The following is a 57,497-nucleotide window of genomic DNA, read 5'->3' on the forward strand; positions in this document are numbered from 1 at the left end:
CCACCTGTATGCTGCTGTGCGGTTCTTCCTGCGCTACATCTTCGCGCAGCGGACCGCGGGTGCGAGGTCGGCACCCGGTCTTCCCTGCGCCCTCTTGGACAAGAGGGTAGCGAGTTCAAGCAAAGCTCGGGCGAATTGCGCCGCGAGGACGAGAAGATGTGTCTGCGATTCAAAATGCGATCCGAAAGAGCGATGCCGGCGCGGAAGCAGCGGGCGCGAGCCTCTCATCGCATCGGCTCGCACAGACTGAATTCGGCGGCAAAAAAAGGGCCGTCCTGCGGGGGGTACAGGGCGGCCCTAGAGGCTCGGTGGCCCGGGAGGAGGGGCGCGAGCCGGCGCAAGCGGCGTGCGCTTACGCCAAAACCAACGTCAAGACCGTTGTCATGCGGCCTTGTCCGCAAAGTGGTCGCCATCCCAGGAGGGGCGGCGGCGCGGCAGCGCTTCAACATCGGACCGCTCGTTCCTGGCTCCGGCGCGCCATCGCGCCGGCGTCTGGCCGCTGATGCGCTTGAACACGGTCGAGAAATGCGCCTGGGTGCTGAACCCGACGGCAAGCGCGATCTCGGCCAGAGGCCGCGGGGTCGTCGTCAGCAGCGACTTGGCGTGCGCGATACGATGATTGAGCAGGTATTCGCGAGGTCGATATCCGGTCGCGGCACGAAACTGCGCGGCGAAATGCATTCTCGAAAGGCCGGCGACGCCGGCGAGCTCGGACAGGCTGATGCCGCGTTCGAAATGAGTGGCGATATGTTGTTCGACGCGCCGCAGGCGCCATTTTGGCAAGGCATTGACCTTGGGGCGCGGCGCTTCGGGGCGGGCGAGATGCATCGCGAGGATCTGGCCGATGCAATGTGCAAATTGGTGACCCGCAGCGTCGCCCTGCTCGGCGAGCGCCTTGGCCAGTCCCGCGGTGAGTGGATCGCGCAGCAGCACGAGGTCGTCGAGGCCTTCGGCCGCGTCGTGCGACCATCCGGTCGGGAATTGGTCCGACGATATAAGGAGGTGCAGGAAGGCGCAGGGCGCCTGGAACCGGGCGCTCATCTGCTTCGACGGTGCGCTGACATACAGCGTACCCGACGGCATGGTGCCGTCAAAGATGATCCGACTTTCCCGCGCCAAGGTGACGCGCGTCGTCTTCAATGCGATGCCGACGAAATATCGATCGGGCGGCGTCGTCGCCTGATGCCGCGACGTTTCCCGCAAATCGTCCCACCGCGAGATCGAGATGTGATCCAGCGCGGCCAGCGGACTGCAGGCAGTCTCGCGCCAGTGGCTTTCTCGCGCGATTGCTCTTGCAGCGTGAGGTGTTTCGCGATCCCCCGGAGCGGCGTGAAGATTGATCCGGGTGTCGTCCCTCTGCAATTCGATCAGCATCGCTTATTCCCTCTGAGCTTCACGATCGTTCGTCGTGACCGGCGGACTCGCATCCTCGGTATGCTGGCAGGATAGTCGTGAGCAGGCCTGGAAGCCCGTTAGGGGTAATGAGGATCTGTTAGATTATGTGGGCTCGGGTGCGGCGCGCTGTCGCGGGAATTCAGCCAAGTTTCAGCAATTTGGCATCACTCGAAGACGGCGTCGAAGATCTCGACGTCGATCAGCACGGGCCTCGCAATGGCAATCCCGTCGGGCTGCAACGTCAGCGTACGCCGCAGAGTTGGAACGACGATGCCGCTGAACTTCTCGTGGGCCCATGAATAGTGCGCGACGCGCGCGCCCAGGAGATCATGATCGGTCCGCCGCTGCAGGGCGCTGTCGTCGAAGTAAAAGACCTGCTCGGACGCGAGGCTGATCAGGCCAGGCGGGAACTGCGCGCGAAGGCGCCGCCAGGTTTCTTTGTTCTCCTGCCACGGTGGCAACTCCTCGACCACGACATCAGGACGGGCAAGGAGAAACGGGGTCGTGAGATAGTTCCAGATCTGGACGCCGCAGAAGCAGACCAGGTGCAGTTCGTCCGCCAGCGCATGCGCGCCGTTGCTGGGAAAGGCCAGGCTCGGGTTGCGCCAGGTCCGCAGCACCTGTCCGTCAAGGCTTTCGATCGTGATCGCGTCCGGGGCAAACGCGCCGGACTGCTCGCCGCCGGTGATTCCGGTGAAGCGGACCGATTGTGTGCGTGTCGATCCCTCCGCGGTGACGTCCTTGAATTCGCGGGCATGTCCGGCATCGGAAAACAGGCTACCGCCGACGGACAGATGCAGAGTGAACCGGCTCAAGCTGTTCCAGCGGGCCAGGCCCCCGCAGGCGTCGATCGCATCGTCAAGAAGTGCCATGTCTCACTGAATCCACCACGAATTGGGATCACCATGGCGGGGCGCGGGCGGCTTGGCGTGTTAGAAGTTGTTAGGAGTTGCAAGAGCCTGATCTGGCGGTATCCCGTTGAAGATACTTCTAATTCAAGGCGCCCAGGAATTCCCTGGCGGTGACCATGTCGCGGCTCGACAGGCCTTCCTGATATTGCGCGACGATCGGTGTCAGCAGGGCCTGCGCGTCGCCTCGTCGCCCCGAGCGTTGCCAGAGGCGGGCGAGGCTCGTCGCTCCCCGCAGCTCCCAGCCGCGCGCGCATTGCCGGCGCGACTGGGCAAGCGATTGCAGGAGAAGCGCCTCGGCCTCGGTTGCCCTGGCGGATTGCGCCAGGATGTCCGCCTTGACCCGGAGCATTTCCGGCATATCGAACGATTCGCCGTGATCGCCGATCTGACCGATGGCCTCGTCGATCGTGCGCAACGCCTCATCAGCCTCGTTCCGGGCTGCCAGCCCCTCCGCGAGCGCCGTTGCAAACACCGTCGTCATGATCCGGTGCCGCGTGGCGTACAAGGTCGCCTGGCTGCGGCGAAGATGCTCGATGCCGCCGGTGATATCGCCGCGGCGGAGCATCAGCTCGCCCTTCTGACCGATGCCGACGGCGTGATAGGGGCCAAGGAAGTGTCGCGCGGAGTGGTCGATCAGTCGCTCGATCAGGCTCTCGGCGCTGGCCCAGTCGCCGACCCACAGAAACACATAGATGGTCCAGATCAGCGATATGCCAAGCGTCAGCGGTTGCTCGAGCTGTTCGGCCTGACGCACCGTGTACCTGGCCGCCTCGATGGCACGATCAGGCCGGCCGCTGAGCCAGAGCCCGCGCGCCAAGGCGACCAGCGCGACAATGCGGTCGTCATAGCCGAGATGGCCGATATTCAACCGCTGCGAACCCGGATTGTCCACCATCGCGCTCTCGCAGAGCTGGACGGCCTTGTCCTGGTTGCCGATCAGATGATGGGCCACACCCAGCATCCACTCGACGTTCAGCGTGCTGGTCGGGTCGTTCAGTTTCCTGGCGACGGCCTGGCCTCGTTCGCCGGTGCCGAGCGCGCCGTGAAAATCTCCGACCCGGGTGAGGAAGATGTGGAGCCCGCGGAGCAGCCAGAGCTGCCAGTGCAGGTCGTCGAGCGCCTCGGCCAGCTGCAGGCTGCGCGTGAATGCCGCGCGGACGCCATCGGTATTGCCTTGCGTGAACATCACGGAGACGCCAAGGGCTGCCTGCAGCGTCATTTCCTTGTGGCCGTCGATGCTGTCCGCAGCGGCGAGCGCCTGCCGGGTCCAGCTATGGCACTCCGTCAGCAAAGTCAGCTCGAGGAAGAACTGCGCGGCCGACGCCGCGAGGTCGACGGCGACCGTGCGGTCGCCGTTCTCCGAGAAGCTCCACGTCAGCGCGGCCCGCACATTGGGCAGATGATCGGCATAGGGCAGGAAGCCGCCGGCACTCTGCAGGCCCGTCGATTTCACGGAGATTTCGTGCAGGAAATCACGGAAATATTCGGCATGGGCGCGCGCGACACGAGCCGCCTCGCCGCTCTCGACGAGCTTGTCTGCGATGAACGCGCGGGTCGTGTCGAGCAGGCGGTATCGCAGCCGACGTTCCGCGGGCGACGTCGCAATCAGGGATTTCGACAGCAGATTCGAGATGGCTTCGACCGCCTCGGCCTCGTCGATGCCCTGACTTGCAGCGACTGCGAGCGCAGCTTCCAGCGTGAATGGCCCGACGAAGATCGACAGAGCGCGCAATGTCGCGCTCTCGGCCTCGGGCAGCAGGTCGTAGCTCCAGCTCAGCGCCGCACTCAGCGTCTGGTGCCGGGGAATAGCGGTCCGACGTCCCCGCCACTGCAGCGAGAAACGGCTGTCGAGCAGCGAGGCGGTGCCGGCGATCCCGTAGGCATTCACCCGTCCGGCGGCCAGCTCGATCGCAAGTGCTATGCCATCCAGGCGCCGGCAGATATCCGCGACGAGCGGCGCGTCCTCTTCGCTGAGTTCGAATTCGCTCAGGCTTTCGGCAATCCGCTCGACGAAAAGCTGGCTTGCCGGATAGGCGAGGATTTCGGCCATGCTGAGCCCGTCGCGTTGCGGCGGACAATCCAGCGGAAACAGCCGGTGCACCCGCTCGCCTTCGGCGCGAAAGGATTCGCGGCTGGTGGCAAGAACATACAGCTCGGGGGCTTCCCGCACGATGCGCTCTGCGAGCGGAGCGAGCGCATCGATGATGTGTTCGCAACTGTCGAGGACGAGCAGCGTCCGGCGGCCGCGCAGCGACTGCAGCAGCCCCGGGATCGGGTCTCCGGAATTGACCGTCAGGCCAAGGGCCGCGGCAATCGTGCCGGGAATGAGCTGCGCGTCCGTCAACGCGCCAAAATCGACGAAGTAGGTCTGGCCCTCGAAGCCCGCACGCTGGCCGTGCGCCACGGCGAGCGCGACCGAGGTTTTGCCGATGCCGCCGGGGCCGACGATGGTGACGAACCGGTGCTCGGACAGTTCGGCCACGATCTTGTCCACGGCATCGTCCCTGCCAATCATCTTCGCGAGCGGAGCGGGCAAGATGCGCGGCGAAACAGTCTCCCCCGGCCGGCTCTCCGCAGGCGCGGTGCGCAGCAGTGGCGCCGTGAAGCAATAGCCGCGACCAGGCACGTTGACGATGTAGCGCGAGCCTTCGCCAGCCTCGCCCAGCGCCTTGCGCAAGCTCGTGATGTGGAACCGGAGGCTGCCTTCATCGACATTCACGTCGGCCCAGATCCGCTTGAGCAATTCCCGCTTGTCAACGACTTCGCCGGCACGCTCGGCGAGAAAGATCAGAATGTCGAGCGCGCGCCCGCCGAGATGAAGCGGGGCACCATCTTTCTCAAGAAGTCGTGATCGGGGGAACAGCCGGAAAGCCCCGAAGGAAATGGCCGAGTCCTGGTCGTGTGGGTCGGGCACGCGCCGTGGTTCCAGCGAAAGGAAGTGTGGTGTTGTGTATATTTGGTCTAGCAGAAAGAGACGTTGAGTAAATCGGCCGAAAGCGGCGAAATCGAGCAACAGGCATGCGATCGGGCCGATCCAGTAGGGCCGAAACGCCGCGAATTTTGTTTAAACGCGAACAGCTTAAGTGGAGAGCGTGAGTGTCCGGCAGCACGGTTCAATGCGGACGCGGCGGATCACGTCATAGGGATCACCTGCCATCCAATCATAACAGAATCTTGCAACGTCTAACGAGCGCGAGCCGCGGGTCTGCATCACTATGGCGTTCGAGCTAGGCCCATTCCAACGGGGGAGGCTATGATGCCCGATATCAGCTCTCGGCCGACCGACAGCGACGCTCGATCGCATTTCGTCGCCAGTCTTGACGATCTCTCGCGTGACTGGGAGCTCGTGCTGCGTGAGTCTCACCACCGCATGAAGAACACGCTGACGCTGCTGGGTGCGTCAGTCCGCCGTGACTTCACGCGCGCCGGAGGCAGGAACATGTCGGGTGCGGTGGAGCGGCTGGAGCGGCGCATCGTCGCCTTCGGCAGGCTGTATCAGCTCTTGTCCGACAATGACGATTTGGCGACGATCTCCGTCGAAGCGTTCTTCGAAGGCCTTTGCGGCGCGCTCTCTGAAGCGGTGTTAGAGCCCGCCGGTGTTCGCTGCGAAGCTTCTATCGAAAGCGGCGAGCTACCGGCATGGCAGTGTCACCGGCTTGCTTTGATGCTGACGGAGCTGGTCACGAATGCAGCCAAACACGCCTTTCCAGACAAGAACGGCGCGTTGATCCGCATCGAGGTCGCCAACCGTGAGGGCGGCTGGTTCTGCGCCGTCGCCGACAATGGCATCGGTGCAACCGGACCCCTTCAGGGCGCCGGCAGCCGCATCCTGGAAGGCTTGGCGCGCAGCATCGGTGCCCGGATGCACGGCGAAGCCGGGCATGGCGGCACATGCGTGACCATCGCGATGCCGCTTGGGTCGGCTTAAACAGCGGCTTCACTCTCGAACCTGCAGCTCAACTCGGGGAGTTCGACATGACCATCATCGAGACGAAGCACGATGTCGGAACAACAGCGCCGAGATCGCATCGAGCCGATCTCAAGCTCGAAGTCATAGTCATTCCAGTATCGGATGTGGACCGCGCCAAAGTGTTCTATGCGAGCCTCGGCTGGAGACTGGACGCCGATTTCGCCTCTGCCGATGGCTGGCGCGTCATCCAGTTCACGCCGCCGGGCTCGGCCTGTTCGGTGATTTTCGGCAAGAACGTGACGTCAGCTGCGCCTGGTTCAGCCCAAGGCCTCTATCTTGTCGTATCCGACCTCGATGCTGCACGGCAGGATCTGCTCGCGCGCGGCGTCACGGTCAGCGAACCCTTCCATGGCGGCGGCGACGTTCACGCCGGCACGGACGAAACTTATCTGTTTGGCCGTATCAGGCTCAGCGGCGCTGATCCCAAACGCGGCAGCTACAGCTCGTTTGCGTCCTTCAGCGATCCCGACGGCAATGGCTGGCTGCTTCAGGAAATCACCACGCGGCTGCCGGGTCGTATCGAGGCGACCGACACCATGTTCACCTCGTCGAGCGAACTTGCAGGCGCATTGCGACGCGCGGCAGCGGCGCACGGCGAGCACGAGAAGCGGGCCGGCGGACACGACGAGAATTGGCCGGACTGGTACGCCGACTACATCATCCGCGAGCAGGCCGGTCAGCATCGCAACGGCTAACGCGCCCTAACAATCCATAACGAGCCAATGGCCGGTGACTGAGGCAATCTACATTCAGGACGAGCCGATCTGTCGGTTTCGAATTTCGGTCAACGTCACAGAGCTAGGGAGATGCGAAATGACAACGCAGATGCGAGCCGACATCATCAACCCGGATCGCCGCCAACTGTTGGGCCAAGCCGCAATGGTGGCTGTTGCCGCAGGCACGGCGAGCCTGTTTCCGGCAAGTCCGGTCAAGGCCGCCGCGAGCGGCGAAGTCCGCCCATTTCACGTCAGCGTCCCCGAGGAGGATCTGCTCGACCTGCGCCGACGCCTTGCGGCGACACGGTGGCCGGATCGCGAGATCGTCGCCGATCAGTCGCAGGGCGTGCAGCTCACGACGCTTCAACAGCTCGTGCGCTATTGGCAGGCTGATTACGACTGGCGCAAGTTGGAGGCGCGGTTGAATGCGCTGCCGCAATTCGTTACCGAGATCGACGGTGTCGACATTCACTTCATCCACGTGCGGTCCAGGCATGACAACGCGCTGCCGATGATTGTCACGCATGGCTGGCCCGGCTCGATCATCGAGCAAATGAAGATCGTTGGTCCGCTGGCAGATCCGACTGCGCACGGCGCAACAGCGGCAGATGCATTCGACCTCGTGATCCCCTCGCTTCCTGGCTACGGCTTCTCCGGCAAGCCGACGGCTCTTGGCTGGGATCCGCAGCGTGTTGCACGGGCCTGGATCGTGCTCATGAATCGGCTCGGCTACAAACGTTACGTCGCGCAGGGCGGCGATTGGGGCAACGCGATTACGGAACAAATGGCGCTGCTGGCGCCGCCCGGATTGCTCGGTATTCACACCAACATGCCCGCAACGGTCCCCGATGACATCGCCAAGGCGCTTCAGCCTGGCGGGTCGAAGCCGTCCGGCCTCTCTGCAGACGAGAGCCATGCCTACGATCAACTCGACGATTTCTACGAGCATGGCCTCGGCTACGCGATCGAGATGGCGAACCGGCCGCAGACCCTCTATGGCCTCGTGGATTCGCCGGCGGGCCTTGCCTCCTGGATGCTGGATCACGACGCGCGCAGCGCTGCGATGATTGCACGGGCCTTCGACGGCAAGACCGAAGGACTGTCGCGCGATGATGTCGTCGACAACATCACGCTCTATTGGCTCACCAATACGGCGGTGTCTTCGGCGCGCCTGTACTGGGAGAACAAGCTCGTATTCTTCGAACCCAAGCACGTGCAGATCCCGGTCGCCGTCAGCGTCTTCCCGGACGAGATCTATGCGGCCCCGCGCAGCTGGACCGAGAAGGCCTATCCGAAGCTGATCCACTACAATCGCCTCGACAAGGGCGGCCACTTCGCGGCCTGGGAGCAGCCGGCGCTGTTCTGCATGGAAATGCGCACCGCGTTCCGCTCGCTGCGTCAATCGATCTGAGGCAAGTGCTCATTTGGTAGGGAGAAACGAGATGATCCGCAAGGCAACAGCAGTATGGCAGGGCACTGGCCGCGACGGCACCGGTCATCTGTCGAGCGAATCCGGCGTGCTCGCGGCGACGCCCTATTCGTTCAAGACCCGCTTCGAGAACGAGAAGGGCACCAATCCCGAGGAATTGATCGCGGCGGCTCATGCCGGCTGCTTCACCATGGCGCTGGCATTCGGCCTCCAGCTTGCCGGGTTCACGCCGACCGAATTGTCGACCGAGGCCGCGGTCTCGCTCGAACCGGAAGGCAAGGGTTTCAAGATCAGCAAGTCCGCGCTCACCCTGCGCGCCAAGGTGCCCAATCTGGACGATGCCGGCTTCGCTCGCATCGCCGGCGAGGCCGAGAAGAACTGCCCGGTGTCCAAGGTCCTCAACGCCGAAATCAGCCTCGACGCCAAGCTGGTCTAGTCGCAGGCCTTCGAATAGATTGGCCATCCGGGTCTCTCGCAAAAGATTGGGAACCGGATGGACATCCCTGGCATATTGGGAGCTGACAGATGACGACAGAGCGCGCGGTTTTGGCTGGAGGCTGCTTCTGGGGCATGCAGGATCTCATCCGCAAGCAGCCAGGTGTGATCTCGACGCGTGTCGGCTACACCGGCGGTCGAGTGAAGAACGCCACCTATCGCAATCACGACGGTCATGCTGAAGCGATCGAGATCATCTTTGACCCGGCGAAGACCAGCTTCCGCACCATGCTGGAGTTCTTCTTCCAGATTCACGATCCGACGACGCTCAATCGCCAGGGCAATGATCTGGGCACGAGCTACCGCTCGGCTATCTTCTACACGTCGGACGAGCAGAAGCGCATTGCCGAAGATACTATTGCCGATGTCGAAGCCTCAGGTCTGTGGCCCGGCAGAGTGGTGACGGAAGTTGCCCCCGTCGGCGAATTCTGGGAAGCGGAGCCGGAGCATCAGGACTATCTCGAACGATACCCTGACGGCTACACCTGTCATTTCATTCGGCCGGACTGGAAGCTGCCGCGACGCGCGACAGCTGTGGGAGGCTAGATCTGGCCGAGGGCCCTCGAGTTAAGCCCGCAGTTGCGTGATCAGATCGCGCGCGATCCGCATATCGGCGATACCAGATCCTTCGGTCATCGCGCTGCATGCCTTCTCAAGGATAGCGAGCGCCTCGGCACCCTGATCTTGCCTGACCCTGAGCCGAGCGATGCTGATCGCGCAGCGCAGCTGCCAGAAGTCCGCGCCTTGTTGCGTTGCCAGCTCCATCGCTTCGCGAAAGCAGGTGTCGGCGGCTTCCGACTGCGGCGATTCCCTGAGCATCAGCTCGCCCTTGATGCGGAGCAGCTCCGGCAGATACCAGCGTTCCTGCCTGTCGTTACAACGTGCCAACGCGCTCTCGATCGTGTCGAAGCCGTGATGGACCTGGTTGGCCTGTCCAAAACAGGCCGCGAGCTCGCCAAGAAGGGGAAGAAAACGCGGCAGGAAGCGTGCATCGCCGGCGCGATTGATCTCGTCGCGCAGCAGCGGCAGACCTGTCTCGATGTTCGCACGTCTGGTGATGACAAGCGCGTTGAAAGCGCGCGCCCACAGGCCCCAGAGCCTGATAGCGTGGCGATCGGTGTGCTCGAGCAACTCGGTCCCGTGGCGCTCGGCGGCCTCGTAGTCGCCGGCCAGGAAGGTAATCGGACAGGCGGCTTGCCCCAGAACGCTGCAGAAGGTCAGCGCATGGCCGTTGGCTCGGCCCTCATGAATGTTCTGTTCGGCAAGCGCCAGGGCCTGATCGGCATGACCCTGCAGCCACAGGATGCGAGCGCGGAAGTACTGCGTCGATATCCGCAGATCGAGCGGGAAGATCTTGGGCTTCTCGGCCAGCACATGCAGCGAGGCGTTGACCCGATCGATCCGGACGCGCGCTTCGCGTTGGTCCCCGAGATAATGCAGCACGACGGCCGTGAGCCGGTCCGCCAGCATGAGGTCGGTCTTGTCAGGTGAATTGGCCGCGGCTTCGGCGAAACGGTCGGCAAGCGTGCGCGCCTTGCCAAACGCCCCGTTGTTGAACTGATCGATGGACAAGCCCCAGAGAGCCCGCAGGCGGAAATCCTTGTCGTCCAGCTTCTCGGCCAGTTCAAGCGTCGCCTCGAGGATCGGGCGGGCCTCGCGAGCTCGTCCTTCGCCATACATCAGCGACCAGCCGAGTGCTGCCAGGAGCTGCATGCGCACGCGCTCGTTGCCATCGTCTCCCAGTGCGGCAAGCGCTGCCCTGGCGCGTTCGCGGCATTCGGCGAACAACGATAGCCGGATCCAGAGCGTGACCGCCACCGCCGTCAGCGTGATGCCGAGCTGCGCGTCGCCATCCTGAGAGAACGCCCAGTCTAGCGCGGCGCGCAGATTGTCCAGCTCCGCGCCGTAGGTGCCAAGCCAGTCCGCCAATGGAGCGGAGGTCTCGGCCTCGGCGCGCTCAAACAAGTCGCGAAAATATTCTGCGTGGCGTTGCGCGATTCGCGTCGTTTCGCCGGCCTCGGTCAGTTTGCCGAGCGCGTAGGTTCGGGTGGTGTCCAGCAGGCGATAACGCAGCGATCGTGCGCCTGACGGTGCGATCAGCGACTTCGTGACGAGATTGTCGATCGCTTCCATGGTTGTGGCGGCACTGAGGCCGTCGCCCGAGGCGACGGCGGCAGCAGCCTCCGGCGTGAACGGGCCGACGAACACCGACAATCTCCGCAAGATGGCGCTCTCGGAGGCGGGAAGAAGGTCGTAGCTCCAGTCGAGGGCGGCGCTGAGCGTCTGGTGTCGCGGAATGGCCGTGCGTCGTCCGCGCCATTGCAGTGAGAAGCGGCTGTCGAGAAGGGACGCCGTGCCGGCGATGCCGTAGGCATTGACGCGTCCTGCCGCGAGCTCGATCGCAAGTGCGATGCCGTCGAGGCGGCGACATATGTCCGCTACCAGCGGTGCTTCCTCTGCGCTGAGCTGAAACGATCCCGAGCTCTGCGCGATACGCTCGATGAAGAGCTGGGCCGCGGGGTAGGTGAGAACATCGGCCACGGCGAGGTCATCGCGACGGGGCGGACAATCCAGCGGAAACAGTCGAAAGATCCGCTCGCCCTCGCTTCGAAAGGATTCGCGGCTGGTTGCCAGCACATGTAGTCGCGGTACCTCCCGGACCAGGTGTTCGACCAGCGGTGCAAGGGTCTCGAGCACGTGCTCGCAGCTGTCGAAGATCAGCAGCGTCGGTTTCGCTTGAAGATGGGTCAGCAGGGCCGGGACGGGATCTTCCGCATTGATAGACAGCCCGAGCGTCGAGGCGATGGTGATTGCGGCGAGCTCAGGCTTTCTCACCGGTCCGAAGTCGACAAAGAACACATGTCCGTCGAAATGGGCGAGCCGGCGATGGCCCACGGTTACGGCCACTGCCGTCTTGCCGATTCCGCCGGGGCCGACCACTGTGACGAAACGATGCAACGCGAGCCCGGTCGAAATCTTGTCGATGACCTCGTCTCGCCCGATCACCCGCGCCAGCGGAGAGGGAAGGGAGTGGGGCACAGGGATGTCAGTCGGAGGAGTGGGAAGCGCGGGAGCAACCTGGGCGAGAGATGCGACGAAGCAATAGCCGCGCCCGGGAACGTTGACGACATAGCGCGCTGACTTGCCGGTGTCGCCGAGTGCCTTGCGCAGTGCTGCGATGTGGAAGCGGAGGCTGCCATCATCCACATTCACGTCGGCCCAGACGCGTTTGACCAACTCGCGCTTGTCGACGACTTCGCCGGGCCGCTCAGCCAGGAAGATCAGGATATCGAGAGCGCGGCCTCCGACGTGAAGATGCGCGCCGTCCTTCTCCAGGAGGCGAGACTTCGGAAACAGTCGGAATGGCCCAAAAGAAATGGCCGAGTCTTGGTTGATGCTGTCTGGCACGCGCCATTGCCCCCTCGGGGGGAGTCAAAATTGTTTGACTTTGTCTATCAGAACGAAGCGTACAGTAAACTGGACGAAAGGATCAACGGTGGCTGCGGGCGCCCACTCGCGGCCACTCGGCCGACTGTGTGCGGTCGAAAATATCTATTTCCAATGAACAGGTTACGGTGATGCCGATCGGACGTGTCAGGGCCGCTTCCAGTCCCGCGCAGCAGGCATGCCACGCATCGGCGGCCCCGCCATTGACGATCGCCTCATACTGTTGCGTATGGAGATTGGGGAGCCGGTCCCGCCACTGATCAAGAGCTTACGACGTTCGGAACAGGACATGCCTTCCCTCTCGCGGCGAGAATTCGTCAATGTGGCTACGTTTGCTGCTGCGCTTGCCGGAATCCCACGCAGTGGAAGCGCTGCCGACTATCCATCGCGCCCGATCCGACTGGTGATCCCGTACGCGGCCGGCGGCCCAGGCGATCAGATCGGACGTCCATGGGTCGAGCGAATGTCATCGCAGCTCGGTCCGAGCTTTGTCGAGAATATCAGCGGTGCAGGCGGCGCGATCGGAACGGCGGTGGTCGCACGCGAGAAGCCCGACGGCTATTCGCTGCTGCTGGGAAATGGCAGCACGCAGGTCATCGTCCCGCTGACGACGCCAAATCCGGCCTATGCCGTCGGTGATTTCCGGGCGATCTATCGCCTGATCAACAGTGCGCTCGTCTTCGCTGTCAGTCCCTCGCTGCCAGTGACCAATCTGCAAGACTTGATTGCGTACGCGAGGGCCAACCCCGGCAAGCTGTCCTATGGGACGCCAGGTATCGGCACGGGCAATCATCTTGTCGGCGAATTGTTCAAGCAGCAGGCGGGCGGACTCGACATGGTCCACGTCCCCTATCGAGGGAGCTCGCAGGCAGTCAATGACGTCGTCGGCGGCCAGATATCTCTCGTCGTTGCTGTCATGTCGGTTCAATTGCAGCAACTGAGCCACGCCGGCAAGATCAGGTTGCTTGCGGTCACGACCGAGCGTCGCTTGAGCGGTGCGCCGGAGATCCCGACCGCCATCGAATCGGGCATGCCGGATCTTCGGTATGAGGGATGGTTCGGCCTGTTCGCGCATAGGATGACCGACGATGCGATCATCGACCGGATTGCGCAGGCGACACGGATGGCGATGGCCGATCCTGCACTCCAGGCGGCCTATCGCTCTCAGGGCATGGAGCCGGACGGCGATTCCAGCCCGGACAAGTTTCAGCGGATCGTCGATGCTACGACGGCGAGCCTTGCTCCCGTGATCAGGTCGATCGGGCTCAACTCGCTGTGAGTGCCGGAGCAGATCAGAACCGCGCAGCCATCTGCTGGAGTCGTCGATATGCGCTCTCGCGCGCGGCGCGGATCGGTTCGGCCGGGCCTGCCGTTGGGCCGATCGGCACGAAGCTGATGTCGCTGACGCCGATGAAGCGGAGCGCCTCCCGCAAGTAAGGCGTTGCCATGTCGATGCGGCCGCGGTTCATGCCGGTGGCAAAGTCGCTGCCTGAAGCGAGGATGACGAGGGTCGGCCGGTCCTTCAGCAAAGGCAGGTAGCCCTGCGCGGGATCGAATCGGAACGTCAGGCCGGGCTGGATGATGATGTCGAACCACTGCTTCAGCTTGTAGGGGATGCCGAAATTCCACATCGGTGTCGAGATCAGGACGCGATCGGCCAGTGAAAATCGCAACGCCATTCGCTCGGCCTCGGCAAAGCTGTTGCGTTGCGCATCGTCGAAGGCCTGCGCCTTCATCCGCGCGTATTTGGCCTCGACGATGGGACCTGAAAATTCCGGCATGCGCTCGCGCCAGAGATCAACGACATCGATGTCCCAATCGGGGCGGGCCTGGCGAAAGCCGTCAAGGAAGATGCGCGCGCCGGCGCTCGACTCGGAGTCGGCTCGCGGCGAGCAGGAGAGGTGCAAAAGCTTTGCCACCGTTCATCCCACCGCTCTGATGACGGCATCGGCCCGGGTCACGACGGCGACGTTCTGCATGGCAAAATTGATCGAAGCCGAGTGCCAGTCGGCATTCATGGTCGAGCAGCAGTCCTCCGGCACGATCATGTAATAGCCCTTGTCGGCGCCGGTGCGCGCGGTGTGCTCGACCGACATGTTGGTCCACGCGCCGGTGTTGATGATCATGTCGCGGCCGGTCGCCTTGAGAATGGTCTCCAGCCGCGTGCCTTCCCATGCACTCATCCGCATCTTCTCGACGATGAAATCGCCGGGGCGTGGTTCGAGGCCGGGCACCGGCGCTGCGCCCCAGCTGCCGCGCACCATCGCCTTACTGTCGACAAGACCTTCGAACAGCGGCGCGTTCAGCGTCACGCCGGGTGCGCCCGGCTCGACGACGAACCAGACATGGATGATGACCACACCTCGGGCACGCGCAGTCTCGGCGAGCCGCCGAACGTTCTCGATCACGTGTTGCTGCTTCGCGTGCCCAGGCGCGCCAGACTCCGCAAAAGCGCCACCGTCCATGATCACGTCATTCTGCAGATCCTGGATGATCATGGCGCAGCGGTTGGGATCAAGGCGCATTTCGCCATCAGCGAGAATCGGTGCCGCAGCCGCAGGGCTGGGACCTGTGCTCGTGGCGCCGCCGCTGCTGCGCCCGCCGCTCATATAAGGCTCGTGGCGTGGTCCGGTCCTGGTCGGGATGGCATAGACCGAATGCGTGGAGGTCAGATAGAGCGTGCGGAAATCCGGTCCGCCCCAGGCGAGGTTGGCAACGAGCTCGGGCACGCGAACCTTTCCGAGCAGCTCGCCGCGAGGGGAATACACCCAGACGCCGCCGGGCGCGGTGACCCAGACATTGCCATGCTGATCGCACTTCATGCCGTCGGGTACACCCGCCTCGAGTTCGGAGCGGATGCCGCTCGCGAACGTACGCGCGTTCGATAGCGTGCCGTCTGCGCTGACGTCGAACACGCGGATCAGCGCCTGCACGGTGTCGTTGACATAGAGCAGCTTTTCGTCGGGCGAGAAGCAAAGTCCGTTCGGCTGGTCGAACAGGTTGCGATCGACCACGAGCTTCGGCTCGCCGCCGGGCACCACGCGGTAGACCCCCTGGAAACCGAGCTGGCGCGGCCGCTCCACGCCGTAGACCGGCATGCGCCCATACCAGGGATCGGAGAAATAGATCGCACCCGACGAGTGCACGCAGACATCGTTGGGGCTGTTGAGCTCCTGTCCCGCGAAATGCGAGGCCAGCACCTCGCGACGGCCGTCCGGTCGCTCGCGGATCAGCGACGAGGTGGCGTGTTCGCAGACGATCAGATTGAGCTCGGCATCATAGGTCATGCCGTTGCATTTGTTCGACGGGCGCTTGACCTCGGCGACGCCGCGCCGCGCATCCCAGCGCCGCCGCACGTCGCCCGGCATGTCCGAGAACAGCAGGTAATGATCGACCGGATGCCAGATCGGGCCTTCCGTGAACTCAAAGCCCGTGCCGACCTGCGCGACCGGCGCGTAAGGGTCGATCAAGGTCTCGAATTCGGAGCGCAAGGTGACATGGGTCATCGGTCGGTCCTCACTCATTCTCAGGCTGGGAACCAGTTGCGCGCGGGCAGCGACTGTACGATGGGACCAGGGACTTGATCGTGCAGTCGGCCGACCACATTGCCGCCTTCGATCTTGGCGGGGCGATCGTGCACCGGCAGCAGATAGCGCGAATTGCTGAGCAGCTTCTTGATCGCGGCCTTCTCCGCGCGCTTGCTGGTGCCGTGGTTACCGGTGGTGCGCGGTTCCCAATCGTGGATCTCGTTGAAGGGGGTCACGATCTGGTCGTTGAAATCGTAGATCACATCGCCGCAGATGGTGGCGATGCCGTCAGCGGTCTCGACGATGATGTTCATCGAGCCCTCGGTGTGGGCATTGGCGGCATCGCAATAGACGCCGGGCATCAGTTCGATCGGGCCGGTGATCTCGAGGTCAAGGAAGCGCAGCGCGCTCTTGGTGTGGAGGCGGTCGATCAGGTGCTTGATGTCAGGCGCCGGATATTGTGGATGCATCAGGCCGGAGACGGAGTATTCCAGCTCCTTGCGGTTCAGGACGACGGTCGTGTTCATGGGAAACAGATCGTCCTTGCCGGCGTGGTCGATGTGCAGATGGGTGTGGCAGACGAAGCGGACGTCGCCCATGCGCACGCCGTGGCGAGCAAGCTGGTTCTCGATCATGTTCTCATGATACTGCAGGCCGCGCATGCCCAGCGTTTCCATGATCTGGTTGGATCGATAGCCGGTGTCGACCACAACAGGATATTTGCCGCCGAGGATCAGAAAGCCGAGGGTGAGGACACGGCGGGTACGGCCGCAATCGCGGCCGAGCACCAGAAAGCTCGATTCCAGCTCGATATCGCCATAGTCCAGGATCTTGATCTCCAGCGCCATTCGTTTCCCTCCCGTTGTTCTTTCTTGCCTATCAAAGCCGATAGACGCGCGTTGCGGTGTCTTTGAAGATCGCGTCACGTTGTGCAGCGCTCAGCGGCGCCGTGGCCGCGCGAAACGCGTCGACGAGCTCTCGGTAGCTGGTCCACAATTTCTCGATCGGGAAATTGGAGCCGAACAGACAGCGTTCGGCGCCGAAAATCGCGACGGTGTCGGTAACGACGGAGGCGATATGCGCCGGATCATTTCGGTGAATGAAGGTGCCGAGCCCGGATAGCTTTGAGACCACGTTCGGGCATGACGCGAGCCGGGCCATCCCGGCGCGCCAGGCCGCGCGGCCTGCCGGCGAAAGGTCTTCGAGCATGCCCGCGTGCTGCAGGATGAAGGTTACCTTCGGGCACGATTCCACAAGCTGCGCCGCATCCGGCATCTGCGGTGTGAAGACCTGTAAATCGAACGTCCAGCCGTAGTCGGCGAGACGCGCGACGTTGCGTCGGACCAGGGGATCGATGCAGAGATCCGGCTTGGACGCGAAGCGATAAAGCGGGTTTTTGTGCCAGTGCAGCTGCATGCGCACGCCGCGCACAAGCGGATAGCGCTTCAGGCGGTCGAGCTGGGGGCGCACATCGTCTACGGCGAAATTGGCGTAGGCGACGATCGCGTGCGGCCAGCCGTGTTCGTCGGCGGTCTGCTGCACCCAGGCGGCTTCATCCTCGAAGCGGTCGTTGGCCCAGTTGGTTTGAACATAAACCGAGCGGGTAACGCCCGCGCCCTTGAGGTCGTCGAGATATTCCTGGATTGGATAGTCGCGGCGGATGGCCTCGTAGGGTCCGAAGATGCGCGGCTGCATCGGGCCGACCAGCCAGGGCAGGTCGGCCTGCCGCCAGATGTGGTGATGCCCGTCGACAATGTCGGTCACGCAAATCTCCTTCGTCCCAACGCCAGTACATGCGCGACGATGGATCCGGTGGATCCGCCGTCGACGAGATCGTCGACGAAGCGTTCGATGGCGACGAGCGCCTCGGTCTGCGGGCGGAAGCCTGGGCTGGTTGCAAGCGGCGTCAGCCAGCTCACGCGCCAGGCCCGCCGCGATAGTTTCGCGACGGCATCGCGAAGTGCATCGGGCGCGCCGCGCTCCAGCCCGTCCGAGACCACGACCACGGCCGCACCCCGTGCGTAGCCGCCGAAGCGCGGCACCGCGAGAAAGGCCTGCAGCGCTTCTCCGATGCGGGTGCCGCCGTCCCAGTCGCTGACGAGATGGGCGGCCGCGCTCAACGCCTGTTCGCGGCGTTTCAGTCGCAGCGCGCGGGTGACGCGGGTCAGCCGCGTGCCGAAGGTGAAGACTTCGACATTGGGTGCGGCCTGCACCAGCGCATGCGCCAGCTTCATGTTCTCTTCGGTGCGGGTCTTCATCGAGCCGGAGACGTCGATCAACAGCAGGAATTTTCGCGGACGCTGGCGGCGCTTCATGTGCCCGAGCCGCAGAATTTCGCCGTCGCTGCGGACGGAGTCGCGCAAGGTGCGGCGGAGGTCGGCGAAAGGACCGCGGCGGACGCGAATACGGCGGTGGCCACGCCGTCGCGGCAGGCGCCGTGGTGCTTCGCGTGCCAGGCGCCGCAACGCCTCGGTCGTTGAGAGTTGAGCGAAGTGGCGCTCGACAAGCGCCTCGGTACGGGTCGCAGTCAGGCCGGATTCGCTGGTCTCGTCGGAGAGCAGCGGCTCCTCATCACCGCGGCCTTCTTCCTTGAGCCGGACGGTCTCGTCGTCCTCGCCGTCGTCGGCGTGCTCGATCGCCTCGCTGCCCCGGAAGTGAAGATCGAACAGCCGGTCGAAGGTCACACGACGCTCGGGCGGAGGGCCGAGGGTCGCCAGTGCGGCCTGCCTGATATCCCTGATGTCGCGCGGGCCGAGCAGCTCGATTGCAGTCAGGAACGCGGTGGTCTGCTCCGGGGCGACCGCAAAGTTGTTCGCGCGCAGGAGCGCAACGAAGGAGACGAAGACGCGGGCGGCACGCGGGAGCTGCATGTCGGTGCTCATGCGGTCACCTCCGCCAGCATCGCGTCGAGCCGGGGCGAGATGAAGTGTAAATCCTCCTCGTCCTTCAGCGCCACGCCGATCGAGCGCTTGAACGCATCCGGCCAGCGCGCACCGCCCTTGTTGAGGAGCGTCGCGGCTTCGGCCCAGTCGACGGCCTCGGCGACGCCGGGCGCCTTGCTCAGCGGCTCGCGCCGGAGCCTGCCGACGGCGGCGACGACAGCGCGGGCTGTCGCTTCGGCGACGCTGGAGGCTCGCAGCATGATGATGCGTGCCTCGCGCTCCTCGGTCGGATAGTCTATCCAGTGATAGACGCAGCGTCGGCGCAGGGCTTCGTGCAGGTCGCGCGTCCGGTTCGACGTCAAGACGACGACGGGCCGCTCGGCCGCGCGCACCGTGCCGCGCTCGGGGATCGAGATCTGGAAGTCGGAGAGGAATTCGAGCAGGAACGCCTCGAATTCCTGGTCGGCGCGATCGACTTCGTCGATCAGCAGCACGGTCGAGTCCGGCGCACGAAGTGCCGCCAGCATGGGACGCTCGATCAAGAACGTTTCGCCATAGATGTCGATGCTTTCATCGCCAGCCTGGCGGATTGCGAGCATCTGACGCGGATAGTTCCACTCGTAGAGCGCCGCGGAGGCGTCGATCCCCTCGTAGCATTGCAGGCGGATCAGGCGGCGGCCGAGCACCGCGGCGATGGCTTTTGCGGCTTCAGTCTTGCCCACACCTGGCGCGCCCTCGAGCAGCAGCGGCTTGCCAAGCGCGAGACCGAGATACGCAGCCGTCGCAAGACCCTCGTCGGCAAGGTAATAGGCCGCGCGTAGCGCTCTCTCCAGCGCCTCCGGGCTGTCGATACCGACGATGTTGCTGCGGACCGTCATGAAGTAAAGCCTCTAGCGCCGCGCCTGCGGCCGGGCACCGCCCTGGGCCTTGATCGCGCGCAGCACTTTTTCGGGCGTGATCGGCAAATCGTCGATGCGGACGCCGACAGCGTTGAAGATCGCGTTCGCCACAGCTGGCAGCACTGGGTTGGCGCACATCTCGCCGGGACCCTTGGCGCCGAACGGACCGTCGGGGGCGGGGCGCTCCAGGACGGCGATGTCATGCGGACAGATATCGCCGGGCCCGGGCATCAAATACTCGACGAAGTCGCGGGGACCGTGCACAGGCTCGGGATAATAAGGCTCCGGGGTCTCGTAGAGCGCGTGGCTGACGCCCATCCAGGCGCCGCCGACGAGTTGTTGCTCGACCAGGCGCGGATTAAGCGCGCGACCAAGCTCGTAGGCGGAGTCCATTCGCACCATCGCGACCTCGCCGGTCTCGTCGTCGACATCGACCTCGGCAACAAGGCAGGCGTGCGCGTAGCAGGTCGCGGGCGACATCTCGCCGGTCTCCGGATTCACTTCCGAGAGCGGCACCAGGAAGATGCCGCGACCGGAGATGGTCTTGCCCTGCTTGAATTGCGCAGCAATCGCGACATCCTTGGTCGAGATCGAGCGGTGCGGCGCGCCCTTGACGTGGATGTTGCCGCGCCCGTCGGTCTCGAGATCGGCAGCATTGACCTCCAGCTCCTCCGCGGCGGCCTCCATCATCACGCCACGCGCCTCGCGCGCCGCTGCCATCACCGCATTGCCGACGCGATGCGTTCCGCGCGAGGCGAACGAGCCCATGCAGTGCGGGCCGGTGTCGGAATCCGCGGTGTCGACATAGACGTCCTCGACCGGCACGCCGAGCGTCTCCGCGCAGATCTGCCGCGTCACCGACTTCATGCCCTGGCCGAGATCGATCGACGACAGTGCCACGGTGAACTTGCCGCTCGGATTGGAATGCACCAGCGCCTGGCTGGGATCGCCGCCGAGATTCATGCCGATGGGATAGTTGATCGACGCGATGCCGCGTCCGCGATGCCGGGTCATCTAGCGCCTCCTGGTGCCGAAGACGGAGGAGAACCGGGTCGCGCCATGCGAGGGTGCGGCCGGCCGCGGTGAGGGCGGCGGGGGAGCGGGCGGCGGTAGATCGCGTGGTGGTTCACGCGTGACGGTGGGCGGCAGCCGGTCATAGCTGGTGCGCTGCTGGACAGGCGCATTTGGCCTTGCGCGCGAGTCCGCCGGGGTCGGAGGGATGATGGCGCGGCTGCCGCCGCCGTCCTTGCGCGAAGAGGCGCGCTTGAACTCCTCGCGGAGCGGCCACTTCGCCTTCTCCGCCGCGACCTGGACGCATTCGATCAGGGCCGTGTTCTTGGCCTCACGCCGGTGCGCCTTCATGTCGCCGTCGCGGTAGGCGTTGAGGATCCGGAACTCCATCGGGTCCATGTTCACGAGGTTCGCCAGCTTGTCCATCTGGCACTCGATGGCAAAATCCATCGCGGTGACGCCGAAGCCGCGCATGGCGGTCGCCGGCGTGCGGTTGGTGAAGACGCAATAGACGTCGCCATAGACGTTCGGAATAGTGTAGGGGCCCGGCAGATGCGCGGCGCATTTGACGGCGGCGTAGCTGGAGAGCCGCGTATAGGCGCCGCTGTCGAAATAGGCCCGGATCTTGCGCGCGACGACGCGACCGTCGCGCATCACGCCGTCCTTGATGTAGATGCGTTCGGCGCCGCGCGGCGGACCGTATTGCATCTCCTCCTCGCGCCCGAACACGTAACGCACGGGCTTTCCGGTCAGCATGGCACCGAGGATGGCGAGCGGCTCGGTCAGGGTATCCACCTTGCCGCCAAAGCCGCCACCGACGGTGCCGCCGATGAAGTGGAAGGTGTTGGACGGTACGTCCAGGATCTTGGCGCAGGTGTCGACCGAGAAGAACAGCGCCTGGGTCGAGGTGTAGACCACGTAGCGGCCGTTGGTGTCTGGCGCCGCGATGGCGCCATTGGTCTCGGTCGGCGCGTGCTCGATCGGCGACATCTGGTAGCGCTGCTCGAGCACGTGATCGGCGGTCGCCAGCGCCGCATCGGCGTCGCCGAAGCGCAGCCTCTGGTGGTCGTAGGTCTCGTGATAGGTGAAGGTGTTCTTCGGGTAGGTCTCGTTGACCACGGGCGCGCCCGGTTTCAGCGCGTCCTCGACGTCGAACACGGCCGGCAGCGGCTCGTAGTCGACCTTGACCTTGACGATCGCCTCAAAGGCCTCACGCTCGCTGTCGGCGACGATGGCGACGATCGGCTCGCCCTTGTAGCGAACCTTGTCGACCGCTAGCGACGGCTCGTCGTCCTTGCCGAAATTGATCAGGCTCAGAAGCGTGTTGAGATTCACGGGCACATCGGCACCGCGGATGATCCGGCGCACGCCGGCCGAACGCTCTGCCTCGGCAGTGTCGATGCGACGAATTCTAGCGTGCGCCTGCGTCGAGCGAACGACCTTCAGATGCAGCATGCCCTGCAGCTTGTGATCGCCAAAATAGCTCGACGTGCCGGTGACATGGCCGAGCATGTCCTGGCGCTGCGTGCCCTTGCCGATCTCCTTCAGATTATCGTCACGCTCGTCTGCGAAGATATCTTTGCGTAATTCCAGCATCGTCGCGTTCCCTTACGCACTGACCCGGCCGCCGGCGGCGGCGAGGATGGCATTGATGATCGGCTCGTAGCCGGTGCAGCGGCATATGTTGCCGGAGATGGCCTCGATGACCTCATTGCGGCTCGGCGACGGATTACGGTCGAGCAGGGCCTTTGCGGCCATCAGCATGCCCGGCGTGCAATAGCCGCATTGGGCGGCAAAATTGTCGGCGAAGGCGCGCTGGAGCGGATGCAGGTTCGGACCTTGCTTCATGCCGTCGAGCGTCTCGATGGAGCGGCCCGCGACCGTTTCCGCCAACGTGAGGCAGGAGAGATGCAGCTCGCCGTCAACGAGCACGCTGCAGGTGCCGCAGCCGCCCTGGCCGCAGCCGAATTTGGGCGTCATGTCGCCGATCAGCTCGCGCAGCGCGACCAGCAAATTTGTGCCGCCATCGACGAAGATCGCGACGTCGCGGCCGTTGTGACGAAATTGCAGGGGTATTTTGGACATGCGGTCTATTCCTGTCCTGACAGCAGGCGGCGCAGGTGAACGCCGACGATCTCGCGGCGATACCAGGCGCTGCCGAGTGCATTGTCGGATGGCGATGTTCCTTCAGTTGCGGCCGATGCGGCGGCCGCGATGGTCGCGGAATCCAGTGAGCGGCCCTCCAGCGCACGCTCGGCGGCGCGAGCGCGGATCTGCGTCGGCGCCATTGAGCCCAGCGCAATCCGGGCGCCCGCGATCCGGCCACCAGAGATCGGCAGATGCGCGGCAAGCGTGATGACCGAGCCGCCCTTCGGTTTGATGCGGGCTATCTTGCGATAGCGGAACGCCTCGGCGCTGGCCGGGCGGATGCACGAGATTGACAGGACCAATGTCCCCGCCTGTCGGTCGCGTGCCTGCAAGAACTCCTCGATTGGGATGTCGCGTGCGCCGAAGCCGCCCTGCACGGCGACGGTCGCATCGAGCGCCAGCAGCGCGACGGTGAAATCGCCATAGGGGCTAGGAGCGAAGAGATTGCCGCCGACTGTGCCCATGTTGCGCACGGCGGGACCGCCAATCGAGCGGGCAGGGGCGTGCAGGAAGCCGAGGTCCCGCTCGGCGAGGACGCGCGCGAAGGTGACGCCGGCGCCGAGCGTCACACGTGGGCCGGATGCGTCAATCCTAGCCAGCGCCTGATCCTGCGCGCGGACCACGGTCGAGATTGACACGTCGCCCTCGTTCAGCGCCCGCATCACCAGCGTGCCGCCGCCGAGATAGCGCGCGCTTCGGTCCGAGGACAGCGCACTAGCCGCCTCGCTCGCGCTCGCAAAGGTCTTCACTGTCACGGCCATCTATGCAGGCTCCTTGAGACGTCGGCGGATTGCTTCGAACCCGGCCTGATAAATATCTTCCGCGACCATATGGGTGATGCGGTCGCGGTCTTCGGGCTTGGTCGTGAAGCGTGACTCCCAGTGCCAGAAGGTGCGATCGCCGTCGGTGACCGGTAGCAGGCGGACGTGGGCGACGTAGTTAAACATCGGGATGGGAGTATCGAGCAGGCAGTAGCTGAAGCTCTGTTCGAGGTCCGACAGCGCCAGTAATTGCTCGCGTAGCTCTGCACCGTCCTTCAGCTTGAACCGCCTGATGCAACCGATCTTGTCAGAGGAATGCGCGCGCTCGATCGAGGAGGTCGCAACCGCGGGATGCCAGCGGTCATGCCCGTTGAAATCGCGCAGCATGGCCCACGCCGCATCGGTCGGCGCGTCCAGGATGGTGCTTTTGACGATATGCGGCACGGATCTCAGCCTCCAAACACGCGCTTCAGCGCGTCGAACCCGCCCTGGAACACGCCGCCGCCGATATTGCCGACGAGTTCGGCCTCGCGTTCCGGCGCGCAATCGAACTCGGCGGTCCATTCCACAAAGGTCTGGTCGCCGTCGGTGACGGGCGTCAGCCGCAAGGTCGCGACGTAGTTCTCGACGCCCATCGGGGATTCCAGAATCGAATAGGTGCAGAACATGTCGTAGTCGGAGAGGCCGAGCAGCTTTTCCCGGATGCGATCGCCGTTGCGCAGGCGAAAGTCCCTCACGCAGCCGATCTTGTCGGAGGGTTCGCCCCCCTCGATACGGCTTTCGGCGATCGCGGGGTGCCAGTTCGGCAAGCCGTTGAAGTCGCGCACGCGCGCCCAGACGCGATCGTTGCGCGCATTGACGACGGTGGAGACGTAGACGCGGGGCATGGCTCAGACCTCAGCTCTTCTTCCGCGGACCGCGCTCGACCGGCGGTTCGCCGCCGCCCTCGGCCGTGGGCGGGGACGCCGCCGGCTTGTCGCCACCGCCGCTCTTACGCGCGGATTCCTTGATGCCCTGCATGTCGCGGGCCTCGCGGATCAGGCCCGGCATCTTGGCGAGGCTGCCGCCCTCGACGCCGATGTCCGACAGGATGGAGTCGATCAGCGGCGCCTGGACGCGGTAGCGCAGCGCCGAGTCGATCACCTCGTCGGTGGCGCTACGGCCACCATTGCCGCCATGGCCATTGCCGTTGAGGCCGTCGACCTGGAGGATGCGGATGCCCTCGATCTTCTCCATCGGCTTGACGCTCTCGCGGACGATGCCCTCGATCTTGTCGAGCAGCTTGCGGCGGAACAGCGAATAGCGCGCCTGGTCCGTCAGCACGTTCTCGGCTTCGTTGAGCATCCGCTGCGCTTCAGCCTCGACGGCCGCACGCACACGTTCGGCGTCCGCGGCGATCCGCGTTTCCTCCGCCTGCTTCTCCGCGAGCAGCACTTCGACCGTCTTGCGGCGTTTTGCAATTTCGCTCTCGCGCGCGGTGATGACGCGCTCGGTTGCTTCGGTAGCCCGCATCCGCGCTTCCTCGGCCATCGCCTTGGCAGCGGACTCCTCCAGCGACTTCTGATGGATGGCGATCGCCTTCTCCATCAGAACCGTCTCGACCTCCTTCTCGCGATTGACCTCGAGCTTGCGCAGCTCACGCTCGCGGCCGACACGCGCCTCATCGAGGCCGCGGTCGGAGGCGATGCGCGCGCGCTCGACCTCCTCGCGGGAGGCGATCTCGGCCTCCTGGAGTGACTGGACGCGGGCGACTTCGAGCTGCTCGATCGCCCGCCGGCGTTCGAGGCGCGCGGCCTCCAGCGCCTGCTCGCGCGACACGTCGGTGGTCTCGACCTCCTTGCGGGCGACGATCTCGGCCTGCCGGACCTGGCGGTCGGCATCGATCCGTTCGGACTTCTTGGCGGAGAGGGCGATCACACGGTCTTCATCCGCGATCTCGATCGCCTTCTTCTGCTCGATATTGAGCACCTCGCGCTTCTTGGACGAGTTGATCCGCTCGGCTTCCAGCGCGAGATCGACGGTGATGCGCTGGCGCTCGATGGCGTCACGGCGCTTCAGCTCGGCAGCCTCCAGAATGCCGGTGCGTTCGATCTCGAGCGAACGCGTGTCGCGCTCGGCCTGGATGCGCTCGGCTGCAACCGCCTTCTCCTGCGCGATGCGGGCCGCCCCGATCGCCTCGCGGGAGGCGATATCGGCCTCCTCGACGGCGCGGTTGCGCGCGATCTCCAGCGAGCGGACGCGCTCTTCCTGGGCAATGCGCGAGGCCTCGGTGGTCTCGCGCGCGGCGATGCCCGCGACTTCAAGTATCTGGTTTCGCTCGATCTCGAGTTGCCGCGTGTTCTGTTCGGCAGCGATCCGTTCGGCGGCGAGCGTCCGCTCGCGGGCGATGCGGGCAGCCTCGACCGCGCGCTGCGCCTCGATTTCGGCCTCCTGAATGGTGCGAACCTGCTGGATCTCCAGCGCGCGGGTGCGTTCATCTGAGGAGATGCGTTCGACGTTGACGATCAAGGTCTGTGCGATGCGGGCCTTCTCGGTGGCTTCGCGGGCAGAGATCTCGGCTTCGTCGACGGCACGTGTGCGCTCGATCTCGCGGCGGCGCGTCTCCTCTTCATTGGCGATGCGGGCGTCGGTGACGACGCGGTCCTGCTGGATCCGGGCCTTCTCGATCGCCTCGCGGGCCGCGATCTCGGCTTCCTCGACGGTGCGCATCCGTTCGATCTCGCGCTGGCGGACATCGCGTTCGGAGGCAATCCGGGTCGTGTCGATTGAACGTTGGTTGGCGATCCGGGTCTTCTCGATCTCCTCCCGCGCCAGCAGCTCCTTTTCCTCGATGGTGCGAGTGCGCTCGATTTCCTTCTGGCGGGTCTCACGCTCGGAGGCGATACGGGCCTCGGCAATCGCCTGCTCATTGGCGATCCGGGAGCGCTCGATCGCTTCGCGTGCCGAGATCTGCGCCTGTTCGGCCTCGGTCTCGCGCAATGCACGTTCGCGGGCGACTTCCGTGCGCTGCAGCGCGCGGCGCATCTCAATGTCGCGCTCCTGCTCCAGCCGCGCCGTCTCGCTCTCGCGCTCGATTTCGAGCGCCTGCCGCTCGGCCTCCAGATTGCGGGTGCGGATCTTGATCATCGAGTCCTGCTCGATGTCGTTGCGCAGCTTGCGTCTTGCCTCGATGTCTTCCATCAGCCGGGTCAAGCCTTCGGCGTCGAAGCGGTTCGAGGGGTTGAAAAATTCGAGGTCGGTCTGGTCGAGATCAGTGATCGCGACGGACTCGAGCTCAAGGCCGTTCTGAGCGAGTGCCTCGGCGGCATTGGTCTTGACGCGCGCGACATAGTCGCCGCGGCGCTCATGCATCTCCTCCATGGTCATTTCGGAGGCGACCGAGCGGATCGCCGAGATGAACTTGCCGGCCAGCAGCGCGTGCAGTTGTTCCGGCTCCATGGTGCGGCGGCCCAGGGTCGCCGCGGCGATCGAGACGGCCTCGCGGGTCGGCTGCACGCGCACATAGAAGTCGGCCTCGATGTCGACGCGCATGCGGTCGCGGGTAATGACCGCGTCCTGGCGCGAACGCACGATCCCCATCGGAAGCACGTTCATATTGACCGACGTGTAGTCGTGGATGAAGGGGAGCACGAAGGCGCCGCCGTTGATCACCACGCGTTCACCGAGGAAACCGGTCCGGACGAACGACACTTCTTTGGAGGAGCGGTGATAGAGCCAGTTGACGATGTAGACGCCCACCACGATCACGATAACAGCGACGATCAGCCAGAGGATGAGCTCGCCGACCAGGATCCCTGACATGTTTCCCTCCCTCAATCTCGCAGGCGTCAGCGCGCGCTGATCGCCTTGAATTGGCGTACCTGTTCCGTCAAAGCCCGCTCCACCGGCAGCCGCTCCATCGAGGAGGCGCCGTAGAAGCCGTGGCAGCAGCGGGTGTTCTTCATGATGAAATCGGCATCAGCGGGATCCGCGATCGGACCGCCATGGGCGAGCACCAGAATGTCCGGATTGACGCTGAGTGCAGCCGATGCCCACGTGTCGATGCGCGCCGGACAGTCCTTCAGTTTTGGTGCCGTCTGGGCGCCGATCGTGCCGCCGGTGGTGAGCCCGAGATGGCAGACGATGATGTCGGCGCCGGCAATCGCCATCGCGGCCGCTTCCTTCTCGCTGAAGACGTAGGGCGTGGTCAGCAAATCCTTCTCACGTGCCTTCGCAATCATGTCGATCTCCAGCGCGTAGGACATGCCGGTCTCTTCAAGGTTCGCGCGGAAGATGCCGTCGATCAGGCCGACGGTCGGAAAGTTCTGCACGCCGGCGAAGCCGAGGGCCTTGATCTGGTCGAGGAATACGTCCATGTCGCGGAACGGATCGGTGCCGTTGACCCCGGCGAGCACCGGCGTCTTGCTTACGACCGGCAGCACTTCGCCGGCCATCTCCACCACGATCGCGTTGGCATCGCCGTAGGGCATGAGTCCGGCGAGCGAGCCGCGGCCGGCCATGCGATAGCGGCCGGAATTGTAGATCACGATGAGGTCGACACCGCCGGCCTCTTCGCATTTGGCGGAAAGGCCAGTGCCGGCACCGGCGCCGACGATCGGCTCGCCGCGCTTCGCCATTTCGCGAAACCGCTTCAGAAGTGCTGCGCGTTCAAACCGGGCCATCGGTCACCTCGCTGCTCTCCGGCGCGCCCCCGCACGGCCGAACAACGTTCGGAACGCGCTGACGATGGTCGAGGCGAATTCGGGATCGTTGATGTTGTGCTTGACGCGAATGAGCTCGCGGTTGCCCGTCGCACGCACCGTGCGCTCCAGCGCGCGGAACAAGGCGGCGTCGGCCTCTGGGTCCCAGAACGGCTGGCCGCGCGCATCCAGCGCTGAGACGCCGCCCTCGGGCAGGAAGAAGCGCACCGGCCCATCCATCTGGTTGAGCCGTTCGCCGATCCAGCGGCCCATGCGCTCGTTTTCTTCCGCGGTGGTGCGCATCAGCGTCACCTGCGGATTGTGAACGTGGAATTTGCGGCCGCGGTAGCGTTCGGGGATGGTGTCGGGGGCGCCGAAATTGACCATGTCGAGCGCACCGACCGAGCCGATATAGGGCAGGCGGGTGCGAATGACTGCGCCGAAACGGTCCTCCGTGGCTGGAAACACTCCACCCATCAGGAGGTCGCAGATCTCGGTCGTTGTGAGATCGATGACGCCCGCGAGCTGGCCGGAATCGATCAGCTTCTCCATCGATCGTCCGCCGACGCCGGTGGCGTGAAAGACCAGGCATTCGAAGTCGTCGCGCAGATCGGCGGCAATCTTCTGCACCGCCTGCGTGGTGACGCCGAACATGGTGATGCCGACTGACGGCAGGCCGGTGCTCGCGGCGCGCTCCTTGGTCTCCCGCTGGACGAGCCGGGCCTTGACCATGCCGGCGATCGCATTGGCGCCGTTCGACAGTACCGCGCGCGAGATCGAGTTGAGGCCCTGCACGTCGGTGACCGAATACATCATGGTGATGTCGGCGGGGCCCACATAGGGCGCAACATCGCCGGAGGCGACCGAGGAGATGATCAGCTTCGGCACGCCGACCGGGAGGGTGCGCATCCCGGGGGCGACCAGCGACGCCGCGCCGGAGCCGCCGGCCGAGATCACACCGGCGACATTGCCCTGGCGCTTGATCCAATTGGCGAATGCGTCCGCCATCGCGGTAACGGCAGCACCGCGATCCGGACCGAACACGGCCGAGCCGCCGCGGCCGTGGTTCAGGGCAATCTCCTGCGCGGAGACGTCGCAAGTCGCGTGCTTGCCGCTGGTGGAGACATCGACCAGTCGCGTGCGCAGTCCGCTCTCGCCAATGATGTCGCGGATGAAACGTAGCTCGGTGCCCTTGGTGTCGAGCGTACCGACGACCAGCACCACCGGCGGCCCTGACGTCTGCGCCGTCACCGGCTCACGCTTCCGCCGCGCGGTCTCGTCGAGGCGCGAAACCTGCGTCGATAGCGTGCGCGCGGCGGCCTCGATGCGGCCAATCGGAACCGGCTGGGACCAGCGCGTCGGCAGGGTGGGGTTCGAGATGTAGATCCGGATAGGGCCGCTGGTGCGTGTAGGCTGGGGAACGGGTTTTGCTTCACCGCCGGCCGCCGGAACGTCGATGTCGGGCTCCAGCTCGGCATGCATTCCGACGCCGAGCAGCCGCTGCTGGAGCTCACGGTCGGCGGACAGGCGCGCTGAGTCGATGATGCGGTTGATGCGGCCGTTGACCATGATCGCGACGTTGCGCGAGATCGCTGTGGCGACGCCGATGTTCTGCTCGATCACCAGCACGGACATGTCGCCGTCCTCGCCGAGCTGCAGCAGCATCTCCTCGACCTGCGCGACGATGACGGGCGCAAGCCCCTCGGTCGGCTCGTCCATGATCAGCAACTGCGGATTGGTCAGCAGCGCGCGAGAGATCGCGAGCATCTGCTGTTCGCCGCCGGAGAGTTGACCGCCGCCATGGTCCTTGCGTTCGGCAAGCCGCGGAAAGGTGTCGTAGATGCGCTCGACGGTCCAGGCTCCTCGCCGCATGCTGCTGGCCAGCCGCAAATGCTCATCGACGCTGAGCGAGCGCCACAGACGGCGGCCCTGGGGAACATAGCCGACGCCAAGCCGTGCGATGTGCGCCGGCGGGCGGCGCGTGATGTCCTCGCCGCGGACGCGGATCGAGCCGCCGCTGACCGGCACCAGGCCCATGATGGCCTTGCACAGCGTGGTCTTGCCCATGCCGTTGCGGCCGACGACAGAGAACACGCCGGAATCGAGTGTGAGGTCGACGCCCTGAAGCGCATGCGAATGGCCATAATAGACATCGAGGCCGCGGACCTCGAGAGCGGCGGCTGAGCGGCGGCTCTCACTCATGGCCGCCTCCCAGATAAAGCTCCTGCACCTCGGGGTCGGACTGGATCTCTTCCGGCAAGCCTTCCTTGAAGATGCGGCCATTGTGCATCATCGTCACGCTCTCGACGACGCGCAGCGCCACGTCCATGTCGTGCTCGATGATGATGTAGCCGATATGCGCGGGCAGCGAAGTCAGGATCTCGACCAGCTCGGCGCGCTCGGTCGGCGACAGACCTGCGGCCGGCTCGTCGAACAGCACGAAGCGGGGAGCACCGGCCAGCGCCAGCGCGATCTCGAGCTGGCGCTGCTGACCGTGGGCGAGCTCGGCGACGCGCTGATCCCTCACGGCCGTCAGATGCACGGCCTGCACCAGGCCATCGGCGGCGTGCATCAGCGCATCGTTCTGCCCGGGACGCAGGAACGAGAAGCGCCCGCGCGAGACGCCGCAACAGGCGAGGTAGACATTGTCCTGCACGGTGAGGCCGGGAAACAGCGCCGAGATCTGGTAGGTCCGCCTGAGACCGCGGCGGATGCGCTCATAGGGCGGGAAATGCGTGACGTCCTCGCCGAAGAAGCGGATCGTACCTGATGTCGGAGGAAAATCGCCGGTGATGCAGTTGAACAGCGTGGTCTTGCCGGCGCCGTTGGAGCCGAGCACCGCGCGACGTTCGCCGGGGCGCACCGTAATGGTGACGTCGGTCAGCGCCGCCAGCGCGCCGAACAGCCGCGTGACGCCGCGCAGCTCGAGGGCTGCGCCGGCGCCGACGGCGGAGAGGCGCTGGGCGACACTATCCATGGCCGCGCCCTCCGCCCGAGCGATCCGACTGTGGACGCTGGCCCCGCCGCCAGCGCTGCCACAGGCCGATCACGCCGTCCGACGACCAGAACACGATGGCGAGGAAGCCGAGGCCGATCAGCAGCCTGAAGCGGTTGCCGTCGAGCCCGATCTTGACCAGGAAGTCGAGCGCAAAGGTGCGCAGGAGGACGAAGACCAATGCGCCGATATAGGGACCGATTGGGCGGGTGATGCCACCGACAATGGCGATGATGAGAATGTCGATGCAGGCGCCGACGCTGACCGAGCCCGGCGAGATCTGGCGATAGTTCCAGACCTGGAGCACGCCGGCGAGGCCCGCAATGAACGACGCGACCGCATAGGCCGCAACGCGGTGGGCGTTGACGTTGAAGCCGAGCGCGGCCATACGGCGTGGATTATCGCGCACGCCCTGCAACGCGAGACCAAACGGCGCGCGGGCGATGTAGTCCACTGCAAAATAGCAGAGCGCGGCGACCGCGAGTACGACGTAGTAGAACGGAATATCCGCCCGCCAGTTGACGCCCAAGAAGTGCGGGGTGGCAACGTTGTTGATCCCGGTGTGACCGTTGAAGATCGCCCAGTTCTGATTGGTGAAGTAGTAGAAGGCCGCGCCGATCGCCAGCGTGATCATGATGGTGTAGATGCCCTCGGTGCGGACCGCGAGCGCGCCGCCAAGCGTGCCGAAGATCGTTGCGAGCACGAGCGCCATCGGGGTGGCGAGCCACCACGGCCAGCCCAGGCTGATATTGGCGTTGTCGCTGGCCCCGAACACCGCGACCATGTAGGCGGCAAAGCCCGCGATGGTGAGCTGCATCAGGCTGACCATGCCGCCATAGCCGGCCAGAAACATCAGGCTGAGCGCGATGGTGCCGAGCATCAGCGTGGTCGCAAAGATCTCGATCAGGAAGAAGCCATTGGCGATCAGCGGCATGATCAGCAGGATGATCGCCACGATCCAGGCTGCGGGATTGTTGAGGTCGGGCCAGCCGCGTGCAGCCTGCCGTTGCATGGCAGAGGCGGGGCCACGGACCTGAATGCGCGCATCGTGGGTGACGGACATGTCAGCGCCTCGCCAGCAGGCCCTGCGGCCGAAGCGCCAGCACGAGCACCATGATCAGGAATGTCACGACGATGGCGTAGGTCGGGATGTAGACTGAGCCGAGCTGCTCGGCGAGGCCGATGATCAGCGCGCCAAGCGCGGCTCCGGGGATCGAGCCCATGCCGCCGACGATCACGACGACGAGGGAGGCGAGCAGGAAGCGGATGTCCTCGCCGGGCGAGAGCGACTGGAATGTGCCGCCGACCACGCCGGCGATGCCGGCAAGTCCGGCGCCGAGTGCGAAGACGAGCACGAAGACGATCTGGATGCGCACGCCGGTTGCAGCGAGGATGTCACGGTCGTCGACACCGGCGCGGATGATCATGCCGATCCGGGTGCGGTTGAGAGCGAGCCACATCGCGATGCCGATGATCAAGGAGGCCACGAAGATCACGAGCCGCACCAGCGGATAGCGCAGGTAAACCGGTTCGCCCGAGGATTTCACCGCGGTGATCAGCGGCAGCTCGATCGGCCCGATCAGCCAGTTAGGGGTCTGAATCTGGTAGAAGTCGCCGCCGCAGGCCCACAGCATGAGATCGGCGAACACGATCGAAAGCCCGATCGTCACCATGGTCTGGCGCAGATCCTGGCCCTCCATCCGGCGGAAGACGAGAACCTGGAGTAACACGCCGACCAGCGCCGTCAGGATGAAGGCGACGATGAACGAAAGGATCCATGAGCCGGTCGAAGCGCTGATGGCGTAGCCGACATAACCGCCGAACAGATAGAGCGAGCCGTGCGCCAGGTTGACGTTGCGCATCAGGCCGAAGATCAGCGTGAAGCCGCTGGCGACGAGGAAATAGAGGCCGCCGAGCGTGATGCCGTTGAACAGCGCGTTGAGGAAAACCCGCTTGCGGCCGATCGCGTCTTCGAGGCCGGCCGGCCACACCGCGAAGATCAGCCACAGCGCCACTGCGACCGCGATGATGACGATCAGCGCCCATGCAGGGTGGCGTTCGACAAAGCGGGTCATGGCGTCACCTCGCTCCGCTTGCGGCGGTCGCCATCATGCTTCGGATGCAGGTCAGACAGCCCCGTGCGGGCTGCGTACCTCGCCATGGATTTGCGTCCTCCCCGGACATGCGATCCTCTTGCCGGGATCGCGTTCCGTCCATCCTAGTGGGACGGCGAGGGGAGCACTTGATCGTCAGTATCTTTTCGCGCGCGTGTCAGCCGCGCAAAACCTTGGCCGCGCGGCGATAATCGGTCGGCGCCATACCGACATTGGCGGCGAAGAAACGGGTGAAACCGCTCTGCGAGGAGAAGCCGAGATCGAAGCCGATATCGGCAATCGGTGCCTCGCTCGCCACCAATGCTTCCAGAGCCTGTTCCATCATCAGGGTGTTGAGATAGAGATGAGGCGTGACACCGGTCTGGGTGCGGAACAGCCGGTAGAAATGCGGTCGCGACAAGCCGGACTCGCGCGCGATGGTATCGAGCTCGATCTCCGCGCCCGGGCTCTCCGACATCATCTTGATGCACTTGCGAACACGAAAATCGGTGACCGAGCCATTCGCGCGTGGATCGCGCGCAGTCTCCGCCTGCTGCCAGCTTTCGTCGTAGCAGATGTCGATCAGTCGCCTCAGCTCGGCATCAAGGCTCTTGAGCGAAGGTGCGCCGCACACGAGGGCGGCCGCGTGCCTGATGTGCTTGTCCAGCGCAATCGACCGTGCGAATTGGGTACGGCCGAAGCGCAGGCGGTCGGCACCGGGTGCATCGGGCGCAAACCATTCCGCATTGACATAGAGTACGAAGAAAACGGCACCGACATCGAGATCTGAGGGGAGGAAATTATGCGGCTCCCATGGATTGACCGCGACCACGGAGCCTTCGGTGAGCTCGTAACGTCCATCGTTGACGTCGATGCATGCCGAACGCCCGCCGACATGGAAGATCAAATGACCTTCGCGATGCGCGTGGATATTGAAGGGGCGGTTCAACTGATAGACCGTCGCCCGGCCGAAGCGGCCGTGGAAGACGGCGAGCGCCCGGCTCATGCCTTCCCTCCCAGTAGCTTTTGTCTTTTTTGTAGCGTTCAACAACCGAGGAGAGAATGCAAGGGCGCACGTGTCGCGCCTTTGCAATTCTCTCCCCGGTCAGTCATCACGTCGCTGATGCGACTACGTCAGTACTTCTTACATTCCGGTACTGTACGGCTTGGCAAACCGATCTTGGCGAACACCGCAGGGTCGTAACCCAGCGTCTGGTTGACGTTCGGGATCACCTTCACGACCTTCGAGAACAGCGCGCCCTTGCCATCGTCGACGACTTCGGTGACGAAGTTGGTGCCGATCGCCTGGCGGTTGGCGTCGAGCTTGATCTTGCCGTTGGGTGCATCGAGCTCGATCTTCGCCAGCGCGGCCTTGTACTTGGACTGGTTGTCGCTGAGATCGCCGTTGACCTGTCGCAGCGCCAGGATCAGCGCCATGGTCGAGCCGTAATAATTGGTGGCGAGCAACGAGGGGCTCGGGAAGCGCTTGGCCGGCGGGAAAGCATCCTGATAGTCCTTCACGAACTTCTGCCAACCCGGGTCCTCCCAGGTGTCGGCCTGGCCACTCGCGGCCAGCGTGCCGACCAGCGCGTTCTTGGCATTGCCCTTGGACGACAGGATGGTCTGGTCGATCATGATCGAGCCGCCCATCAGATGCGCCTTGCCGCCGGCCTGCTGGTACTGGTTGAGGAAGTTGACGGCATCCGCGCCGCCAAGGCCGAGATAGATCGCGTCGACATCGTCGGGCAGGGCAGCGATCACCGAGGCGAAGTCCTTGGTGCCGAGTGGCACCCATTGCCGGTTGGTGACCTGTCCGCCGGCACCGCAGAATTCGAGCACGAGGCCGAACACCTGGGTATAGATGAAGGAGTAGTCCTCTCCGACGGTCGCGATCTTGCGATACTTCTTCTCCTCATAGGCGTATTTGCCGAGGCCCACCTGCCACTGCGCGCCGTCCATGTTGTAGCGGAAGAAGTTCGGGGCCGGATCGACATAGGTCGTTTCCTGCGCGCCGGAGGCTGCGTTGATGAAGGTCAGCTCCGGATGGGTCTTGGCAAAGTTCTTGACCGCGATGCCCTCGTCGCCGGACAGCGGCGACAGCAGGATCTGTACCTTGTCCTGCTCGATCAGCTTTCGCACGGCGCGGACGGCAGAATCAGGTGTCGCGTCGGTCGATGCGATGATGAATTCGAGTTCCTTGTCGCCGACCTTCTTGCCGAGCACATTGAGCGCGGTCTGATGGCCGCGGATGCCATCCTCGCCGAGCACGGTGTAGGTGCCTTCGAGCGTCGCGGTGACGCCGACCTTGATCTTCTCCTGCGCGAAGGCGGTGCCCGACAATAACAGGCTGCTCAACGCGATCAGTCCTAGACTGCCTTTCAACATTGCTCTCCTCCCTGGGTCGTCCTTGTCGCTGTTTTTCACCGCAGCCTCGCGCGTCCGCCGCACGATGCGGCGCTTTTGCAAGAACGACGGCGTCTTGGGATGAAAGCTAACCGAACTCGGATGCAGCGCACGCGTCGCGGCCGTGTGCCGCTTAACAGGCAGTCTCATTTTGAATGTTGCGTCGCAAATCGTTCCGCGGTGCAATAGGCGCGATCGTCGCGGGAGAGTTGAAGCGCGCGCGGAATGGGAGCTGGGCTTACCCGGATCGCAACATCGCCTCGATCTGCTGCGCGGCGCGCAACAATGTTCGATCCTGTCCGCGTCGGGCGATCAGTTGCAGGCCGAAAGGCAGTCCGACCGCATCGTGACCGCAAGGAATCGAGATCGCCGGCAGGCGGGCGTGATTGACGAACGGCGTGAACACGGCGTGCCCACGGGGGCTCGCTGGCCGACCGCCGATCATGTCTGGCCCGAGCTGAGTGAGCGGCCACGCGACGCAGGGCACCGTCGGGGTCAGCAGCAGGTCGATTTCAGTGAAGAAGGCCGCAAACGCGTGAGCGATCGTCGCGCTTGCAACCAGCGCACCACGAACGTCGGTGCCCGACCAAGCGAGCCCGCGTTCGATCTGCCTGGCAATGTCAGGATCGAAGACGGCCGGATCCCTGCGAAAAGCATCGCCATAGAGCGCAGCAAGGCCCGCGTGTTGAAGCGGCATGATGGCGTCTTCCGTCGCGCCCGCGGGCCAGACGGGGTCGCGTTGTGCGATACGCAAGCCTCCAGCTGCGAGACGCGCAATGACGGACGTGAGCCCATTCGCGACGACCTCGTCCACTTCGACGTTGAGCCCGAGACGTGGAGAGAACGCGATGCGCAGGTCGCCGAGATCGTTGGCGGCGCCCGCGACGTCAGCGGAATCCGGATCACGCGGATCGACGCCGGCCATGGTCTCAAATGCCAGCGTGATATCGGTGACGTCCGCGGCAATCGGCGCGATGACAGAGAGACCGAAGAAGGGTTCGGCAAAACCGGGACCATAGGGGATCGCGCCGTAAGACGGCTTGAAGCCGACGACCCCGACATGAGCGGGCGGCCTGCGGCTCGAGCCACCGGCGTCGGTGCCGATCGCGAGCGGGACGAGGCCGGCCGCGACGGCAACCGCTGGTCCGCCCGACGAGCCGCCGGGCGTCAGCGTGGGATTTTGCGGATGTCGTGTCGGCCCGTAGAGCTGCGAGGTGGTGACGCCCTTGCTGGCGAACTCGGATGAGGCGCCGATGCCGACAACGACCGCGCCAGCCTGCCGCAGCCGCGCGATCGCTATCGCGTCTTGCGGGGCGATGAAATCGGCGAACAAGCGCGAGCCCTGGGTCACGCGCCAGCCACCGACCCAGATATTGTCCTTCACGACGATGGGCACGCCGGCCAGCGGCATGATCTCGCCGCCACGTACGCGATTGTCGACAGCAGCAGCATCGGCAAACGTGCGTGCGGGATCAATCGTGACGACCGCATTAAGGGCTCTTGCATCCTCAATGCGCGCGAGTGCGGCCTGCGCGGTCTCGACAGCGCTGGTCCGTCCGGTGCCGACATCGGCCGCGATCTCGCGCGCACCATTTTTCCGCTTTGTCATGGCCTCCCCAGACCGAACGGCCGTGTTTGCGTGTATAATGGCGCAGCGCTCACAGGAGGAACACGGTGGCAGGCGGTATTTCCATTCACGCGGTCGATGTGGCGAGCGGACACCCGGCGCAGGGGCTGCGCGTCGAGATCTGGCGGATCGACCCGGACTCGCGGCGCATTGCCGACGGACGGCTCGGCGCTAATGGCGTGCTTGACCATCCCGTCGCGCAAGGCGCGGACGTGACGGCGGGCGAGTACGAGGTTCTGTTTCATCTCGGCGAGTTCTTCGGCGACAGCAACGGCTTTCTGACCGTCACGCCGTTCCGCTTCCGCATCCACAATATCGACGAGCATTTTCATCTGCCGCTAAAGTTCACGCGCTGGGGCTATTCGCTGTTCCGCGGCGCCTGATCAGTTCGTCAGTCGCCGCGACAGGCCTGTGATGCGTTCCATGACCGCAACCAGCACGACCGTCGCAATGATCAGCACGCTCGACAGCGCGGCGATGGTGACGTCGAGTTTGCCCTCGAGGTCCTGCCACATCCGGATCGGCAGCATGTCGGTTGCGGCATCGCGCAGGAATAGCGAGACCGGTACGTTGTCGAAGGACGACATGAAGGCAATGAAGGCCCCGGCAATGATGCCGGGCCGGATCAGCGGCAGCACGATGCGGCGAAATGTATAGAGCCGGCTCGCGCCGAGTACCGCCGAGCTTTCCAGGAGCGTCGGCTCCAGCTGGGCCAGCGCCGCCACCGTGTTGCGTACGACATAGGGTACGCAGACCACGGTGTGGCCGATCACCAGCGTCAGCGGCGACACCGGTAGCCCGACCAGCGAGAACAGCATCAGCGCAGCCAGACCGAACGCTAGCGCCGGTAGCACTAGCGGCGACATGAAGAGGGAATCGAGCAGCCGGGCCGACAGCTTCTGTGATCGTGAGATCGCGAGTGCGGCCGCAACGCCGAACAGGACAGAAAGGCCCGTCGCCCACAGCGCGACGATCAGGCTGTTCTTGGCCGCGAAGTGCAGCTGCCAGGCATCCCAGAGCTCGGCGTACCAGCGCAGCGAATAGCCGGGCGGGGGGAATCTCAGCGAGAAGCCGCTGGTGAAGGAGACGATCAGCACAACCAGCGACGGTGCAATGATGATGATCAGCGCGATGATCGCGATGACCGTCATGACGAACTCGAAGCTGATCGCTTCGAGAGTGCGCTTGCGCCCGCTCATCACGCGCCTCCATAGCCGCGCGACAGGCGGCCGAGCGTGGTGAAGACGGAGACGACTGCGAGCACGGCAAGCAGGAAGATGATCGAGATCGCCGCCGCGAACGGCCAGTTTTGCAGCGTCGAGGCCTGCTGGTAGAGATACATCGGCATGAACAGCATCTGGCCGCCGCCGACCAGCGATTGGGTGATGAAGGCCGTGATGGCAGCAGCATAGGTCAGCGTGCATCCCGCGATCACGCCAGGCAGCGACAGCGGCAGCACGATCCTGAAGAAGGTGCGCCAGCTTCCGGCTCCGAGCGAGCAGGAAGCATCGTCGAGATTGGGATCGATGCGGCCGAGCGCGGTGATCAACGGCAGCGTCATCAGCGGCATTTGCACCTGTGCCAGAGCGATCACCACCCCGAACTGGGTGTAGAGCAGCTTGAGCGGCGTATTGATGATCCCGAGGGATTGCAGTGTCGCGTTGATGATGCCCTGGCGTCCCAAAATGACGATCCAGGCGAAGGTGCGCACCACGACGCTAGTCAGGAGCGGCAGCAGCACGATCAGGATAATGACAGTTTGCAGCCGTGGTCCAACCCGCTGGTAGAGCCAGGCGATGGGAAAGCCGAGCACAAGGCAGACGGCCGTTACTTCGGCTCCCAGCAATAGCGTCGAGCCGAGCACGCCGAGGCTGAAGGGATCGGTGAGGAAGTGAATGTACTGGCCGAGCCCCCAATGGAGCGCGGCCGTGTCGTTGTGGAGCGAGAGCCAGAGTAATTGCAGCAGCGGCGCCACGAAGAAGACCAGGAAGAACAGCGCCAGCGGCGCTGCCAATCCCATCCCGTAGGAGGTGACGTCCCGCGTTGCCGGTGCCGCGCCCATCGCTTAGATCTTGATCTCGCGGTTGAAGCGCTCGATCCAGGCCGAGCGCTGCTCGTTGATCTTCTTCCAGTCCTGGAACACGAATTTCTGCTTCAGCTCCGCGGTGTCCTTGGCCAGCACGCGCGCGATCTCTCCGCCCATCGCCACCTTGGAATTGGTCGGCACGATCAAATAGGGCGGGTTCATCAGCGTGGTCTGCACTTCCGGGCTCAGCGATGCCTCGATCAGCTTGAAGGCGAGCTCGCGGTTCGGCGAGTTCTTGACGATGTGAATTGTGGTCTTGAAGGCGATGGCGCCTTCCTTCGGCGCCACGAACTCCACCGGCACGCCACGCGCTTTCAGGATCTGGATCGCGTTGAAATTGCCGGGCGAGATGTCGATCTGGCCTTGCTGGAACAAGGTCGCGAGCGCGCCGGGATTGGCGGCGACCGCGGCGAGATTGGGTTTCAGCTCTTCAAGCGCCTTGAAGGCGGGATCGACATTGGCTTCCGATCCGCCGCGCATCTTCGCGATCTCGACCAGCCAGCCGGTGCCGAGCGTGGAGTTGAGGTTGGTGATGCCGACGCGGCCCTTGAACTCCGGCTTCCAAAGGTCAGCCCAGGAGGTCGGCGGCGTCTTGATGGCTTCGGGATTGTAGGTGAGGCCGACGACCTGGAAGAACGGGGCAGGGCCCATCGGCTCCTGCGCCTCCGCGATCAGGTCCTTATAGTAGACGCTCTTGTCGACCGGATAGGGTTCGGCGAGATCCTGGCCGATCGCGACAAGGGCCGGGCCGGGATCGTGCAGCATGACGTCGATCGGCGGATTGGCCTTGGCGGCGTTCACCTTCGCAATCTGGTCGACCGATAGCATCGGGTCGAGCACGATCGCTGCGTCCGCATTGGCTTTGCGAAATGCCGGCACCAGCACGGCCTTGTGCGCCTCCTCCCAGCTTCCGGTGAAGGTCGCAAACACGAGCGGGCGGGCCTGGGCGTAGCTTAAGCCCGGAAACGCTTTCATGGCACCAAGGGTGAGTGCGGTCGTCATCAGGCTTCGGCGGTTAATGATCATGTCGAACTCCGTGTGGACAATGGACTGGATCTAAAGTGTTGCGGGAAAGGCGTTGGCGAGTGACGGCGCGAGCGGCGCGAGGCGCACCGCGGCACCATTTTCCAGCGCGCGCGTTTCGCCGATGCGCGCCTGTGAGATCTTGACGCCGGAGCCGTCGGCGGTCGTCACCTCATGCACGACGGTCGCGCCCAGCGGCAGCGACATGCCGACGACGCCGGCAAAGCCGGTCCCGTCGCCGACGAATTGAAGATGCTCGGGGCGGATGCAGACGGTGACACGGCCGCCTTCGCTGAGGGCGCCGCCCGCGGGCCGCGCGATGATCTCGGCGCCGGCATCGAGGCGAACCTTCGCTTCGGCCCTGTCGGCTGCGACCACAACGCCCGGCATGCGGTTGGTCGAGCCGACAAACGTGTTCACGAACAAGGTCTGCGGCCGGTCGTAGACGTCGGAGGGCGAGCCGAACTGCTCGAGCTTGCCATGGCTCAGCACGGCGACGCGGTCGGCCATCGACAGCGCTTCCTCCTGGTCGTGGGTCACGATCAGCGTGGTGATGCCGGAGACGCGCTGCAACCGCTTGACCTCGATCTGCATATCGAGCCGCAAATTCTTGTCGAGCGCGGCAAAGGGTTCGTCGAGCAGCAGGATCGAGGGCTTGATCGCCAGCGCACGGGCAAGCGCGACGCGCTGCTGTTGGCCGCCCGAGAGCTGCCGCGGCAGCCGCTCGGCCATGGCAGGTAATTGAACCAGCTCCAGCAAGCGCTGTGCCTCGCGCTGGCGCGTCACCCGGTCGATGCCACGGGCAGCGAGGCCGTAAGAGACGTTCTCGCTGATCGACAGATGCGGAAACAGCGCGTAGTTCTGAAACACGATGCCGACGGCGCGCTTGTTCGGTGGCAGCGCATCGACGATGTCGTCGCCGATGATGATTCGTCCCTGGCTCTGGGCGATGAAGCCGGCGATGATGCGCAGCAGTGTCGTCTTGCCGCAGCCGGAAGGGCCGAGCAGGGCGATGATCTCGCCGCCCTTGATGTCGAGATTGATGTTCTCGACCGCGAGCGCGCCACTAGGATAACGATGGGTGATTGCGTCGACGACGAGCGAGCGTCCGCCTTGCGCTTCAACCATGATGTTGCCTCCTGATCTGGCGATACCGAAAGCAAGTCCCGTGCCCTGAACTGCCGCCCACGCGATCGAAATTGGATTGGGCATCTCGCATCGCCGGCCAAAGCTCCCCTAGCTGTCGCGATGTTCGAGCCGGGCGGCGAGCGCCCCGGCAAGGCCGATCGTCGGCTTGGCTGCGGGTCGGCGGAATGTACCCGCGGTTGCCTTGCGCAGGCGTAGCGCCACCAGCGCCTCGGCCTGCTTCACGGCAGCGACGACCTGATCGACCACAGGGACCGGGATCCGGTCAGCGACGCGTTCGGCAAGACCGGAGAGCGGCGCACCCGCAAAAATCAGGACGTCGGCCTCATCCTCGATGATCGCGCGCCGGGCAAGCTCGACGAGCACATCCTCCTTCTCGGTGCCGACCTCGGAGATTGCCTCGAACGGCGTGTCGAGCATGCGGATACCGGCACAGCGCTCCCGCAGGCCGTGATCGCGGACGCACTCCTCGTACCAGGGGCCAAGCGCTTGCGCGAAGGTGACGATGGCAAAACGGCGCCCGGCCATGCAGGCGGTCAGCATCGCAGCTTCGGCAAGGCCGATGACGGGAATGTCAAAGGTCTCGCGCGCGGCGAACAGGCCGGGATCGCCAAAGGCGGCGATGATCGCGGCATCGACCTTCCCGTGCTGCTCGGCCAGCAGTTCCAGCGCGATGGCGCCGCCGATCTGTGCCTCGGTGCGCGTGGAAATATAGGGCACGCCGCGCGTCGCGGTGCAGGGGACGATCTCGGTGCCGGGCGCGGCCGCGCGCAGTCCGACGCCGGTCATCAGGTCGGTAACCGCGGTGCTGGTGTTGGGGTTGAGCAGCAGCAGCTTCATGGTTACGCTGCCGTCAGCTTGGGTCTTGGGGCGAGGACACCGAGCAGCGCGGTGCCGGTCTGGCGGACATGGGCGCCGAGCAGGCGTCCTGCGGCCTCGCTGTTGCGCGCTTCGAGCGCGGCGAGAATGTTGGCGTGCTCGTCGACCGAGTTGCTCCAGCGCTTGTCGGCGCCCAGCGCCAGGTAACGTGCGCGTTCGGCGCGGGAGATTAGCGTCTCGTGCGCCTCGCGAAGCGGTGTGTTGCGGGCCATGCGGACGATGGCGCTATGGATCTCGCCGTTGATGGCGAAGTATTCGTCGAGCTTGCCGTTGCGGTGGTGACCTTCCATCCGGGTCTGAAGCGCGCGCAGGCGGGCAAGATCGCGTTCGGTGGCGCGCTCCGCGGCGAGTTCGGCCGCAAGCCGCTCGATGCCGGCGAGCGCTTCGAACAATTCGGAGATCCCCTCGATCGCAATGCCGGCGATGCGCGGGCTGCGATTTGGCCGCAGTTCGATCAATCCTTCGGCGGCGAGCACCTTCATCGCCTCACGCAATGGCGTGCGCGAAACGCCGAGCGCCTTCGACAGCTTGGTCTCCTGGGTTTGCGATCCCGGCGGCAGCTCGCCGCGAATGATCATCGTCCGCATCCGCGCCGCAGCGCGCTCATGCAGGCCCATCCGCTTGAGTTTGGGCGACTTTCGTCCCTTCGGCGCTTCCGATTTTGGCTGCACGCGTGCCTCACTTCTTGCGTTGATCTTAGCCGTTTCCGGCTCGATGGCTTGCCCAAAATACCGACGCATATAGCTGAAAACAATGGCACAACGAGCAAATTGTATGCAGCATGCAAAAACCGGATTGCGCTGCCGCGAAGCTCGACGGATGATCTCGCAAGACGCGCGAGATCACGCGCCTTCGAAACGGAGTGAGCAATGCGGACGAGTTTGCGACTGGGCCTAATGGTGATGGCGGCGATGCTCGGTGGAATCGATCTCGCCTCTGCGCAGACCGCGAAGATCAAGCTCGGTTACGCCAAATGCGCGCACTGCCTGCCGATGTCGCTCATCCCTGGCATGGCAAAGGGCGTCGAGGTCGAAGCCACCGGCTTCAACTCGGGCAATGACGTGCTAACTGCGCTGGTGTCGAAGAGCATCGATGTCGCGCAGGTCACCTACCTCCACTACATCACCGCGCTCGACAAGGGCTTTGACGTCGTTGCCGTCTCCGGCCAGATCAACGGCGGCTCCGAATGTCTGTCCTCCGCCAAGCTGAACCTGCCGCCCGATGACTGGGCCACGTTCAAGACGACTGTTGCGAAGGCGAAGGGCGACGGCCAGCCGCTGAAGGTCGCCGCCTCTCGCGGCAATGCGCAGGACATTCACATGCGCGGCGCATTCCTCAAGCAGGGCGTCGATCCCAACAAGGACATCCAGTTCATCAACATTCCCAATCCGTCGGACCACCTCGCCGCGCTCCAGCGCGGCGAGGTCGATATGATCTGCTCGGTCGAGCCGTTCGCCTCGCAGATCCGGCTCGCGGGCGCCGGCAAGCATTTTGTGCTGCCGTATGACCAGGCGGCTGGAAATCTGACCAACCTGATCGTCACCCGGTCCGACGTGATCGCCAGCCAGCGCGCCGGTGTTCAGGGTATCGTCGGCGCCGTTGTCGAACTCGACAACAAGCTGATCGCCGACAAGGGGCTGTGGATCGACGTCATCAACAAGCTCACCGGCCTCGACAAGACGGTGGCGACCGAAGCGCTGAAGAACGCCTCGCCCGATCCGGCGATCCATCGGTCGCAGACGCTCGCGATCGCCGCGATGATGCGAGACCTCAAATACATCTCGAAAGACGTCTCTGCTGAGGCTGAGAAGAACATGGATTATTCGTTCCTGGAACAGGCCACCGGAAAAGCCAAGAATGACCTCGGTTACTGACACTGCTCCAGCGAAGTCGGCGTTTCGGCTGACGCGGGCGTTCCAGGGGCTCGAGCGCCTCATCGTGCCCGCGTTGCTGATCGCGGGCTGGGAGGCCTTTGCCCGCAGCGGCATTCTGCCGCCGGCGCTGTTGCCCGCACCGAGCGCGGTGCTGCATGCCCTCGGCGATTGGGTGTTCGGCTTCGACGAGACCACGCAGACCTATTCCGGCCACTGGCTGCGCGATGCGCTCGCCAGCGCGCTTCGCGTGTTCGGCGGCTTTGCGCTGGCAAGCGTGCTCGGCATCCTCGCTGGCGTCGCCATCGGCTGGTCGCGCCTGTTCGAAAAGACGCTGGAGCCGACACTTCAGATGTTGCGCCCGATCCCGCCGGTGTCCTGGATTCCGCTCGCGATCATCTGGTTCGGTATCGCCGACAAGCCGGCGATCTTCCTGGTCTTCCTTGGCGCCTTCTTTCCGGTGTTGATGAACAGCATTCATGGCGTCAAGACCGTGGACCACAATCTCGTGCGCGCTGGCGCGATGATGGGCGCAAGCGAGCGGCAGATGTTGACCGATATCGTGCTGCCAGCCGCCCTACCTTCGATCTTCGCCGGCTTGCGCATCGCGGTCGGATCGGCCTGGATGCTGACGGTGACGGCCGAGATGGTGGCTGTGAAGAGCGGCCTCGGTTACGTCTTGTGGGATTCTTATTACTTCCTGCGCTACGACATCGTGTTGGCCGCGATGATCTCGATCGGGCTGCTCGGCTATCTCTCCGACCTCGGCCTCAAGGCGATCATGGCGCGCACCTTGCGCTGGCAGAAGACGACCACCGTGCAGGGCAGGGGGAGCTGATGGCGGCAATCGAGCTTCGCAACATCGTCAAGGTGTTTGCCGACAAGCGGCGTGGCCGCGACCTGCTCACGCTGGACAACATCAATCTCGACATAGAGGCCAACGACTTCGTCTGCCTGCTTGGTCCGTCCGGCTGCGGCAAGTCGACACTCCTGAACATCATTGCCGGCTTCGAGGAGGCGACGTCGGGGCGTACACTGGTCGATGGCAAGCAGGTGGAACGCCCGGGCTCGGACCGCGGTGTCGTATTTCAGCAGCCGACGCTGATGCCGTGGTTGACCGCGATCGACAATGTCGCCTTCCACCTCAAGCTCAAGGGCGTCACCAAGGCTGAGCGCTACGACCGCGCGATGGAGTTCATCGATCTCGTGGGCCTGCGCGGCTTCGAGCATCATCATCCCTCGGAAATGTCCGGCGGCATGAACCAGCGCGTCGGGATCGCCCGCGCGCTCCTGATGAACCCGAGCGTGATCCTGATGGACGAACCATTCGCGGCGTTGGATGCCCAAACCAAGCTCGAAATGCAGGAAGAGCTGGTCGCGATCTGGCAGAAGCGCCGCTGCACCATTGTGTTCGTCACTCACAGTGTCGACGAGGCGCTCGTGCTCGGCAACAAGATCGTGGTGATGACCAAGCGGCCGGGCCGGATCCGCGAGGCCGTCAATTTCGATCTGCCGCGGCCGCGCGACATCACCAGCCCTGAATTCAATGATGCAAAGCGGCGCATCCTGTCCCTGATCCGGGAGGAATCGACGCGCCTTGCGCAGGCGTCGTAGGGTAGAGTGATGCGCAAACGTCTCGGCATGATCACGCCGTCGTCCAATTCGGTCTTGGAGCCCGTCACCAGTGCCATGCTGCATGGTGTCGATGGTATTACCGCGCATTTCTCGCGCTTCCGCGTGACCGAGATCGCGCTCGATGCCGCGGCGCTCGGCCAGTTCGATGCCTCGGTGATGCTGCCGGCAGCGGACCTGCTGGCCGACGCCAAGGTGGACGCCATCGCCTGGAACGGCACCTCCGCAAGCTGGCTCGGCATCAACAGCGACAGAGGCCTTTGCCAAGCGATCACGGCGCGTACCGGCGTGCCAGCGACCACCTCGACGCTCGCCTCTATCGACGCCGCCCGGACGCTTGGTGCCAGACGCGTCGGCCTCGTCTCGCCCTATACGGATGACGTGCAGCGGCGGATCGGCGATGTCTGGGCGGAGGAGGGGATCGCACTGCATGCGGAGCGCCACCTCGGCCTGCGCGACAATTTCTCCTTCGGCGAGGTCTCGCCCCCAACGATCGCGGACATGATCCGCGCGGTCGCAGCCGAGGGGGCCGACGCGGTTGTCATCCTCTGCACCAACCTCGACGGCGCGACCGTCGCGGCTTCTCTCGAGCAGGAATTGGACATCGCTGTGCTTGATTCCGTCGCCGTCACGCTGTGGCGGACAGTCGGCCTTGCAGGCAGCGACACCAGGGTTCTTGCCCGTTGGGGGCGTATCTTTCAGGCAGCCGCGCCTGACTGAACGTCGTTAAGGGTGTCTCAGACCCAGCCGCCGTCGACAATGTAGTGCTGGGCGGTGCAGGCGGAAGCTTCGTCGGAGGCGAGGAAGACAGTGAATTTCGCGACCTCGTCCGGCACGAGGCGGCGCTTCAGGCATTGTCGCTGCTGCAGTTCGGCCTCGCCGGCCGGCGTCATCCATTTTTCGAGCTGCCGCTCGGTCATGATCCATCCCGGTGCGATCGCGTTCACGCGGATGTTGTAGGGGCCATAGTCACGGGCGAGCGAGCGCGTCAGCCCGATCACGCCTGATTTACTGGCGGTGTAGGCGGCCATGCCGCCTTGTCCTGCGATCCACGACACCGAGCCGAAATTGATGATGGCACCGGCCTTGGCGGCCTTCATGTCCGGCAGCACAGCCTGCGAGGCAAAGAACTGGTGCTTCAAATTCACCGCGATGCGGTCGTCCCAATATTCGGGCGTCATCTCCTCGGTCTTGTGCCGTTCGTCATGCGCAGCGTTGTTGATCAGGATGTTGATCGCGCCGTGCGCCTTGCGCGCGTTAGCGACGCCAGCGCGCAGCGCAGGGATGTCGGTCAGGTCGACGCGCTGGAAATGCGCTGACAAACCTCGATCGGATAGCTCGCGTGCCAGGCGCTCGCCCTCGTCGACCTTGATGTCGAAGAACACGACCTTGGATTTTTGCTCCGCGAAGTGCCGCACGATCGCAGCGCCAATTCCCGCTGCGCCTCCGGTGACCAGGACGACCTTGCCGGCGAGGTCGGAATAGATGGCGGCCATGGGCACCTCTCAGTTTTTGGGGGCGGCGAAGGCCGCTCCGACTCTTTTGCGAACCTTAGCCATTCCCGCCGTGAGGTGCATAGGTCAGAATTTTAGTTGCGTACCTCAAAAATTGAAGGCACCATTGCGGCCAAAGAACAAGACTCGATCGGGAGGATGTGATGAGGCTGCTCGCCAAGCTGGGACTCGCCGCTGCCGCATGCCTGTTTTGGGCGAATTCCGCGACGGCCGACACGACCGTCAAATGGCTCCACATCGAGGTCAATCCGGCCCAGGTGAAGATCTGGGAGGAGGTCGCCCGCAGCTATGAGGCCTCGCATCCCGGTGTGAAGATCGAGATGCAGTTCCTCGAGAACGAGGCCTACAAGGCCAAGCTGCCGACCATCCTGCAATCGAAGGATCGGCCGCACATCATCTATAGCTGGTCCGGCGGTGTGCTGAAGACGCAGATCGAAGCCGGCGTGCTGGAAGACATCACCGATTCTGTGAAGAGCGGCGGCTACAGCGACACGATCGCACCCGCGGCACTCGCCGCCTTCTCCCAGAACGGCCGCGTCTTTGGACTTCCGATCTCGCTGTCGCAGGTCGGCTTCCTCTACAACAAGGATTTGATGGCCAAGGGTAATGTCGATGCAAGCAAGATCAAGACATGGGACGATCTGCTCGGGGCGGTGAAAACGCTGAAGGCCGCGGGTGTTACGCCGATTGTGGTTGGCGGCGCGGACAAATGGCCGCTGCACTTCTACTGGACGCATCTCGCGGTGCGCATCGGCGGCAAGCCGGCTTTCGATGCAGCACTGAAGGGTGAGAATGGCGGCTTCGCCGGCGAAACTTTTCAGAAATCCGGCGAGCTGTTCAAGCAGCTCGTCGATCTGCAGCCGTTCCAGAACGGCTTCCTCGGCTTCAAGAACCCGCAGGCGGTCGGCTATTTCGGTGACGGAAAGGCCGCGATGATCCTGGCCATCTCGTCCTTCTATCACACCCAGCGCGCGCTAGCCGCCGACAAGGTCGGTCTCAGTGACGACAAGCTTGGCTGGTTCGATTTTCCGGTCGTACCCGGCGGCAAGGGTGAGCCGTCAGACACGCTCGGCGGCATCACCGGCTGGCTGATCACCAAGGGGGCGCCCAAGGAAGCCACCGACTTCCTCAAGTTCTTTATCTCCAAGGACGTGCAGGCACGGCTCGCTGCCGGGAACTTCATCGTTCCCGTCGTCAAGGGCGGCGAGGCCGGCCTCAACAGCGACTTCATGAAGCAGATTGCGGCCAATCTGGCGAAGTCCAACTACCATCAGAACTTCTATGACCAGAGCCTCGGGCCCTCGGTCGGCCGCGTCGTCAACGACGTCACGGCTGAGATCGCCGGCGGCAGCATGAGCCCGCAGGACGCTGCGAAAGCCATCGAAGCGGCATTCAAGCAGGGCAATTGACGGTGGCGCGACGGATGGCGATCACCTCGCCGATCAGCGTTGCCGGTGAGGCGGCCGCGCAGGTCGCGAGCCGCGGCCCCAGCTGGGACGGCCGCTTCACCGTGCTGATCCTGTTCCTGCCGCCGGCACTGCTGCTGTTCACGTTGTTCGTGGTGCTGCCGATCGGCGAGGCGGCCTGGTACTCGGGCTTCAACTGGAACGGCTTCGGCACGCCGACCCACTGGATCGGCTTCGACAATTATCGTTTCGTGCTGGAAACGCGCGCCTTCTGGCTGGCGCTGCGCAACAATGGGCTGATCGTCGCGGTCTCGCTCGCGGTCCAGCTGCCGCTCGCGCTGACACTGGCCTTGATGCTGGCCGAGAAGTTTCGCGGCGCGGTGGCGCTGCGCATGCTGTTCTTCATGCCCTATATCCTGGCCGAGATCGCGACCGGGTTGATTTTCAGCTTCGTTTACGACGGTGACTACGGCCTCGTCGCCTCGATTTGGCGCACCTTCGGCGCCGAGCCGCCGCACCTCCTGGCCTCGACCGACACGGCGATGCTCGCGGTGCTGATTGTGATCGTCTGGAAGTATTTTGGCTTCCACATGATGCTGTTCATCGCGGCGCTCCAGAGCCTCGACAAGAGCCTGGTCGAGGCGGCGCGGATCGACGGCGCGACGCGCTCGCAATCCCTGCGTCATGTCGTCATTCCCTTGCTCTATCCGACGATCCGGCTTTCCGTGTTCTTCGCCATTGTGGGCTCACTCCAGCTGTTCGACCTCGTCATGCCGCTGACGCGCGGGGGGCCGGCGGATTCCTCCAACACAATGGTGAGCTTCCTCTATAACAACGGCATTTCGCGGATGCGGGTTGGCTATGGCAGCGCCATCGGCGTCATCCTGTTCGCGATCTGCGTGACCTTTGCGTTCACCTACAAGCGATGGTTCATGCGCGATGAATGATGCCGACGTGACCCGCGCGCCGTTCGATCCCGCCGTGCTGTTCAAGGCGGCGTTCCTCGCTGTGGTCGCCATCTTCGTGCTGGTGCCGCTGCTCGCAACCCTGCTCGGCGGCTTCAAGTCGCTCGGCGAACTGCGCGTCAATCCGTTCGGCCTGCCGCGGCACTGGGAGTGGCAGAATTATGCCGATATCCTGTTTTCCGGTCGCTACTGGCAGCTCCTGCGCAATTCATTGATCATCTCGACGCTCACGGTGACCTTGACCCTGATCGTCGCCTCGATGGCGGCGTTCACTTTCGCCCATGTCAGGTTCTTCGGCTCATCGATGCTGCTGAGCTATCTGACGCTTGGCCTGCTGTTTCCGGCGGCGACTGCCGTGCTGCCGCTGTTCATCAAGGTGCGCGATCTCGGGCTGCTCGACACGTATTTCGGCGTCGCGTTGCCGCAGGTGGCGTTCAGCCTTGCCATGAGCGTGCTGCTGCTGCGGCGCTTCTTCAAGGACATTCCCCACGAGCTGCTCGAGGCGGCGCTGGTCGATGGCTGCAGCTATATCAAATTCTTCCGCTATGTGACGCTGCCATTGTCGCGGCCGATCCTGGCAACGGTGGGCACCATCACCTTCGTCAACAGCTGGAACGCCTATCTGTTGCCGCTGGTGATGCTCAACACCGATGCGCTCTATCCCTGGCCCCTCGGCATCATGGTTTACCAGGGCGAATATTCGTCCGAATGGCACCTGATCCTGGCCTTCATCACCCTGACCATTCTGCCGACGATCATTCTGTTCCTGCTCGCACAGAAACACATCGTCGCCGGCCTCACGGCAGGTGCGGTCAAGGGATAAGCAAGACTTCACGGAGACAAAAATGAGAAAAGTCGGCGTCGGAATCATCGGCTGTGGTGTGATCAGCACCGCTTACATCAAGGCAGCGCAACGTTTTCCGGTCATGGAAGTGAGGGCATTGGCCGACATGCGCAGCGATGTCGCGGAGCGGCAGGGCGCCGCGTTCGGGCTGCCGGCGATGCGGGTCGACCAGCTGCTCAAGCGCGACGACGTCGATATCGTCGTCAATCTCACCGTGCCGCTCGCCCATACCGACGTCAGCCTCGCGGTGCTGAACGCCGGCAAGCACGTCCATTCCGAGAAGCCGCTCGGTATCAACGTCGCGGAAGCCCGCAAGGTGATGGATCTCGCCGCGCAGAAGGGTCTTCGCGTCGGTTGCGCGCCCGACACGTTCCTCGGCGGCGGGCACCAGACCGCGCGCAAATTGATCGACGATGGGGCCATCGGCACGCCTGTGGCGGGCAGCGCGTTCTTCGGCTGTCCTGGCCACGAGCGCTGGCATCCGGCGCCCGGCTTCTACTACCTGCGCGGCGGTGGGCCGATGCTGGACATGGGCCCGTACTACATCACCGATCTCGTGCAGCTGTTGGGGCCAGTCGCCAGCGTGATGGGCTCGACCGCGCGCCCGAAATCAGAGCGTCTGGTTACGAGCCAGCCGATGAACGGCACTCTTATCCCCGTCGAGGTTTCCACCCACGTCGCCGGGACGCTCGAATTCGAGAGCGGGGCAGTGGTCTCGATCACGATGAGCTTCGATGTGCCGAAGCACCGTCATGCGCCGATTGAGATCTATGGCGACAAGGGCAGCATGCTGGTGCCGGATCCGAACCGCTTCGGCGGCGAGGTGCAGGTCGCCAAGACCGGCGGCGAATGGGAAACGGTGCCGTTGACGCATGGCCATGTCGAAGGCGAGTTCCGTTCCATCGGCGTCGCGGATATGGCTTCCGCGATCCTGAACAACCGGCCGCACCGCGCCAGCGGCGCGCTCGCTTTCCACGTGCTGGAGGTGATGGAGGCATTCCAGATCTCCGCCGACGAGGGGCGGCGCGTCAAGATCGAAAACCGCGTCGAGCGGCCGGCGATGCTGCCGGCCGGACGTGAAACCGGACAAATCGACTGAGGGAATGAGCATGCGCAAGGCATTGATTGTATGGGGCGGCTGGCCGGGGCACGATCCCGATCTCTGTGCCTCGATGATCCGCGGCTGGCTGAAAGCGGAAGGCTTTGAAGTCCGGATCGAAACGACGACCGAAGCATTCGGCGATCCCAGGATCCACGATCTCTCCTTGATTATCCCGATCTACACCATGTCGAAGATCGAGAAGGCCGACGCGCTCAATCTTTGTGCGGCGGTGCGTGGTGGTGTCGGGCTCGCCGGCCATCATGGCGGCATGTGCGATGCGTTCCGCGATTCTGTGGACTACCAGTTCATGTGCGGCGGGCAGTGGGTTGCGCATCCCGGCAACATCATCGATTACAAGGTCGACGTGACCAAGCCTGACGATCCCATCATGAAGGGTCTGAGGAGTTTCGAGCATCGTTCCGAGCAATATTACATGCATATCGATCCCGCCATCGAGGTGTTGGCGACGACGACCTTTACCGGCGAGCACGCATCGTGGATCGATGGGGTGGTGATGCCGGTGGTCTGGAAGAAGCGCTATGGCGCGGGCAGGGTGTTCTATTCCTCGCTCGGCCACCGTGCCTACGAGCTCGATGTGCCGGAGATCCGGACGTTGATGACCCGCGGCATGCTGTGGGCAGCGCGCGAATGACGTCTGGCGCGACGCAGCCGGCGGTTCGCGCCACGCTGGAGGACGTCGCGCGCGCGGCGGGCGTTTCGCTCGCCACCGTCGATCGCGTCGTCAACCGGCGCGAGGGCGTGCGCGCCAAGACTGTCGCGCGTGTCGAGGCTGCGGTGGCCAAGCTCGGCTATCGCGCGGACGTTGCGGCCGCACGGCTCGCTCGCGGGCACAATTTCCGCTTCGCATTCGTGCTGCCCTCCGGCAGCAACAGCTTCATGACCAACCTGACCGAGCAGGTCCAGCGCACCGCAGACTGGCTCGCCGGCCAGCGCGGCTTCATCGACATCCACCATGTCGACGTGTTCGATCCGGATGTGCTGGCAAGCGCGCTCGAGGATTTGTCGCCGGCCTACCAGGGTGTCGCAGTCATTGCGCTCGACCATCCCAGGGTGCGCGCTGCGATCGACGAGCTCACCGCGCGCGGGGTCGCCGTGGTGACCCTTGTGTCGGACGCGCCGAGCTCGCGCCGCCTGCACTATGTCGGTATCGATAATCCGGCAGCCGGGCGAACCGCCGCAACGCTGATGGGGCGTTTCCTTGGCGGACGAGAGGGAACGGTCGCGGTGATCGCGGGATCGTTGTCGCTGCGCGACCATACCGAGCGCCAATTCGGCTTCCATCAGATCTTGTCGAGCGAGTATCCGAACCTGCGCGCGCTCCCGGTCATCGAGGGACGCGACGACAGCGAACGCACGCGGGAGCTCACCGCCACGCTGATCGAGCGTCATGCTGATCTGCGCGGCATCTATTGCTGCGGCGCCGGAAACCGTGGCATCGCCGATGCGCTCGAGGCGTCCGGCCGCGCGCGAGAGGTGGTCTGGATCACCCACGAACTGACCCAGTACACGCGGCGTTTTCTGGTCCGCGGCACGCTCGATGCCATCATCAACCAGGATCCGGGCCATGAGGCACGGTCGGCGGCGCGGGTGCTGCTGGCGCATTGCATGGAAGAGCCGATCAGCCCAGATCAGGAGCGTATCCGGATCGACATTTTCCTGCGCGACAATCTGCCGTAACGCCGCAGGTCCTAACCCGACCTCAAGTCCCGAAATGAATGGCCGGCGCTCTTCCGGGGCGGGCGCGTGCTGTCGCGCAGCATCAGCTTGGCGGGAAGCTTGATGTCCTTGCGCAGTTCCGCTGTGCCTGTCGTCATCAACGCGATCAGTTCGGCTGCAGCAGTGGCTCCGAGACTGCGGCGGGGCTGGACGATGGTCGTCAAGGTCGGTTCGCAATAGTCGGCATAGGCAATGCCGTCGAAGCCGACGACAGAGAGATCGTCCGGGATCTGGAGGCCTGCCGTGTGCACGGTCTTAATCAGGCCGATCGCCATTTCGTCGTTCGCCGCAAACAGCGCGGTCGGACGCGCCGCAGGCTCGAGCGCCAACAGCGCCCGGCCGGCCTCGACGCCGGTGCGGAAGGTGAAATCGCCAGGCAGGATCAAGCCCGTATCAGCCGCAATCCCCGCCTCGCGCAAGGCTTGCCGGTAACCTTCGAGACGCTGCTGCTCGAGAATGTTGGACTTGGGTCCCGACAGATAGGCGATGCTTGTGTGGCCCAGCTGGATGAGGTGTCCAACCGCCTCGCGCGCAGTGCCGACATTGTCGATTGTGACCTGCGGGAAAGTTTCGTGAGGGATGTACTCGCAAGCTGCGACCAACGGCACGCGCGCATCGCGCAAGTCGCGGTTGGGACTACGCATCATGTGGCCGCACAGGAGCAGCACGCCATCGGCCTGGCCGGCGCAGACGAGGTCGACGTAGCGCGCCTCCTTCTCCGGCGGACCGGCCAGATTGGCAATGATGAGTCCGTAGCCGGCGGCCGACAACGTGTCGTCGATGCCCTGCAGCACCTCAGCGAAGAACGGATTGGCGATATCAGGCACGGCCACCAGCACGACCATGGTCTTGCGGACGCGCAGGTTCCTTGCGGAAATGTTCGGGGTATAGCCGGTATCGCGCACGGCAGCGAGCACGCGTGTCCGGGTTTCCTCAATCACGACATCGGGGCGCGCCAGCGTCCGGCTGACGGTTGCAACCGAAACTCCTGCCAGCCGCGCGACATCGGAAATCTTGACCGCCTTTGGGCGTGTCGCCCGGGTTCGCTTGGCCATATCGAGCTCGCAACCTCACTGTCAGAACGGCACTTGCAAAATTTTGGAGTTCTGCTACGATGAAAATGTAATCGATTACATCCGGCGAGTAAAGCCGCAACGAGCCCATAAGGGCCGCAAGCTGAATACACAGGCCTGCAAAAGGCAGATCCGGGAGGGAATGATGAAACGCGCGCTGTTCGCATCGGTGGCGATTGTCGCCACGGCTTGGGCTTCGGTACCGGTCTCCGCAGACGAGATGAAGGCGGAGGTCATCCACTGGTGGACCTCCGGCGGCGAGGCCGCCGCAGTGAAAGTGTTTGCCGATCAATTCACCAAGGCGGGCGGTACATGGATCGATAGCGCGGTGGCCGGTGCTGCCAATGCGCGAAATGCCGCGATCAGCCGCACTGTTGCCGGCAACCCTCCGACCGCAATGCAGCTCAACACCGGTAAGCAATTCGACGAACTGGTGGAAGGCGATCTGCTTGCCGATGTCGATGCGGTCGCCACTGAAGGCAACTGGAAAAGCGTGATGCCCGCCGCAATCATCGCCGCGGCGACCCGCAACGGCAAGATGTACGCGGTGCCGATCAACATCCACGGTCAGAACTGGCTCTGGTACAACAAGGCCGTGCTCGCCTCCGTCGGCGCCGCGGAGCCGAAGTCCTGGACGGATGCTCTCGCAATCCTCGACAAGCTCAAGGCCGAGGGCAAGGTGATCCCGCTCGCGTTCTCGGGCCAGAAGAACTGGGAGCAGAACCTGTTCAACTCGGTCATGATCGGCGTCGGTGGCGCACAGATGTGGACCGGCATCCTCGGCAAGCGCGACGCGTCGCTGGCGGGGAGCGCCGAGTTCAAGGCGGTCGCCGTCACCTACAAGAAGCTCAAGGACTATGTCGATGCCGGCGCGCCCGGCCGCAACTGGAATGACGCGACCAACCTCGTCATCCAGGGTAAGGCCGGAATGCAGATCATGGGCGACTGGGCCAAGGGCGAATTCGTCGCGGCGGGCAAGGTCGCCGACAAGGACTATGGCTGCACGGTGTTGTCCAATGGCAGCGGCGGTTATGTGATGGGTGGCGACGTGTTCGTGTTCCCGAAGGCGAAGGACCCATCCACCACCAAGGCGCAGATGACCCTGGCGAGACTGATGCTGACGCCCGAGACCCAGATCCAGTTCGCGCTGAAGAAGGGCTCGATCCCCGTGCGCAGCGATGTCGATACGTCCGCACTCGACGCCTGCGCCCAAAAGGGTATGCGCTATGTCGCGGACAAAGCCCAGCAAATGCCATCCGGCGACATGCTGGCGCCGCCGGCGCTGACCGGCGCGTTGCAGGATGCCATCTCGCAATATTGGAACACCAATATGAGCGCCGATGAATTCTCCGCCAAGATCGTTGCGGTGCTGAAGTCACAGGAGTGACGCATCATGAGAACGCGGCCGACGAACTGTCGGCCGCGTTTCCTGCCCGTCGACCTCTCTCCAATCCGGCGATGCGATGCGTCTTTCACTGAACTCCCGACTTTCCGCGATCTCCGCGCTGTTGCCGGCGTTGTTGGTGATGGTCGTCGTCTATCTCGGCGCCACCAGTTGGACCGTGTGGATGTCGCTGACCAACTCGCGCATGCTGCCGAACAGCAATTTCGTCGGCTTGCGGCAATATCAGCTGTTGCTCGGCAACGACCGCTGGATCACGTCGGTCCACAACATCGTCATCTACGGTGTGCTGTTCGTTTCGCTCGCGCTTATGATCGGCTTCCTGCTGGCGGTCGCGATCGATCAGCGGGTGCGTGCCGAGGACACGATTCGGTCGATCTTTCTCTATCCCTATTCGATGTCATTCGTCGTCACGGGTCTGGTCTGGCAATGGCTGCTCAACCCGACGCTCGGCATCCAGCATGTCTTGCGCAGTTGGGGCTTCGAAGGCGCGACCTTCGACTGGATCGTACGGCCTGAGACTGCAATCTATTGCCTTGTCATTGCGGGCGTCTGGCAGGCTTCGGGGCTGGTGATGGCCATCATGCTCGCCGGCTTGCGCGGCGTCGACGAGGAGATCTGGAAGGCCGCGCGGGTCGACGGCCTGCCGAAATGGCGGGTCTATGTGTCCATCATCATTCCGATGATGGGTGCGAGCTTTGCAACCGCCACGGTGCTGCTCTCGACGGGCGTGGTGCGCCTCTACGATCTCTCGGTGGCCATGACCAACGGCGGGCCCGGCATCGCCTCGGAGGTGCCTGCCAAATTCGTCATGGACCATCTGTTCGAACGGGCCAATATCGGGCTGGCGACGGCGGCGGCCACCACCATGCTGATCACGGTGATCGCGGTGGTCGTGCCCTATCTCTACTGGCGTACGCGCAAGGGAGAGGTGCGATGACCTCAGTGGCCATGACCCGAGCGGCGCAGCCTTTGCCCGCCACACGGCGGAGCAAGCGCATGACCCCGGCGCGCTGGGGCCTTTACGCCTTCATCTTCATTACCGCGCTCTACTTCCTGCTGCCGCTCTATGTCATGGTGGTCACCTCGCTGAAGCCGATGGCAGAGATCCGGCAGGGCAATCTGTTGGCCTTGCCGGCAGCTCCCAGCATCGATGCATGGGTCAAGGCCTGGACCTCGGCCTGCACCGGGCTGACCTGCCAGGGCATCAAGGTCGGCTTCCTCAATTCGCTGCGCATCCTGGTCCCGTCTGTCGTCATCTCCATCCTTGTCGGCTCGCTTACCGGTTACGCGCTGTCGCTGTGGCGGGTGCGCGGCGCCAACATTTTGTTCGGCGCGATGATGGTGGTCGCATTCATTCCCTATCAGGTGTTCATCTATCCCCTGGTTCGCGTGTTCTCCTTCACCGGGCTCGGGCAGTCGCTCTCGA

At 64.2% G+C, this 57,497-nt stretch carries 53 protein-coding genes (1 of these 53 running past the window's edge); 20 read left to right on the forward strand and 33 right to left on the reverse strand.

The genetic code is table 11. The features are described from left to right. Positions 1–381: 381 nt before the first annotated feature. The 3 genes from M2427_RS30855 to M2427_RS30865 all read right to left on the reverse strand — a co-directional run bounded on the left by M2427_RS30855 (position 382) and on the right by M2427_RS30865 (position 5,220). Positions 382–1,374 carry an AraC family transcriptional regulator gene (locus tag M2427_RS30855; protein ID WP_280710580.1) on the reverse strand — a complete coding sequence of 331 codons (993 nt, stop codon included), beginning with the start codon at positions 1,372–1,374 and terminating at the stop codon, positions 382–384. Between the two features lie 185 nt (positions 1,375–1,559). Next, complete coding sequence (locus M2427_RS30860) at positions 1,560–2,267, reverse strand: hypothetical protein (protein WP_280710581.1); 708 nt, start codon at positions 2,265–2,267, stop codon at positions 1,560–1,562. Positions 2,268–2,385: 118 nt separating this feature from the next. Then, a complete protein-coding gene (locus tag M2427_RS30865) occupies positions 2,386–5,220 on the reverse strand; it encodes a winged helix-turn-helix domain-containing protein (RefSeq protein ID WP_280710582.1) in 2,835 nt (944 codons plus the stop codon). Between the two features lie 342 nt (positions 5,221–5,562). Between M2427_RS30865 and M2427_RS30870 the strand changes: the two genes are divergently transcribed. From M2427_RS30870 to msrA, 5 genes are all read left to right on the forward strand, one after another. Further along, positions 5,563–6,234: a sensor histidine kinase gene (locus tag M2427_RS30870; protein ID WP_280710583.1), complete on the forward strand. Its 672-nt coding sequence runs from the start codon at positions 5,563–5,565 to the stop codon at positions 6,232–6,234. 47 nt (positions 6,235–6,281) lie between these two features. Beyond that, positions 6,282–6,971: a VOC family protein gene (locus M2427_RS30875; RefSeq protein ID WP_280710584.1), complete on the forward strand. Its 690-nt coding sequence runs from the start codon at positions 6,282–6,284 to the stop codon at positions 6,969–6,971. Between the two features lie 118 nt (positions 6,972–7,089). Next, positions 7,090–8,403, forward strand: a complete 1,314-nt coding sequence (locus M2427_RS30880) for an epoxide hydrolase (RefSeq protein WP_280710585.1) — start codon at positions 7,090–7,092, stop codon at positions 8,401–8,403. 31 nt (positions 8,404–8,434) lie between these two features. Then, entirely contained in the window at positions 8,435–8,857 is a 423-nt protein-coding gene (locus M2427_RS30885) for an OsmC family protein (RefSeq protein WP_280710586.1), read from the forward strand. 89 nt (positions 8,858–8,946) lie between these two features. Beyond that, positions 8,947–9,462, forward strand: coding sequence for a peptide-methionine (S)-S-oxide reductase MsrA (msrA, locus tag M2427_RS30890; protein ID WP_280710587.1), 516 nt, complete (start codon positions 8,947–8,949; stop codon positions 9,460–9,462). 21 nt (positions 9,463–9,483) lie between these two features. Here msrA and M2427_RS30895 read toward each other — a convergent pair whose 3' ends face one another. Then, positions 9,484–12,324 carry a winged helix-turn-helix domain-containing protein gene (locus tag M2427_RS30895; RefSeq protein ID WP_280710588.1) on the reverse strand — a complete coding sequence of 947 codons (2,841 nt, stop codon included), beginning with the start codon at positions 12,322–12,324 and terminating at the stop codon, positions 9,484–9,486. Between the two features lie 328 nt (positions 12,325–12,652). Here M2427_RS30895 and M2427_RS30900 point away from each other — a divergent pair, with 328 nt between their 5' ends. Further along, positions 12,653–13,642, forward strand: a complete 990-nt coding sequence (locus tag M2427_RS30900) for a tripartite tricarboxylate transporter substrate binding protein (RefSeq protein ID WP_280710589.1) — start codon at positions 12,653–12,655, stop codon at positions 13,640–13,642. Between the two features lie 13 nt (positions 13,643–13,655). Here the strand turns inward: M2427_RS30900 and M2427_RS30905 are convergent, their stop codons facing one another. The 21 genes from M2427_RS30905 to M2427_RS31005 form a co-directional block, all read right to left on the reverse strand. Beyond that, positions 13,656–14,282 (reverse strand): NAD(P)H-dependent oxidoreductase, encoded by a 627-nt coding sequence (locus tag M2427_RS30905; protein WP_280710590.1) that lies wholly within the window; start codon positions 14,280–14,282, stop codon positions 13,656–13,658. A 3-nt stretch (positions 14,283–14,285) separates the two neighbouring features. Beyond that, positions 14,286–15,869: an isochorismatase family protein gene (locus M2427_RS30910; RefSeq protein WP_280710591.1), complete on the reverse strand. Its 1,584-nt coding sequence runs from the start codon at positions 15,867–15,869 to the stop codon at positions 14,286–14,288. Between the two features lie 20 nt (positions 15,870–15,889). Beyond that, positions 15,890–16,738 (reverse strand): MBL fold metallo-hydrolase, encoded by an 849-nt coding sequence (locus tag M2427_RS30915; RefSeq protein ID WP_280710592.1) that lies wholly within the window; start codon positions 16,736–16,738, stop codon positions 15,890–15,892. A 31-nt stretch (positions 16,739–16,769) separates the two neighbouring features. After that, a complete protein-coding gene (locus M2427_RS30920) occupies positions 16,770–17,654 on the reverse strand; it encodes an amidohydrolase family protein (RefSeq protein ID WP_280710593.1) in 885 nt (294 codons plus the stop codon). Then, complete coding sequence (locus M2427_RS30925; RefSeq protein WP_280710594.1) at positions 17,651–18,772, reverse strand: VWA domain-containing protein; 1,122 nt, start codon at positions 18,770–18,772, stop codon at positions 17,651–17,653. The genes M2427_RS30920 and M2427_RS30925 overlap by 4 nt, the downstream gene beginning before the upstream one ends. Next, positions 18,769–19,650, reverse strand: coding sequence for a MoxR family ATPase (locus M2427_RS30930; protein ID WP_280710595.1), 882 nt, complete (start codon positions 19,648–19,650; stop codon positions 18,769–18,771). The genes M2427_RS30925 and M2427_RS30930 overlap by 4 nt, the downstream gene beginning before the upstream one ends. 12 nt (positions 19,651–19,662) lie before the next feature. Then, a complete protein-coding gene (locus tag M2427_RS30935; RefSeq protein ID WP_128952609.1) occupies positions 19,663–20,685 on the reverse strand; it encodes a molybdopterin cofactor-binding domain-containing protein in 1,023 nt (340 codons plus the stop codon). Next, the gene (locus M2427_RS30940) at positions 20,686–22,278 is read right to left on the reverse strand and encodes a molybdopterin cofactor-binding domain-containing protein (RefSeq protein ID WP_280710596.1); all 1,593 of its coding nucleotides are present in this window, start codon (positions 22,276–22,278) and stop codon (positions 20,686–20,688) included. Between the two features lie 12 nt (positions 22,279–22,290). Continuing rightward, a complete protein-coding gene (locus M2427_RS30945) occupies positions 22,291–22,767 on the reverse strand; it encodes a 2Fe-2S iron-sulfur cluster-binding protein (protein WP_280710597.1) in 477 nt (158 codons plus the stop codon). A 5-nt stretch (positions 22,768–22,772) separates the two neighbouring features. After that, on the reverse strand, positions 22,773–23,591 hold the full coding sequence (locus M2427_RS30950) for an FAD binding domain-containing protein (RefSeq protein ID WP_280710598.1): 819 nt from the start codon (positions 23,589–23,591) through the stop codon (positions 22,773–22,775). After that, the gene (locus M2427_RS30955) at positions 23,592–24,035 is read right to left on the reverse strand and encodes an SRPBCC family protein (RefSeq protein WP_280710599.1); all 444 of its coding nucleotides are present in this window, start codon (positions 24,033–24,035) and stop codon (positions 23,592–23,594) included. Between the two features lie 5 nt (positions 24,036–24,040). Further along, the gene (locus M2427_RS30960; RefSeq protein ID WP_212426743.1) at positions 24,041–24,478 is read right to left on the reverse strand and encodes an SRPBCC family protein; all 438 of its coding nucleotides are present in this window, start codon (positions 24,476–24,478) and stop codon (positions 24,041–24,043) included. A gap of 10 nt (positions 24,479–24,488) precedes the next feature. Further along, entirely contained in the window at positions 24,489–27,392 is a 2,904-nt protein-coding gene (locus M2427_RS30965) for a flotillin family protein (RefSeq protein WP_280710600.1), read from the reverse strand. A gap of 26 nt (positions 27,393–27,418) precedes the next feature. Then, positions 27,419–28,252, reverse strand: coding sequence for a phosphoenolpyruvate hydrolase family protein (locus tag M2427_RS30970; RefSeq protein WP_280710601.1), 834 nt, complete (start codon positions 28,250–28,252; stop codon positions 27,419–27,421). Between the two features lie 3 nt (positions 28,253–28,255). Then, positions 28,256–30,472: an ABC transporter permease gene (locus M2427_RS30975; RefSeq protein WP_280710602.1), complete on the reverse strand. Its 2,217-nt coding sequence runs from the start codon at positions 30,470–30,472 to the stop codon at positions 28,256–28,258. Further along, on the reverse strand, positions 30,465–31,247 hold the full coding sequence (locus M2427_RS30980) for an ABC transporter ATP-binding protein (protein WP_280710603.1): 783 nt from the start codon (positions 31,245–31,247) through the stop codon (positions 30,465–30,467). Before M2427_RS30980 ends, M2427_RS30975 begins: the two co-directional genes overlap by 8 nt. After that, entirely contained in the window at positions 31,240–32,328 is a 1,089-nt protein-coding gene (locus M2427_RS30985; RefSeq protein ID WP_280710604.1) for a branched-chain amino acid ABC transporter permease, read from the reverse strand. The genes M2427_RS30980 and M2427_RS30985 overlap by 8 nt, the downstream gene beginning before the upstream one ends. Before the next feature lies 1 nt (position 32,329). Next, positions 32,330–33,340, reverse strand: coding sequence for a branched-chain amino acid ABC transporter permease (locus M2427_RS30990; RefSeq protein ID WP_280710605.1), 1,011 nt, complete (start codon positions 33,338–33,340; stop codon positions 32,330–32,332). 196 nt (positions 33,341–33,536) lie between these two features. Next, positions 33,537–34,364: an AraC family transcriptional regulator gene (locus tag M2427_RS30995; protein ID WP_280710606.1), complete on the reverse strand. Its 828-nt coding sequence runs from the start codon at positions 34,362–34,364 to the stop codon at positions 33,537–33,539. Between the two features lie 128 nt (positions 34,365–34,492). After that, on the reverse strand, positions 34,493–35,743 hold the full coding sequence (locus M2427_RS31000; protein ID WP_280710607.1) for an ABC transporter substrate-binding protein: 1,251 nt from the start codon (positions 35,741–35,743) through the stop codon (positions 34,493–34,495). A 256-nt stretch (positions 35,744–35,999) separates the two neighbouring features. Further along, positions 36,000–37,370, reverse strand: a complete 1,371-nt coding sequence (locus M2427_RS31005; protein WP_280710608.1) for an amidase — start codon at positions 37,368–37,370, stop codon at positions 36,000–36,002. A 65-nt stretch (positions 37,371–37,435) separates the two neighbouring features. Here M2427_RS31005 and M2427_RS31010 point away from each other — a divergent pair, with 65 nt between their 5' ends. Beyond that, positions 37,436–37,771 (forward strand): hydroxyisourate hydrolase, encoded by a 336-nt coding sequence (locus tag M2427_RS31010; protein ID WP_280710609.1) that lies wholly within the window; start codon positions 37,436–37,438, stop codon positions 37,769–37,771. On the opposite strand, the gene M2427_RS31015 is transcribed toward M2427_RS31010, so the two are convergent. The 6 genes from M2427_RS31015 to M2427_RS31040 form a co-directional block, all read right to left on the reverse strand. Beyond that, positions 37,772–38,587, reverse strand: coding sequence for an ABC transporter permease (locus M2427_RS31015; protein ID WP_280710610.1), 816 nt, complete (start codon positions 38,585–38,587; stop codon positions 37,772–37,774). It lies immediately after the preceding gene. After that, on the reverse strand, positions 38,587–39,450 hold the full coding sequence (locus M2427_RS31020; protein ID WP_280710611.1) for an ABC transporter permease: 864 nt from the start codon (positions 39,448–39,450) through the stop codon (positions 38,587–38,589). Before M2427_RS31020 ends, M2427_RS31015 begins: the two co-directional genes overlap by 1 nt. 3 nt (positions 39,451–39,453) lie before the next feature. After that, positions 39,454–40,500, reverse strand: a complete 1,047-nt coding sequence (locus M2427_RS31025) for an ABC transporter substrate-binding protein (RefSeq protein ID WP_280710612.1) — start codon at positions 40,498–40,500, stop codon at positions 39,454–39,456. Between the two features lie 30 nt (positions 40,501–40,530). Next, complete coding sequence (locus tag M2427_RS31030; protein ID WP_280710613.1) at positions 40,531–41,625, reverse strand: ABC transporter ATP-binding protein; 1,095 nt, start codon at positions 41,623–41,625, stop codon at positions 40,531–40,533. Between the two features lie 108 nt (positions 41,626–41,733). Next, complete coding sequence (locus M2427_RS31035; RefSeq protein ID WP_280710614.1) at positions 41,734–42,483, reverse strand: aspartate/glutamate racemase family protein; 750 nt, start codon at positions 42,481–42,483, stop codon at positions 41,734–41,736. A 2-nt stretch (positions 42,484–42,485) separates the two neighbouring features. After that, complete coding sequence (locus M2427_RS31040; RefSeq protein ID WP_280710615.1) at positions 42,486–43,193, reverse strand: GntR family transcriptional regulator; 708 nt, start codon at positions 43,191–43,193, stop codon at positions 42,486–42,488. Between the two features lie 198 nt (positions 43,194–43,391). Between M2427_RS31040 and M2427_RS31045 the strand changes: the two genes are divergently transcribed. From M2427_RS31045 to M2427_RS31060, 4 genes are read left to right on the forward strand one after another with little or no spacing between them, the layout of a single operon-like run. Next, positions 43,392–44,396 carry an ABC transporter substrate-binding protein gene (locus M2427_RS31045; RefSeq protein WP_280710616.1) on the forward strand — a complete coding sequence of 335 codons (1,005 nt, stop codon included), beginning with the start codon at positions 43,392–43,394 and terminating at the stop codon, positions 44,394–44,396. Beyond that, positions 44,380–45,231 carry an ABC transporter permease gene (locus tag M2427_RS31050; RefSeq protein WP_280710617.1) on the forward strand — a complete coding sequence of 284 codons (852 nt, stop codon included), beginning with the start codon at positions 44,380–44,382 and terminating at the stop codon, positions 45,229–45,231. The genes M2427_RS31045 and M2427_RS31050 overlap by 17 nt, the downstream gene beginning before the upstream one ends. Then, positions 45,231–46,007 carry an ABC transporter ATP-binding protein gene (locus M2427_RS31055; RefSeq protein WP_280710618.1) on the forward strand — a complete coding sequence of 259 codons (777 nt, stop codon included), beginning with the start codon at positions 45,231–45,233 and terminating at the stop codon, positions 46,005–46,007. The genes M2427_RS31050 and M2427_RS31055 overlap by 1 nt, the downstream gene beginning before the upstream one ends. 9 nt (positions 46,008–46,016) lie before the next feature. Then, complete coding sequence (locus M2427_RS31060; protein WP_280710619.1) at positions 46,017–46,745, forward strand: aspartate/glutamate racemase family protein; 729 nt, start codon at positions 46,017–46,019, stop codon at positions 46,743–46,745. Between the two features lie 17 nt (positions 46,746–46,762). Here the strand turns inward: M2427_RS31060 and M2427_RS31065 are convergent, their stop codons facing one another. After that, positions 46,763–47,521, reverse strand: coding sequence for an SDR family NAD(P)-dependent oxidoreductase (locus tag M2427_RS31065; protein WP_280710620.1), 759 nt, complete (start codon positions 47,519–47,521; stop codon positions 46,763–46,765). A gap of 161 nt (positions 47,522–47,682) precedes the next feature. Here M2427_RS31065 and M2427_RS31070 point away from each other — a divergent pair, with 161 nt between their 5' ends. The 6 genes from M2427_RS31070 to M2427_RS31095 are packed head-to-tail and all read left to right on the forward strand — an operon-like array spanning position 47,683 to position 53,554. Next, the gene (locus tag M2427_RS31070; RefSeq protein ID WP_280710621.1) at positions 47,683–48,948 is read left to right on the forward strand and encodes an extracellular solute-binding protein; all 1,266 of its coding nucleotides are present in this window, start codon (positions 47,683–47,685) and stop codon (positions 48,946–48,948) included. Positions 48,949–48,950: 2 nt separating this feature from the next. After that, a complete protein-coding gene (locus tag M2427_RS31075; RefSeq protein ID WP_280710622.1) occupies positions 48,951–49,892 on the forward strand; it encodes a sugar ABC transporter permease in 942 nt (313 codons plus the stop codon). Continuing rightward, a complete protein-coding gene (locus M2427_RS31080) occupies positions 49,885–50,733 on the forward strand; it encodes a carbohydrate ABC transporter permease (protein ID WP_280710623.1) in 849 nt (282 codons plus the stop codon). Before M2427_RS31075 ends, M2427_RS31080 begins: the two co-directional genes overlap by 8 nt. Before the next feature lie 22 nt (positions 50,734–50,755). Next, positions 50,756–51,853 carry a Gfo/Idh/MocA family oxidoreductase gene (locus tag M2427_RS31085; protein WP_280710624.1) on the forward strand — a complete coding sequence of 366 codons (1,098 nt, stop codon included), beginning with the start codon at positions 50,756–50,758 and terminating at the stop codon, positions 51,851–51,853. A gap of 10 nt (positions 51,854–51,863) precedes the next feature. Further along, positions 51,864–52,508: a ThuA domain-containing protein gene (locus M2427_RS31090; RefSeq protein ID WP_280710625.1), complete on the forward strand. Its 645-nt coding sequence runs from the start codon at positions 51,864–51,866 to the stop codon at positions 52,506–52,508. After that, a complete protein-coding gene (locus M2427_RS31095; RefSeq protein WP_280710626.1) occupies positions 52,505–53,554 on the forward strand; it encodes a LacI family DNA-binding transcriptional regulator in 1,050 nt (349 codons plus the stop codon). Before M2427_RS31090 ends, M2427_RS31095 begins: the two co-directional genes overlap by 4 nt. An 11-nt stretch (positions 53,555–53,565) precedes the next feature. Here M2427_RS31095 and M2427_RS31100 read toward each other — a convergent pair whose 3' ends face one another. After that, the gene (locus M2427_RS31100; RefSeq protein WP_280710627.1) at positions 53,566–54,648 is read right to left on the reverse strand and encodes a LacI family DNA-binding transcriptional regulator; all 1,083 of its coding nucleotides are present in this window, start codon (positions 54,646–54,648) and stop codon (positions 53,566–53,568) included. 163 nt (positions 54,649–54,811) lie between these two features. Between M2427_RS31100 and M2427_RS31105 the strand changes: the two genes are divergently transcribed. The 3 genes from M2427_RS31105 to M2427_RS31115 all read left to right on the forward strand — a co-directional run. Next, the gene (locus M2427_RS31105; protein WP_280710628.1) at positions 54,812–56,053 is read left to right on the forward strand and encodes an ABC transporter substrate-binding protein; all 1,242 of its coding nucleotides are present in this window, start codon (positions 54,812–54,814) and stop codon (positions 56,051–56,053) included. A 76-nt stretch (positions 56,054–56,129) separates the two neighbouring features. After that, complete coding sequence (locus tag M2427_RS31110) at positions 56,130–57,008, forward strand: sugar ABC transporter permease (RefSeq protein ID WP_280710629.1); 879 nt, start codon at positions 56,130–56,132, stop codon at positions 57,006–57,008. Further along, on the forward strand, positions 57,005–57,497 hold the 5' portion of the coding sequence (locus tag M2427_RS31115) for a carbohydrate ABC transporter permease (RefSeq protein ID WP_280710630.1). Its footprint extends 416 nt past the window's final position; the window shows 493 of its 909 coding nt (coding positions 1–493); the start codon lies at positions 57,005–57,007; the stop codon falls past the right edge of the window. The genes M2427_RS31110 and M2427_RS31115 overlap by 4 nt, the downstream gene beginning before the upstream one ends.

The organism is Bradyrhizobium sp. BR13661 (genome assembly GCF_029892425.1).
In the GTDB taxonomy this organism is placed as follows: Bacteria; Pseudomonadota; Alphaproteobacteria; order Rhizobiales; family Xanthobacteraceae; genus Bradyrhizobium.

Coding starts and splice junctions, on each gene's coding strand:
- M2427_RS30880 (WP_280710585.1), top strand. CDS start 7,090: ATGACAACGCAGATGCGAGCCGACATCATCAACCCGGATCGCCGCCAA.
- M2427_RS30945 (WP_280710597.1), bottom strand. CDS start 22,767: ATGTCCAAAATACCCCTGCAATTTCGTCACAACGGCCGCGACGTCGCG.
- M2427_RS31105 (WP_280710628.1), top strand. CDS start 54,812: ATGAAACGCGCGCTGTTCGCATCGGTGGCGATTGTCGCCACGGCTTGG.
- M2427_RS31085 (WP_280710624.1), top strand. CDS start 50,756: ATGAGAAAAGTCGGCGTCGGAATCATCGGCTGTGGTGTGATCAGCACC.
- M2427_RS31005 (WP_280710608.1), bottom strand. CDS start 37,370: ATGACAAAGCGGAAAAATGGTGCGCGCGAGATCGCGGCCGATGTCGGC.
- M2427_RS30980 (WP_280710603.1), bottom strand. CDS start 31,247: ATGGATAGTGTCGCCCAGCGCCTCTCCGCCGTCGGCGCCGGCGCAGCC.
- M2427_RS31030 (WP_280710613.1), bottom strand. CDS start 41,625: ATGGTTGAAGCGCAAGGCGGACGCTCGCTCGTCGTCGACGCAATCACC.
- M2427_RS30910 (WP_280710591.1), bottom strand. CDS start 15,869: ATGACCCATGTCACCTTGCGCTCCGAATTCGAGACCTTGATCGACCCT.
- M2427_RS31110 (WP_280710629.1), top strand. CDS start 56,130: ATGCGTCTTTCACTGAACTCCCGACTTTCCGCGATCTCCGCGCTGTTG.
- M2427_RS30975 (WP_280710602.1), bottom strand. CDS start 30,472: ATGAGTGAGAGCCGCCGCTCAGCCGCCGCTCTCGAGGTCCGCGGCCTC.
- M2427_RS31090 (WP_280710625.1), top strand. CDS start 51,864: ATGCGCAAGGCATTGATTGTATGGGGCGGCTGGCCGGGGCACGATCCC.
- M2427_RS30990 (WP_280710605.1), bottom strand. CDS start 33,340: ATGACCCGCTTTGTCGAACGCCACCCTGCATGGGCGCTGATCGTCATC.
- M2427_RS30900 (WP_280710589.1), top strand. CDS start 12,653: ATGCCTTCCCTCTCGCGGCGAGAATTCGTCAATGTGGCTACGTTTGCT.
- M2427_RS31000 (WP_280710607.1), bottom strand. CDS start 35,743: ATGTTGAAAGGCAGTCTAGGACTGATCGCGTTGAGCAGCCTGTTATTG.
- M2427_RS30885 (WP_280710586.1), top strand. CDS start 8,435: ATGATCCGCAAGGCAACAGCAGTATGGCAGGGCACTGGCCGCGACGGC.
- M2427_RS30860 (WP_280710581.1), bottom strand. CDS start 2,267: ATGGCACTTCTTGACGATGCGATCGACGCCTGCGGGGGCCTGGCCCGC.
- M2427_RS31020 (WP_280710611.1), bottom strand. CDS start 39,450: ATGGGCGCGGCACCGGCAACGCGGGACGTCACCTCCTACGGGATGGGA.
- M2427_RS30915 (WP_280710592.1), bottom strand. CDS start 16,738: ATGGCGCTGGAGATCAAGATCCTGGACTATGGCGATATCGAGCTGGAA.
- M2427_RS30925 (WP_280710594.1), bottom strand. CDS start 18,772: ATGAGCACCGACATGCAGCTCCCGCGTGCCGCCCGCGTCTTCGTCTCC.
- M2427_RS30970 (WP_280710601.1), bottom strand. CDS start 28,252: ATGGCCCGGTTTGAACGCGCAGCACTTCTGAAGCGGTTTCGCGAAATG.
- M2427_RS31095 (WP_280710626.1), top strand. CDS start 52,505: ATGACGTCTGGCGCGACGCAGCCGGCGGTTCGCGCCACGCTGGAGGAC.
- M2427_RS31100 (WP_280710627.1), bottom strand. CDS start 54,648: ATGGCCAAGCGAACCCGGGCGACACGCCCAAAGGCGGTCAAGATTTCC.
- M2427_RS30985 (WP_280710604.1), bottom strand. CDS start 32,328: ATGTCCGTCACCCACGATGCGCGCATTCAGGTCCGTGGCCCCGCCTCT.
- M2427_RS30930 (WP_280710595.1), bottom strand. CDS start 19,650: ATGACGGTCCGCAGCAACATCGTCGGTATCGACAGCCCGGAGGCGCTG.
- M2427_RS31055 (WP_280710618.1), top strand. CDS start 45,231: ATGGCGGCAATCGAGCTTCGCAACATCGTCAAGGTGTTTGCCGACAAG.
- M2427_RS30940 (WP_280710596.1), bottom strand. CDS start 22,278: ATGCTGGAATTACGCAAAGATATCTTCGCAGACGAGCGTGACGATAAT.
- M2427_RS31080 (WP_280710623.1), top strand. CDS start 49,885: ATGAATGATGCCGACGTGACCCGCGCGCCGTTCGATCCCGCCGTGCTG.
- M2427_RS30965 (WP_280710600.1), bottom strand. CDS start 27,392: ATGTCAGGGATCCTGGTCGGCGAGCTCATCCTCTGGCTGATCGTCGCT.
- M2427_RS31045 (WP_280710616.1), top strand. CDS start 43,392: ATGCGGACGAGTTTGCGACTGGGCCTAATGGTGATGGCGGCGATGCTC.
- M2427_RS30875 (WP_280710584.1), top strand. CDS start 6,282: ATGACCATCATCGAGACGAAGCACGATGTCGGAACAACAGCGCCGAGA.
- M2427_RS30855 (WP_280710580.1), bottom strand. CDS start 1,374: ATGCTGATCGAATTGCAGAGGGACGACACCCGGATCAATCTTCACGCC.
- M2427_RS31060 (WP_280710619.1), top strand. CDS start 46,017: ATGCGCAAACGTCTCGGCATGATCACGCCGTCGTCCAATTCGGTCTTG.
- M2427_RS31015 (WP_280710610.1), bottom strand. CDS start 38,587: ATGAGCGGGCGCAAGCGCACTCTCGAAGCGATCAGCTTCGAGTTCGTC.
- M2427_RS31065 (WP_280710620.1), bottom strand. CDS start 47,521: ATGGCCGCCATCTATTCCGACCTCGCCGGCAAGGTCGTCCTGGTCACC.
- M2427_RS31035 (WP_280710614.1), bottom strand. CDS start 42,483: ATGAAGCTGCTGCTGCTCAACCCCAACACCAGCACCGCGGTTACCGAC.
- M2427_RS30935 (WP_128952609.1), bottom strand. CDS start 20,685: ATGACCCGGCATCGCGGACGCGGCATCGCGTCGATCAACTATCCCATC.
- M2427_RS31025 (WP_280710612.1), bottom strand. CDS start 40,500: ATGATCATTAACCGCCGAAGCCTGATGACGACCGCACTCACCCTTGGT.
- msrA (WP_280710587.1), top strand. CDS start 8,947: ATGACGACAGAGCGCGCGGTTTTGGCTGGAGGCTGCTTCTGGGGCATG.
- M2427_RS30950 (WP_280710598.1), bottom strand. CDS start 23,591: ATGGCCGTGACAGTGAAGACCTTTGCGAGCGCGAGCGAGGCGGCTAGT.
- M2427_RS30870 (WP_280710583.1), top strand. CDS start 5,563: ATGCCCGATATCAGCTCTCGGCCGACCGACAGCGACGCTCGATCGCAT.
- M2427_RS30995 (WP_280710606.1), bottom strand. CDS start 34,364: ATGAGCCGGGCGCTCGCCGTCTTCCACGGCCGCTTCGGCCGGGCGACG.
- M2427_RS31070 (WP_280710621.1), top strand. CDS start 47,683: ATGAGGCTGCTCGCCAAGCTGGGACTCGCCGCTGCCGCATGCCTGTTT.
- M2427_RS31050 (WP_280710617.1), top strand. CDS start 44,380: ATGACCTCGGTTACTGACACTGCTCCAGCGAAGTCGGCGTTTCGGCTG.
- M2427_RS30960 (WP_212426743.1), bottom strand. CDS start 24,478: ATGCCCCGCGTCTACGTCTCCACCGTCGTCAATGCGCGCAACGATCGC.